Raw genomic sequence first — 50,391 nt, forward strand, 5'->3', positions numbered from 1 at the left:
TGCAAAATCCGTTCAATCCGTGTTATCTGTGTGCCATATTTTATCCTTTGGAACATATTGCGGACTGTCATAAAAAAATTTATGGTAATTATTTTGAAAACATCAAATTTTAAAAATAGTATACTGGAGAAATAACCATAAAAAAGAGGCCTTTTTAAAGAGCCTCCTATGTGATTCTGAATTACCGATATTAACTCTTACCGTTACTGGTATAGTCGATAGTGAGTTATCAATCTCATTATAAGATTAATATTCTCAGGTATTCAATCAGAATCACACTCAAAGATATTATTTATTTCTAAAAAAAACCACTCTAAATCAGCATTTTAACCAATAATTAACATGTCAATTTATTATATAAAAATTACTGTTTTTTAGCCATTTCAACCGTAAAAATTAGTTCAGAGAATTTTAATAAAAGAGGTTCCTAATAAATTGCACTAGAAAATAAGCAAACTAAAAAGTACTATTTTTGGTATATAGACCTAAAAAAGGAGGCCTTTTTACAGACCTCCAGTTTAGATTTTGGTTTGCTATTATCTACTAAGTTCCTTTCGGTAACTTGTGACTATCAAATACGCTTCTCTTTGCAGATGGCCATATTCAAGAACAAAGCAAAATCATACTCAAAGATAAGACAAATTCTATTTTAAACAAATCTAAAAGAGTACTTTAACCAATTATTAACGCATTGATTTTCAATAAATTAATAACGATACTAACTTATAGCGTCAATCACCTGATTTCTATACTAATCTACCTTGATAAAATTCAAAAAATATAAAATTCCTGAAAACACGGATACTTCTTTCGCGAACCAAGCTACAATACTTCAGCAGGGAGCACAAAAAAGGAGGCCTTTTTAAAGGGCCTCCGATTGTAGATTCTGATTCACCATTTATCAACTCATACCGTTCAGCATGAAATGACTATTTGAATAAGCTTCTCTTTTCAGATGGTTTTACTCAAGTGATTAATCAAAACCACATTCAAAGATACAACTTATATTAGTTAAATTTTTAAAAAATAACATTTTAACCATTAATTAACTTGTTGTTTTTTAATTAATTACAGTAGAGCATATTCTTTGAATACCAAATAACATACAGATTACTATAATCAATGGGCTACTCGTGTGGTATTGACACCACTCCAATGAAATTCCTAAAAAAATGTATCTTTGGAGGATTAAATTAAAACCGATAAAATGCAACTCGTTTTCGCTTCCAATAACAAAAACAAAATTCTGGAAATACAAAGTATGCTTCCTGATACAATCAAAATTCTAAGTTTAGAAAGCATCGGTTGTGATGAAGAAATTCCTGAAACAGCAGAAACCATTGAAGGTAATGCTGTTTTAAAAGCAAATTATGTTACCCGCAACTATGGTTATGATTGCTTTGCTGATGACACCGGACTTGAGGTGGATTCTTTAAATGGGGAACCCGGAGTTTTTTCTGCACGATATGCAGGAGAACAACGCAATGCAGATGATAATATGAATAAATTATTGGAGGCCTTATCGGGTAAGAATAATAGAAAGGCACAATTTAAAACGGTCATTGCATTAAATTTAAATGGCAAACAGCATCTTTTTACAGGAATCGCAAGAGGTGAAATCACTTTAGAAAAGACAGGTAATCAAGGATTTGGTTACGATCCTATTTTTAAACCTGAAGAATATCAGGAAACTTTCGCTCAATTATCATTAGAGGTAAAAAATAAAATTAGTCACAGAGGAAAAGCGACACTCCAACTAATAGACTTCCTGAAAGGAAATAAATAAATTTTTACAATACAACATTTTTATAACAATATATCCGATTTCGAGTCGTAATCTCACACTGAATTTACAAATCAAAATTCATAATTTGCAAATAAAAAATATAACTTTCTGATAATCAAATTATAATAAATCATTAAATCTTAAAATAGCATTAGTTTATATGAATTATAAACAGTAATTTTGCACCCTATTTTAAAAATACATATGAATAAATTTGAACAATTAGGATTGAGTGAATCGTTACTGAAGGCGATTTTAGATCTAGGATTTGAAAATCCGACCGAAGTACAGGAGAAAGCGATTCCCCTATTATTGGAAAAAGACACAGATATGGTTGCGTTGGCTCAGACAGGGACAGGGAAAACGGCAGCTTTTGGTTTTCCAGTTATTCAGAAAATTGATGCCAACAACAGGAATACACAAGCATTAATTTTATCTCCAACACGCGAACTTTGTTTGCAGATTACCAACGAAATTAAAAACTACTCTAAATACGAAAAAGGTATTAATGTGGTAGCAGTTTACGGTGGAGCTAGCATAACAGAACAAGCGAGAGACATAAAGAGAGGCGCACAAATTATTGTGGCAACTCCAGGAAGAATGCAAGACATGATTAATAGAGGTTTGGTAAACATATCTCAAATCAACTATTGTATTCTTGACGAAGCTGACGAAATGTTGAACATGGGTTTCTACGAAGACATCGTAAACATCCTTTCTACTACGCCAGACGAAAAAAACACATGGTTATTCTCTGCAACAATGCCTGCCGAAGTAGCACGTATTGGAAAACAATTCATGACCGATCCAATTGAAATTACAGTTGGAGCTAAAAACTCAGGTTCTGCTACAGTTTCTCACGAATTTTACCTTGTAAATGCACGTGACCGTTACGAAGCTTTGAAACGTTTAGCCGATGCTAATCCAGACATTTTCTCAGTAGTTTTTTGTCGTACCAAAAGAGATACACAAGCTGTTGCTGAAAAATTGGTTGAAGATGGATACAGTGCTGCTGCATTGCACGGAGATTTATCTCAAGCGCAACGTGATGGTGTAATGAAATCTTTTAGAGGAAGACAAATCCAAATGCTTGTAGCTACTGACGTTGCTGCACGTGGAATTGACGTTGATAACATTACTCACGTAGTGAATTATCAATTACCTGATGAAATCGAAACATACAATCACCGTTCAGGTCGTACGGGTCGTGCTGGAAAATTAGGAACTTCTATTGTAATCGTTACTAAAAGCGAATTGCGTAAGATTTCTTCAATTGAAAGAATCATCAAACAAAAATTCGAAGAAAAAACAATTCCTTCTGGAATTGAAATCTGTGAAATCCAATTATTACACCTAGCTAATAAAATTAAAGATACAGAAGTTGATCACGAAATTGACAACTATCTTCCTGCAATTAACAGCGTACTTGAAGGTTTATCGAAAGAAGAATTAATCAAGAAAATGGTATCGGTTGAATTTAATCGTTTTATCAATTATTACAAGAAAACCAGAGATATTTCTAATCAATCTTCAGTTTCTGAAAGACGTGATCGTGATGATAGAGATGGTGCTCCAAGAGAAAATAACAATGGTGGTGCAACAAGATATTTCGTGAACATAGGTTCTAGAGATAACTTTGATTGGATGTCATTGAAAGATTACTTGAAAGAAACATTAGACTTAGGTCGCGATGACGTTTTCAAAGTAGATGTAAAAGAAGGTTTCTCTTTCTTTAACACTGATCCGGAACATACTGATAAAGTAATGGAAGTATTGAACAACGTACAATTAGAAGGACGTAGAATCAATGTTGAAATTTCTAAAAATGATGGTGGCGGAAGACGTGATCATAATGGAAGAAGTTCTGGTGGAAGTTTTGGTGGCGGAAGAAGTTCAGCTCCAAGAAGAGAAGGTAGTTTTGCTCCAAGAAGAGAAGGTTCAGGCGGTGGATTTAGAAGCGATAGAAATTCAGCTCCTAGAGAAGGTGGATTTGGTGGAAGAAACGATTCCAGAAGCGCTGCTCCAAGAAGAGAAGGTGGTTTTTCATCTGACAGACCTAGAACTGAAGGTTCCTCTGATAGAGCACCAAGACGTTCTGAAAGCTTTGGTGATTCGCCAAGACCAAGAAGACCAAGAAGAGACTAACATTTAGTTAATTTTCTTATAATTATATAGAGAAACTACAAAATATTTAATCCTCTTTTATTACTTTTAAAGTTTTAAATGAGTTTATGAAATATTTTGTAGTTTTCTTTTTTTTAGTACTATCTGCAACCGCTTTCGCGCAAGTCACAGAACCTTCCCAAAAAGTCAATGGTATTATTATCAACAACAGCACTAAGCAGCCTTTGTCTAATGTAAATATCATCAACATCAATAAAGTAAGAGGTGCAACTACCGATTCGAGAGGATATTTCGAAATTGATGTCCAGCCAAACGATACTTTACATTTTACTATTTTAGGCTTCCAATCTTTAAGAGTCCGAGTTACAAATGACTGGATAAAAAATAAAAGCACCAAAATTCAACTTACCGAAAAAGCAATTGCGCTGGAAGAAGTAATCATCAGACCCTTTAATTTAACAGGATATCTTGAAGTTGATTCAAAATTAATTCCAACAAAAGAAAACTATCGCTACAGCATTTCAGGATTAACACAAGGCTATGAAGCGGGTGAATATTCTCCAAATGCCTTTGGAAGAGTACTTGGTTCTATTTTTAATCCAGCGGATATGCTTTATAATTTCTTTGGTAAAAATCCAAAAGAGCTCAAAAAACTAAAAGAAATGAAAAAGGATGATACGGTTCGAAATCTACTCGAATCTAAATTCGACAGAGAAACGATATCTGTACTTCTTGGCGTGGATAAAAATGAATTAGCCGAAATTTTACAGCGTTGTAATTATTCGGAAGCTTTTATACAAACAGCAAATGATTTACAAATTATGGACGCCATAAGTGGCTGCTATGAGGAATATAAGATTCTGAAGAAAAAATAATATAACAGTCTATAGTTTTAATCTAAAGATAATTTCAATCCTCAATTACGAAAAGTAGTTGGGGATTTTTACTTTAGAATACTTAAATTTGAGTTTTAGCAAAAATTTATTAATCCAATAAAAAACAAAATTGATGTCTAATATACCTTTCCAAGCTATCAATTGGGACAAAATAGAAAGAACAGAACATAAAGGAGAAACGGGAACAGCCTATTGGCAAACCATACAATTAGAATTAGACGGGTTACGAATTAGGAAAGTTATTTATTCTGAAGGTTATTTAGCAGATCATTGGTGCCAAAAAGGACATATTGTACATTGTCTCGAAGGTAATTTTATTAGCGAAATAGAGACTGGAGAATATAATAAAAACACCTAAAATCACAATTGTCTGTCAACGAAATGGGTAAGTAATCATGTATTCTATTGAATTTATCTACTAACATATTTATTTTTTTTCGTTGATTAAGTTTTCATAATCTTCTAATGTATCAATATCTACGACTCCTTTATCAAAAAATACGGTAGCTACATCCTGTTTCCTTTTTTTGATAATTTTTTTCGCACCAATATCTCCTTTAAGCAGCATAAGTTCTGGAAATACAGTTTTGTGAAAAAGTGCTGGAGTTCCCATAATACCTGCGTAAGAACAGGCTGAAATAGGTAATCCAGATTTGTTTTGAGAATCAATTAATTGGTCTATATGCTGATTGTTTATGTGGGGTTGATCACCAACAAGTATAATGACACCATCAACATGAGGATACATTTCATTCATTGAATTAAGGCCTTTTAGTAAGGAACTAGCCATGCCTTCTTTCCAATTTTCATTGATTACAATATCAAGTCCTGGAACATCAAGATTAGCTTGAATCAAATCGACATTTGCACCCAAAACTGCAATTACGGGATATAACTTTGATTGACAAGCAATCTTAGAAACATGTGTTATGAGTGTCATACCATCAAATTCAAGTAATTGTTTGGGTTTCCCCATTCGACTACTTGAACCTGCTGCTAATATTATTATTCCACATTGCTTTATATTATAACTCATTACAAACTTTGACATCTTTTATTTGAATATCTAATGAGCCTCTTGAATGAATGACTTCGTTTTTCATTTTTAGCATGCCGCCCATTTTTCCAGCCAACACCGATTGAATCTCTGCTATAATACTAAGCGCAATTTCTTCAGGTGTTTCAGCTCCAATATCTAAACCGGTTGGACTGTAAATAGTTGAAATTTTATCTTGACTTAATTCAAAGACATCTTGTTGAAAATCAGAAAGCATTTTATCAAATTTCTTTTTAGGACCCAAAATTCCAATATAAGGAAGTGAAGAACTACTTAATGATTTAAGCATTTGTAAATCACATCTATAACTATGTGTAACTAAAACAAAAAAAGTACGATTATGAACAGGAATATAGTCTAATGCTACATCGGGAGTGCAAACTACTATTTGTGATGCGCTTGGAAATCGTTCTTTATTTGCATGTGTACTTCTTCGGTCTATAATTCTAAAATCCCAACCTAAAATATCTGCAAATTTCATTAATGGAATAGCATCGTTTCCGGCACCTAAAACAACAAGTGAAATTGGAGGTTGAATGAATTCAAAAAAAGCGGTTGTGTTTATTTGTTCAAATTGATATTGTTTAAATTCTGATCGTTCATTTTTTAAAGCAATACTTGAATCATTTAAAATATATTCTTTAAAACATAAAAGAGGAATATCTCCAGAAATAGTTCCATTTTCTTCAAGCAACAAACAAGTGCCATATTGATTATTTTGATTGTTGTTTAAATCAAATAAAGTGACAATAACTGCATTTTGTTGATTGGCTAAAGCTTTACGTAATAATTCAATTGGATTATCGATTTTATCAGAATCGATGTATTCAAACAAAACTTGTATAATCCCATCGCACCCTAAATGGATCCCCATCTCTGAATCATCTGCTTTTGAAGTATCGTAAGTAAAAAGGGTGTGTTTTTGTTCAGAAATAGCAAACAACGCTTTTTTTAGTGCATCACCCTCTAAACAACCACCACTTATAGCACCTGTAATCCTTCCATCATCATTTACTAACATTCTTGCTCCGGGTCTTCTGTAAGAGGAACCATCTAAATGAACTACAGTTACTAGAGCTGATTTTTTATTTTCTTGATTTGCAACGTCGTATGCTTTTAATATTTCTTGAAGTTCTTTCATTTGAAAATTAGTAAGATTAAAAATAAATACTTAGAATAAATTAAGATCGAAAGGCATTTTTCTAATGCGTTTACCAGTAATTGAAAATATAGCATTTGCCAATGCAGGTGCGAAAGGAGGTAAGCCTGGTTCGCCTACGCCTTTTATCTTTCCGCCATCTGCAAGAATATGTACTTCAATTTCTGGCGTTTCATGGATACGTATCAATGGACTATCGTTAAAATTACTTTGCTTTATTTTTCCATTTTCAATAGTAATTCCAGGCTTTATAGCCGCTGTTAATGCCATGACTATAGCACCTTCAACTTGATTTTTAACGTTATTGGGGTTAACCACTTCTCCTAAGTCAATTACCGCAATAACTTTATCAATTTTAATGGAATTATCTTCGGCAATAGATACTTCAACTACATGAGCACATAATCCTGCAAAGAATCCCCATTGCGCAACTCCTCTACCTTTTCCTTTTGGCAACGATTTATCCCAATTGGAGACTTCCTTTAATTTCAATAAAACTCTTTTAGTATCTGATTCTTTGCTTAGCATTTGTAATCTGAAATCAAAAGGGTCTTTATTGATTTTATGTGCTAATTCATCAACAAAACACTCATGGGCAAAAGCGACTGTAGAACTGGTTACAGACCTCCACGCTGCTACAGGTACATGAAAATCGGCATAAACATACGAAGTTTTTATATTGGGAATTTCGTAAGCCTGTTCTCCAATTCCTTCCACCATAATCGCATCGACTTTTGATTTATCGAAACTTGAACCTACTGAATCAAAATAAGATGGGCTTATAACTTTGTGTTGAAAACTAATTAATTCTCCTTCTTTTGAGAAACCGCCTTTCAACTGTGAGAAAGTCATAGGACGTAATGCACTATGTTGTGTGGTATCTTCTCTCGACCAAATTACCTTTACTGGTTGGGCTATTTGCTTTGCTATATTCACAGCTTCTATAACATAATCGGTATACAGTCTTCTACCAAATCCTCCTCCAATAAATTTTGAATGTAACTTAATATTCTCGGGTTTTATTCCAATTTGACTATGAAGGTCATTTGGTCCTGAACCAGTAATTGCACTAGGAACCTGAGTAGATGTCCATATTTCGAGCATGTCGCCATTTACATGTGCTATACAATTCATCGGTTCGAGCGTATGGTGAGCCACCATAGGTGTTTCGTAAAATGATTCAATTGCATTCTCAGGTTCAATTTTAATGCTTTCTACATTTCCGATATTCTTATCAATTACGCCTGCCTCTTTGGAAAGGTTTCGCAACTTATTCTCGTAATCGGATAAATTGAAATTTTCATATCCATGGGTGTCCCATTCCACTTTTAATACTTTACGACCTTGAAGGGCAGACCAGTATGATTGTGCAATAACAGCAACTCCCGAATAATTATACTTTCCAACGATTCTTTTCGCTTCCACAACTTTAATAACTCCAGGTACTTTTAAGGTCGCAGCCGCATCAAAATTTTTTAAAGTCCCACCTATTACTGGAGATCTATATACAGTAGCATATACCATATTAGGTAATTCTACATCGATTCCATACTCAACCTTTCCAGAAACCTTCAATGGGATATCTGGTCGTTGAATTGATTTACCGATGATCTTAAAATCACTTTTATTTTTAAGCTTTGGTTCTTTAGGAAGCTCTAATTTAGATGCCTCTTCAATTAATTCTCCGTAAGAAAAAGATTTATCTGATTTGCTGGAATATACTTTACCATTTTCTGCATAACAAGACTCAATTCCAATTCCCCATTTAATACTGGCAGCCTTAATGAGCATCTCTTTTGCAGCAGCTCCAATTTTTCTATATTCATTATAATTACCTCTAATAGAAGAACTTCCTCCAGCTGCTTGACCACTACCAAATTGTTTTTCACCACTAGTTTGAACAATAGTTATTTCATCAAGCGAAACTTCTAATTCTTCTGCTATAAGAGCTGGAATAGATTGAAAAGTACCTTGACCCATTTCAGGCTTAGTGTTGAAAATTGTTATTTTACCGCTTTTCTCTATCTTTATAAAAGGAGTAAAATTACTAGGTGCATCTATAATAAAAGCTGTGTTTGCAAAACCATTAGAAGTAGCTCCTAACCATAATGCTAAACTTGCTTTACCTGTATTTTTAATAAATTGACGTCTTGATACCATTCAGTAAGTATTTATAATTTATAAATTCTCTTATGCTACTAATTAAAATGTAACGAGTTAATATGCGTGATAGTCCTTTGAAGTAGCTTTTTTAGCTTGTTGTATTTCAGCTGGTAAAACTGCCTTAGCTTCATTTCCCCATGAATTTCTGACATAGTTTAAAACATCAGACACTTGTTTATCTGTTAATTTATTACCTGGCATTTCTCCATCATAATTTACACCATTAACTACAATTGGTCCACGTAATCCAGTTGAAATAACTCTTATTAATCGATTTTTATCCCTTAAATAATCTGATTTTGCTAATGGTGGAAAAACCCCTTCTATACCATTTCCGTCTTCCATGTGACATGATGCACATTGAGTATTATAGATAGATTTACCGCGCGAGATACTTCCTTTTAAATCAAAATTTTGATTAAATGATTGAAGCGCTAATGTGAATAATAAAACAATTAATATTGAGAAACCTATTTTCATTTTGATATAATTTTAAAATTAAACTTTTGTTAATTCGAAAGGAAGCTTTCTAATACGTTTTCCAGTCAAATCAAATATTGCATTTGTTAAAGCCGGTGCAAACGGAGGTAATCCAGGTTCTCCAACACCTCCGGCATCCGAATCGTTTTCCATTATATGTACTTCAATTGGAGGGATATCTGATATACGGGGCATTTTATAATTGTTGAAATTATTTTGAACCGTTTTACCTTCTTTGAAAGTAATTTCATGAATTGTTGCAGCACCTAATGCCATAACAATACTTCCTTCTACTTGCGCTTTAATTATATCAGGATTTACATACCATCCACAATCAATTACCGCCCAAACTTGATCAATTTGAAGTTGATTTTCTATATTTTTGGAAACTTTCACAATTTGACCAACTGTGCTACCAAAACATTCCGTTATAGCAACACCATATCCTTTACTTTTATTTTTCCACCCTGAAACCTCTTCCAATTTATCAAGTAAATTACGGCTCCTTTCATCTTTAAGATAGGTTCTTCTAAACGCTATTGGATCTTTCCCTGATTCAACTGCCAACTCATCCATAAAACTTTCATACGCGAAACCATTTGTAGAAGCATATACAGAACGCCACCACATAGTAGGAATTGGTGTTTCAAAAGGAATATCAACAATACTTAAATTCTTGATGTTATCTAAGTATGGCTTTAAAAATCCCTCTGTTGAACTTCTGTTAGCTACATCCTTTGCTCCACCTCTCCAATGATTATTGTTTTGACCTGCAATTGATACTTTAAAAGCGCTTATTTCATTATCTGAAACCACCCCTTGACAACGATATGAAACTCCAGGTCTGTAAGGCCCTTGCGTCACATCATCTTCTCTAGACCAAATAACCTGAACTGGCGCCCCGATTTCTTTGGAAATCATAGTAGCTTCATGTGGATAATCCATAAAAGCTTTTCTACCAAATCCACCTCCGAGGAAAGTCATATTAACAATAACTTTTTCCCTTGCGATGCCTAATTCTTTACTGATGTAATCTTGAACCCATTCAGGAGCTTGTATAGGTCCCCATATTTCTACTTTATCTTTTTGATAATGTGCTATACAATTCAATGGCTCCATACAACTATGGGACTGATAAGGCGTTGTATACACTACATCTATTTTCTTTTCTGCTGATTGTATAATTGAATTTGGGTCTCCTTGTGAAAGAAACGAAAGTCCCTCTTCTTTTTGAAGTGCTTCATCCATTCGACGATAAATATCATCTGTACTCAAATGTTCAAATCCGGTATCGTCCCAGTCCACTTTTAATGCTTTTTTCCCTTTCATGGCAGCCCAAACAGAATCAGCAACAACTGCTACACCCTCTCTGAACGTATTGAAAACGCCCATTCGAACCACAAAAACCTGTTTTACGCCTGGAATTTTGCGAGTTTCCGAATCATCAAAACTCTTTACCTTACCACGAAGTCTAGGATTTCGTTCGACCATTGCATAAAGCATTCCTGGTATCACTTTATCTATACCAAAAACGGCTGTACCATTTATTTTCAAAGGCGTGTCTTGTCTTTGAAGTGGCTTTCTAATTAATTTATATTCTGATGTTTTTTTTAATATTACATTCTTTGGTATATTAAGTTTTGATGCATCTAAGACTAATTCACCGTAGTGTAATTTTTTACCGCTTAGTTTGTGAAATACACTGCCGTCTTCCGCATAACAATCAGATTCAAGAGCTCCCCATTTATTGCTTGCTGCTTTGATTAACATTACACGAGCAGTAGCACTAAGGTTCAATAGGTTTTTATACGACCCTCTAATACTGGAACTACCTCCTGTAATTTGATTTCCATACTTCACATTATCGCCTGGAGCGAAAACTATGTTTACTTTATCAAGATCCACATGAAGTTCTTCAGCAATTATTTGAGGTATCGATTGATATACTCCTTGTCCCATTTCGGCTCTATGACTATAGAGTGTCACTTTACCTGAAACATCAATATATATCCATGAATTAAGCTCAATTCCGCGATTCTCAGCATCAATAGCTGTGATTAATTCCGCTTCTTTAGCATCAGCAGGTAAATAATACCCTAATGTAAGTGCGACTCCTGTTAAACCAGATAGTTTTAAGAATTTTCTTCTTGAGATATTGTCTACTTTCATAAAGCAATTATTAGTATGAAATAATTAAATATTACTCTTTTGAAGGTTTCGTTTCTGATGCTTTTTGGATAGCACGTTTTATACGCGGATAGGTTCCACATCTACAGATATGACCCTGCATTGCTGCATCAATGTCTGCTTCAGTAGGAGAAGCATTTTTGGATAATAATGCTGCGGCAGCCATAATTTGCCCCGATTGACAATACCCACATTGAGGGACTTGTTCTTCTATCCAAGCTTTTTGAACCGGATGCGAGTTGTCTTCTGATAATCCTTCTATGGTAGTTATATTTTTATTTGCAACTGCAACAACGGGTAAAGAACAGGATCGAACTGGTTGACCGTTTAAATGAACCGTACACGCACCACATTGTGCGATTCCACAACCGTATTTAGTCCCTTTTAAACCAACAAAATCTCTGATTGCCCAAAGAAGTGGCATTTGAGGATCTACATCGACTGGATAATCTTTTCCATTAATTTTGAGATTAATTATTGCCATATAATATTGTTTTTTAAGTAAATGAAACGCATGACATTTGTCAATGCAAGATAATTTATTATATAATTTTAAATTTATAAAAATCAAACAAAAAAATACAAAAATCAAGCAATTATAAAATTCATATTTTAATAAATAGGCCCATAGGGTTTTCATTGTTGCTTGATTTACAAGCTATAAAAAAAAGAAGAAGAAAAACTTAACTAAAATAATGCGGGCACAAAAAGAGACAAACCTGACTCTCTAACTCCTTTTATCTTTCCACTATAAGCAATTTAAGTCTTTAAACTAATTTAGAACTTTTGCTAAGTGAGAATTCCGTTAATTAACTTAAAGATAAATGTTTTTTCTATTTCTTGTTAATTTAAAATTTCGGCACTCTTTTTTGGTTACTAATTGCATTTTTTATATTATATTCTTTTACATTTTCAACCTTCTTCTATAGATTAAACCAATAAGAAAGTTTTAAATTAACAGAACGATAAGTAGGGCCAAATTCGCGTGTATAATAGTTATCGTTGTAAACCAGAAACAGGTCTGATAGTGGTGCAAATCGCCATTGTAATCTGGAGTTAATACCTAAATTACTTTTTTGATTACTATATTGAACAAGTGTCGACCAAAACAAAGACTTGGAAAAAGTAAGGTCAAATTTTGGACTAATCAAAACAATATCCGCTTTTGAATATGGAGCAGGTAAATCAATTCTATCGTAGTTAGCAACTAAGCTAATCAAAGCCTTCGGCATGATTCTTAAGTTTGCTGTGCCACTAAATGAATAACTTTTTCCATTAAAAAATTGCCCAACGGTTGCGGAACTTTGGAAGGTAATCATACTTGAATTTTTAGAAGTAAACGATACATTAAATTGATTAAATGTATAATCCATATTACCAGGTAAAGGTGTTGCTCCAGGAGTCCTTGTTGGATCAAAATCACCAGTAAGAAAGACATTATTCCACATGTAACCGAAACTCAATATTGACTGATTTCTGAATTCGATGTCTTGAGTTAGCCATATAATATGGTCTGTTTTCTTAAAATCCATTTGTGGCTTAAAAAACATTAAATTCATGATTCTTGGCGTGTACTTATTAACGACTCCACCTTTGGCATAAAAAGTTCTTGCAAATCCAGTTCCTGATTTAAAAATATCATTTCTTGGAATAAAACCTAAGTCTGCTCTAAAATCTTTATCTACATATACCCAGTCACTAATAATGTTGTATTTTCTGGTATTATAAATCATAACTGCTTGAGAAGACAAATTACCGCTAACATCTCCAGGTTGAAAGGATTTGTGTAGATAAGCCTTTCCCGTCCAGGTATTATCTGCCGAAGCTAAATTATAGTCCATTCCTATCACTCGGTTGTATTTATCATTAGCCAATTGATAATCATAATTACCAAATGTTTGGCGGTTAACAAAGAATACCCCAACATTGGAACGACTAAACAGCTTGCGTTGCAAAGCAAACATGGAATTATTGTTTGAACCGATTCTATTAGCCGGGTCATCAGCAGTTTGTAAACTCAACAGACCCACTCGCCAGTTTTGATCAATTTTTCCGCTTAAACGCACACCACCTAAAATTTTATTTTCGATGGTTCTGCCCAAAGAATCACGAACAATTCCAATTCTCCTTGAGAAAAATGGTTTCGCATCATTGTAGGTGTTTCCAAAATTGGCAAAAAGATCACCATTATCAATAAAAAATTGTCTTTTTTCTGGCAACGATAATTCGAATCGGGTAATATTCGTTACAATATTATCCACTTCTACATTAGAAAAATCAGGATTAGCAGTGATATCCAAATTAAGGCCATTACCAATTGCTATTTTTGCATCTGCTCCAAAAGCAAAATTATTGCCTGTTACATTATTCGAAAAATCTTTAGATGTTACAGCATTCATATATGGAATAACATAGATTGGAGGGCGATTTTTACCTAAAGGTTTTTCAAAATGCATTTCCCCTAAAAATGCCAAATTAACCAATAATTGATTTTGAGGTACTCTGGACCACGCACTTTGTTCATTAGTTTGTAAATCCCAACGGTAGGCCTGAAAACGCCACGTTTGCCCACCTTCCTTAAATTTCAATGAACTAAAAGGAATAGCAATTTCCAAAACATAATAGTTTTCATAGGTTTTACCTTCGGATTGCCACTTAATATCCCAAGTTGAATTAAGGGAGCCTGTGGAAGAACCACCTCCCGAAACTAAAGATTCTCTTTGTACTCCATAAGGATTCACACTAAACATGAAGGCATTTGTAGCATCATTAAAAGTGTCAAAAATTAAGGAAACATTATCATTAGTTGAGCCACTAAAATCTCTTCTTAATGAGTTAACAATAAATTTTCCATCCTTACTTTCAGCCCGAATCCCAATATACAAAGTAGTTTCATTGTATGTCATTCGGACTTCGGTTTTATTATTAGACTTTAAAGAATCTGTTGGGAAAAATTGCCAAAAATCAGATGCTAAATCTGTACTTTGCCAAACGGGTTCATCTAAAACTCCGTCAAGATTAATTTTTTCGGTTGAATATTTAACAAAAATACTTCTCTTTGATTGCTGGGCGGAAAGTTGATTGTGAAATATAAAAATTAAAAAGGTAATAATTAAAAGGTGGTTTGGTTTCATGCTTTTTATTTCAAAAATAATAGTTCATTGTATACTATTTTTTTTTATTAGCTCAATGACTAATTTTTTAGACGAACATATTAAAAAAAAGTTGTTCATCTAAAAAGTTGGGAGTTAGTCTAAAAAATGAATTAATTGAAATCAAAATAGGTTATATTATATACCTTTATTTAAAAAAAATTATGTTTAGTAAAGGTGGAGTTATTAAGTTCAATATTATTTTTTGGAGCTTATTATTCTTATATAAATGGATAGGGATTGGTGCATTGAGTAATGAATATGAAAAGTATTTTGTTTACTCCATATTCCATATTCCTGTTGCTTTTTTAACAGCAACCTTAACCTTTCATATCGTATTTGAAAAATTGCATGACACAAAAAACAAAGTCGTTTTTTGGTCTTATATAATAGCTATTGCTCTGTTTTTTGTTTTTGCTAAAAGAGCATTTAGCTATTTCTATTTTGAACCAAACTATCTTCCTAAAGATGAATTTGACGAAAATTTCTTTTCGATTCCTAAGCTCTTATTAGAATTGGTAAGTTTGTATTTAATGGTAGGTATGTATGGAATGTTTTACTTTATAAAGCATTGGTCTAATCAAAGACAGGTTCTTGATGCTCTAAACAGAGAAAAAGTAAAGTCAGAATTGGATTTATTGAAATACCAAGTTCATCCACACTTCTTATTTAACATGTTAAATAATATTTACTCGACGGCTATTTTAAAAAGCCCTGAGACTGCAAGCCAAATACTTCATCTTTCTAATTTTATTGAATACAACTTATACCATTCAAAAAAAGAACTAGTCCCTTTGAATGAAGAATTTGATTATTTGGAAAATTTTATTGAATTACATAAAATTCGTTTAGGTGATAAACTAAATGTTGAAATAAACTTACCTAAGAACTCTGAAGAACTTTTTATTCAGCCGTTACTATTACTGCCATTAATAGAAAATAGTATCAAACATGGGGTAAATAACTCTATCAAGAAATCTTGGATAAAAATTGAAATTGATATCAATGAGGAACTTAAGGAATTGAGTTTTAAAATATCAAATAGTGTTGAGGAACCATCAATTACGAATATAAATTCTGAAAAAGGTGGAATGGGATTAGAAAACCTAAAAAGACAATTAAAACTTTACTATCCAGAGAGACATCTTTTGAATATCTTAAAAGAAGATGGACTTTATATGGTAGTCCTTAAAATAATATATTAAATGTATAAATGCCTGATAATTGATGATGAAGTGCCTGCAAGAGCACTAATTGCAAATCATCTATCTAATTTGCCCGATTTTGAAATTATCAATTCATTTGATAACGCCATAGAAGCTTTTGTTTTTTTACAACAAAATGAGGTTGACCTAATTTTCTTGGATGTACAAATGCCACGCATGAGTGGGTTAGAATTACTTAAGTCTTTAAACAAAAAACCAAAAGTAATTTTAACCACTGCATATAGAGATTATGCTGTTGAAGGTTTTGAATTAGAAGTATTTGATTATTTACTAAAACCTATAAGTCAAGAACGATTTTTAAAATCAATTTCTCGATTTATTAATTCGGAATCAAATATGAATCAATTGCCTAATGTTGAGGCACAAAACGAACTGTTTATTTCTCTGAAAGTAGGGAAAGAAAATAAACAAGTAAATGTAAACAACATCTATTTTATTGAGGGCTTGAAGGATTATATAAAAATCGCTACAACGGAAGGAATCCTTGTTGTATATGAAAGACTAAGAACAATGGAAAAGATTTTACCCGAGAGTCGTTTTTTTAGAATACATAAATCCTTCATTGTTGCCAAAGAACAAATTACTAACTGGAATACTAATAGTGTTACTGTAAACAACAGGAATATCCCTATTGGAAGAACCTATAAAAATGATTTTTTAGAGAGAGTTAAAGATTAATTTTTTAAACATGATAAAAAAATTGATTTAAAAATTAACCACAAAATCCATCATTTAGAGCAGACGAAAACATCCCTTTTTAACGCAAAAAGGAGAGTTTAATTCGTAAGAAAATTAATTCATAATCTGACCCCGAGTTCAAATCTCTATCTCGCTACCAAATCAAAACTCAAAGTTCTTTCATTTTTAATTATTTTTTGTAGTTACGAGTGGAAAACACTTAAATTTGAATTTTAGCCAAAATTTTATTAATCCAATAAACAAAATCCATGTCTAACATACCTTTCCAAGCCATCAATTGGGACAAAATAGAAAGAACAGAACATAGAGGAGAAACGGGAACTGCCTATTGGCAAACCATACAATTAGGTGGGTTACGAATCCGAAAAGTTATTTATTCAGAAAATTATGTGGCAGATCATTGGTGCCAAAAAGGACATATTGTGCATTGTCTGGAAGGTGATTTTATTAGCGAAATGGAGACTGGAGAACAAACAAATCTGTCTAAAGGGATGACTTATGTCGTTTCTGATGATTTAAGTTCTCATCGCTCTATAGCTGCTAATGGTGTTGAATTATTAATCATCGACGGGGATTTTTTAAAATAATATTTAAAACAAATCAAAATATTATATACATTTACTTACATCAAAAATTAAAAACAAAATCTAAATACCTATATCATGGCAAAAAGTCAAGACGCAAAGAAAACTTTGAAAAAAGAACCTCTGAAAACTGCAAAGGAAAAGAAAGAAGAAAAAAGAGAAAAGAAAAACAGTCCTAAAAGAGACTAAAATTTAGTGGTCAGTGTTCAGTTTAAAAAGAAGTGTTCAGTTATAAATACTGACCACTAAACAACTGAATACTGACCACTTTTTTCAATAACTGAATACTATTTTACTGGAATATTAGCTAAAATTTCCAATACAAATTTCCAGAATTTCTGAGAAGAAGAAATACTTGCTCTTTCATCCGGAGAATGTGCTCCGTGAATGGTTGGTCCAAAAGAAATCATATCCATTTCAGGATAATTAGTTCCCAGAATCCCACATTCCAATCCTGCGTGACAAGCCACAACTTTTGGTTTCTCGTTATTTTGTTTCTCGTAAATAGCAACCAGAACGTCTAGAATCTCCGAATTTACATTTGGAGTCCAACCTGGATAAGAACCTGAAAGTTCTACTTCACAACCTACTAATTCAAAAGCAGAACGCAAAGAATTAGCCAAATCATATTTAGACGTTTCTACAGAAGAACGGGTCAAACATCCTATTGAAATTTCACCATCTTTGATGATTACTCTGGCAATATTATTAGAAGTCTCTACCAGATTTTCCATATCGGCACTCATTCGATACACTCCGTTGTGTGCTGCATAAATCGCTCTGATAATTCCTTCCTGAACACCTAAATCCATTACTTTTTTCGGCAAATCGCATTTCACGATTTCGATAGTTAAGTTAGGTTCAGTAGTTTTAAATTCGTTTTTGATATCGTTAATGATTTCTTGCATATCAAAAATATAAGCTTCATCAAACATTTCGGAAATAATTACTTTAGCAACACTTTCTCTAGGAATAGCGTTACGCAAACTTCCTCCGTTGATTTCTGCCACTTGTAAACCGAAGTTTTCAAAAGCATCAAATAATAAACGGTTCATTATTTTATTGGCATTACCCAAACCTTTATGGATATCCATTCCGGAATGCCCGCCGTTCAATCCTTTTACCGTAATAATATGTCCAACAGAACCTTCTGGAACTTCCTCTTCGTGATAACTTCTTGTAGCCGTTACATCGATTCCTCCAGCACAACCAATGTCGATTTCATTATCTTCTTCGGTATCTAAATTCAAAAGTATTTGACCTTTAAGAATGCCTCCTTTTAAGTTCAAAGCTCCAGTCATTCCAGTTTCTTCGTCAATGGTAAACAAAGCTTCAATGGCAGGATGCGGAATGTCCTTGCTTTCCAGAATTGCCATAATTGTGGCAACTCCAAGACCGTTATCAGCACCAAGAGTTGTTCCTCTTGCGCGAACCCAGTCTCCATCCACATACATGTCGATTCCTTGTGTATCAAAATCAAAAACGGTATCGGTATTTTTTTGATGCACCATATCCAAATGGCCTTGAAGCACAATCGCTTTACGATTTTCCATTCCTGGAGTAGCCGGCTTGCGAATAATTACATTTCGTATTTCATCTTCAAAAGTTTCCAATCCCAGACTATTTCCGAAATTTTTCATAAACTCAATCACACGTTCTTCTTTTTTAGAAGGACGAGGCACTGCGTTCAAATCGGCAAACTTATTCCAAAGTGCTTTGGGTTCCAGATTTCTTATTTCTTGGCTCATTTATTTTTGTTTGAGGTTTAACATTTACAAGCCCCAAAGTTACAAAGTTTAAATTCTTTTCGATACTAATTGATATTGTAATTATCTTTACATTTTCAAAATTCATCCAGTGAAACCAAAATATTTTCTTTCCTTCTTTCTTTTTATCCAAATAATCGTTCTGCAGATTATTCCCTTTTTTCCGGAACATGTCGAGCAATTTTACAGCAATGGCTTGTATCCTATTATTGCTAAATTTTCGAGAATTGTTTTTGGCACAATTCCTATTTCTGTGGGTGATTTTATTTATTTTATTGTGATTTCCCTTATTTTAATATGGTTTTGGAACAAAAGAAAATCCTGGAAACAAGCATGGAAAAAGAACATTCTGGCTGTTTTAAGTTTTATTTCGGTTTTTTATTTTTTGTTCCATATTCTTTGGGCTTTCAATTATCATCGCCAACCACTTTTTGAGAAAATGGCAATTAAAAAAGAGTATTCTGATGCTGATTTATTGGCTTTCACCAAAAAATTAATCACCAAAACCAACGCCATTCAAGGTCAGATTACAAAAAATGACAGTTTAAAAGTGGTATTCCCCTACTCGCAAGAACAGGTTTTTGAAATGAACTTGAACGGCTATAAAAACCTATCCAGAGAATATTTTTATTTTTCTTACACCCATTTGAGTGCAAAAAAATCGATTCTCAGTTTGCCTTTGTCCTATATGGGGTTTGGTGGCTATTTGAATCCGTTTACCAATGAAGCCCAAGTAAATGATCTTGGCCCGATGTATAGTTTCCCAATGACAACCAATCACGAAATGGCACATCAAATGGGCTATGCCAGTGAAAGCGAATGTAATTTCATTGGATTTTTGGCTTCAGTAAAAAATGACAATTTATACTTTCAATATTCCGGATACAGTATGGCTTTACGCTATTGTTTAAGCAATTGGCAAGTTCGTGACGAAAAAATATTTAAACAATTACTAAAAACTGTTCATCCCGGAATTTTAAAAAACTACAAAGAAAGTGAGGATTTCTGGAAACAATACGAAACACCAATCGAAACGGGTTTTCATGCTTTTTACGACAGTTTCCTGAAATTAAACCAACAAAAAGATGGTATGGAGGGATACAGCAAATTTGTGAATTTGATGGTAAATTATTATAAGGAAAAAGCGTTGTGAGTTATAAATTATGAGTTTTAAGTTAGTCCCAAAAACTAATAATTTATAACTCATAATTTTCTAAACCTCATCACTAGTAAACGCAGTAAAACTTTTCTTTTTATATGGTCTGATAATCAAACGTCCTTCGCGGTCAAAACGGATGTAGTTGTACACCCAATTCAAGAAAACTACCGCTTTGTTTTTGAAACCAATTAAGGAGAACAAATGCACAAACATCCAAACAAACCAGGCAAAAACACCGCTGAAATGGTATTTAGGCAAATCGACTACGGCTTTATTTCTTCCTATGGTTGCCATGGTGCCTTTGTCATTGTATTCAAAAGCTTCCATAGGTTGCTTTCTAATTAATTTAATTATATTTTCTCCCAACAGTTTTCCTTGTTGCATGGCGGGTTGCGCCAACATGGGATGCCCTTGTGGATACTCTTCGGTTTCCATAGATGCAATATCGCCTACGGCAAAAATATTGTCATAACCCATTACTTGATTGAATTCGTTTACTCGAATGCGTTCTACTTTTTCAACCAGTGATTCCTCATCCAGTCCGGCAACAATAGCACCTTGTACACCTGCGGTCCAAATTACAGTGGCGGTATCAAAAGTTAAATCAGAATTGGTGAGAATCGTTCGGCCATCATAATTGATAACACGAACGTTTTTCCAGATTTTAACACCCAAACTGAGTAGAAATTTTTCGGCGGCTTGTGAGGATTTCTCGCTCATAGTGTTGAGAATTCTGTCGCCACTTTGAATGAGATTGATTTCCATTTTGGCAATATCAAGATCGGGATAATCTTTTTGCAAAATGGCTTTCTTCATTTCGGCCAAAGCGCCAGCCAGCTCTACTCCTGTTGGTCCGCCACCTACAAGTACAAAATTAATGAGGCTATTTCGTTCGGCTAAATCAGTGGTTAGCACAGCTTGTTCGAAATTTTCAAGAATAAGACTGCGGATATTAAGTGATTGCGGTATGGTTTTCATGGCCATGCTGTTGCGCTCTATTTCTTTGTTGCCAAAATAATTGGTTTTGGAACCAGTCGCTATAACCAGATAATCATAACTGAGTTCCCCAATTTCAGCAATTACTTTTTGGTTCTTGGTATCAATTTCTGCTACTGTAGTCAATCTGAAATAAACATCATCGTATTCCTGAATTACTTTCCGGATAGGATATGCGATGGAACCCGCATCGAGTCCGCCAGTGGCCACTTGGTACAATAAAGGTTGAAAAGTATGGTAGTTGTGTTTGTCTAAAAGAACAACCTGAACTTTTTTACTTTTTAGTTTTTTGGCTAGTGCTATTCCTGCGAAGCCTCCACCTATTATTACTATTCTGGGTAAAGTTGAATTTGGGATGTTCATGTTTAAAATTTCTGAGTTGTTGATACTCAAAGATACAATGTTTTTCAACCTAGAATTCCATCTATTACTATCAAAATTTTTGTTTTTTGGAAAAATTCTTAAGAAATACTAAACGTGTAAACTAGCCGCGATGGCAATGGAAATCCTTTCTAGTCCTGAACTTGTTTCAGGATTCTGAAACAAGTTTAGGACTAGAAAGATTGAAATGTACAGCGGGACGAGTGTTTATTGTATTTCTAAAAAGTTGTGCTTCAAAATAAAAAAGTTGTAATTTGTAACAAAATTGACTTGAGTCAGTCTAATGTGTTATGAGTGAAAATCTAGAACATTCTTTTGTAAAGCAGTTGCAGGAAAATCAGAATATAATCCACAAAATTTGTCGGTTGTATACTAATGGCGATGATGCACACAAGGATTTGTTTCAGGAAATCACGATTCAGTTATGGAAAGCATTTCCAAAATTCAGGGGCGACAGCAAATTTTCGACTTGGGCGTATCGCGTGGCTTTGAATACTGCTATTACTTTGTATCGAAAAACCAAACGATCGATAAGCACCATTGAATTTGAGGGAAGACAGCATTTTACTCATGATATCGAGTATAATTATGAGGAGGAAGAACAGATAAAACTCATGTATAAGGCGGTTTATCAGCTGAATGATATTGAAAAAGCACTCGTGTTTATGTATCTGGAAGATAAAGATTATACTGAAATAGCCGAGACATTAGGAATTAGCGAAGTAAATGCCAGAGTTAAAATGAATAGAATAAAAGGGAAATTAAAAAAAATATTAAATCCATTAGGAATATGAAAGAGCTGGATTTATTGAAAAAAGACTGGCAGAAGAATGATAATTCTTTTGAACAAGTTTCGGAAATAGAAATTTACAAAATGATTCATAAAAAATCGTCTTCGATTGTAAAGTGGATTTTGGTTATCAGTATTTTGGAGGTTTCAATATGGACATTGATTAGCTTGGCTTTTAATACTGATGATTATTTTAAGAAACTGAAACACGATGAATTAATCCAATATTTTGAGGTGCTAACCATTTTTAATTATGGCGTGATACTGGTTTTTATCTATTTATTTTATAAAAACTACATTTTGATTTCGACAACTGCTTCCACAAAACAGTTGATGAAAGACATTCTAAAAACCCGAAAAACGGTCCAATATTATGTTTGGTATAATCTTGGGATGATTGTTTTTAGCTTAATTATAGGTTTTGTAATTGCCTTTTCTTACAATCCTGATGTAAGTATTTTGAAGGATAAAATTGCCAACGACGGAAAAATTATGGCCATCACAATAGGCATTCTAATTTTGACTATCGCTGTATTTTTTGGGATATTCTGGTTATTTTACAGGTTATTGTATGGAATCTTGTTGAAAAGATTGTATGCCAATTATAAAGAATTGAAAAAGATAGATTTGTAGCCTCGTTCTAAAGGCTACGTCCCAGAAATTTAAAAATGGAACACAGATGATACAGATTGAACAGATCTACACGGATATGATATATTAAAATTGTCACTAATTCACTAATTCCTTAATTAATCAAGTAGAAATTCATTTCTAATATTCCCATTGTCTTAAACGGTTTAGCTCTTCCTGTTCTTTTATTTCCTCAACTGGAATAACTTTTAAAAACGAAGGATGTTGCTCAATGGCATATTCCACTCTTTCAACAATTTCCTCAATTGTATCATTATCGTAATCAATATCCAAAGGCTCTTTGATGATAAATGACTGCAAGATTCCTTTCTTTTTCATGCGTAATCCTTTTTTATCAAACGAACGACGGAAACCATCAATAACAATAGGCACAACAATAGGTCTGTGTTGTTTGATAATATGAGCCGTTCCTTTGCGAACGGGCTTAAAAGATTTGGTAGTTCCCTGTGGAAAAGTGATTACCCAACCATCTTTCAGCGCTATTTTAATATTTTCAGTATCGTTTGGGTTTACTTCTCGTTTTTCGGTTACATCAACACCTTTGGCACGCCAAGTTCTTTCAACAGTTATTGCTCCTACATACGATAAAATCCTTGGTAATAAACCGGCTTGCATGGTTTCTTTGGCGGCAACATAATAAATATTCATCTTGGGTTGCCAGAGATAACATACATTTTTAATGGTATCGTCTCGCCCACTCAAGCTCGCATTAAAAACATGAAACATAGCCACAACATCGGCAAAATAGGTTTGGTGATTGGAAATAAAAAGTACGTTTGCATCCGGTAAATTTCTTATAATTTCCGAACCTTCAATTTGTAATTCATTAAATCCTCTATAACGTCTATGCGTGATGGCTCCGAAGATTCGGATCAACCATTTTTTTATAAATAATATGTGTCCAAAAGGATTTCTCTTAAATAATCCCATAAAATTGTGTGTATTTTTGTGAATTTGGACTACAAACTTACGAAATTTATATTTGAAGTTAATTACAGATTGTACAAACCTTATTGAAAACTACAAAGAGTTGAATACTCCTTTTTCAACAATTAAAAACAAATCCTTTCAACCTAAAACCTCTTTCAAAACCTCTTTCAATTCGCTCAACATCATGGCAGTAGCACCCCAAACAATATGCTCCTCTATTTTGAAAGCCGGGACAGTGATTTTACCCGCATAAGAAGTTGCCATTTCAGCACTGATAATTATTTCATCACTCAAGAAAACCGATAAAGGCAATTCAATTATATTTGCCACTTCATTAGGGTCAGGAATAAAACTGATTTCTTCTCTACTAATTCCTAAAAAAGGATGCACCATAAAATTACTTGGCGGAACATACAATTCTGTAAAAGGCTTTATAATTTCTATGTTTCTGGGAAGAATTCCTATTTCTTCATGGGTTTCCCGTAAAGCCGTATTTGCAAAAACGGCATCTTCCGGTTCAAATTTACCACCCGGGAATGCTATTTGGGAAGAATGGGTCCCTTCATAGGAACTCCGTACAATAAGCACCAAATGTGTTCTTCCATTTTTAGGATAAAACAACATCATGACGGCAGCTTTTCTTGATTTTTTATTATCAAAAATTCCATTTTTCAAAGCATCTATTCGCTCTAGAGGCGCCATTTTAATGTGCGCTTCAAATGCAGGAAGCTTTGCTTGAGCAAAATTGGGAACATATTTTAAAAAATCTTGAAAATCCATAATCAAAGTCTATTTTTGCATACCAAAAGATCTTATAAATATAGTTTAGAAAATAACGTTTAGCAAATTTTCTAAAATCAAATTCAAATAAATAAAAATGTACAGCAAAGAACAAACTCAAAAATTAAAACGAGAATTCTGGATCGCATTCGCAGAAAAATACCCCCGAAAATGGTTGCTATACGACACCAAAATCAAGGATTTCTCTTTCAAGTTCTATGTAGACAATAAAAAAGCCCAAGTTTTAATAGATATTGAACATCGAAATGATGAAAAACGAATTGCTTATTTTGAAAAAATAGAAGCACTAAAAAATATTTTAGAGGACGAATTCATTAAAGATTTGGTTTTCGAGAAAGAATTTAATCTCGAAAACGGCAAAACTATCAGCCGCATTTGGGTTGAAAAATTAGGTATTGGTGTTAGCAATCGCAACTATTGGGATGAAATATTTGACTTTTACAACGAGAAAATGAATGCTTTAGAGTTGTTTTATATGGAATACGATGATTTTATTAAAGATATTGAGAAAATTTAGGGCGTGACCCGTTGAAAAAACGGGTCGGGCTGTACGTTACAAGTCCTCGCTCTTCCTTCGTCAGGCTGTGGGCTTTTCACTGCCATCCCTCACGCAACATAACGAAATTACAATTCTAATTTTTTTACCGTATCAAATTGATATAAAAAAAGCCGCTTTAAGCCTACCGTCTGGACACAAGTTTAAAATAGGACACAGATAACACAGATTGAAAAGATTTACACAGATTTTATTATTATAAAAAAAGCAGCCACGAATTTCATTAATTTTTACGAATTAATTCGAGTAAATTAGTGAAATTCTATCTAACTCTTTTCAAATGGTTGGTATTAAGAATTCGAAATAGTATTACGGCACTATAAAATCTGCTGAATCTGCGTGCTGAAAATTTTTCACGCAGATTTTGCAGATTCAGCAGATTAGTGTTGTGGAAAATCTGTTTTTTATCAGTATTTCGCTTTAGCGAACCTATTTCATCTGCTTACGGTTGACAACGCTTTTCTGAGTTAGCAACTATTTGTCAAAGTACCCAACTTTCTTTAAATTCGTGGCTAAAATTTCGTCTGAATATTTGTGTCCATAATGGTAGCTTAGATCGTGTTTTTTTACATATTGAAGATATTATAAACTACAATCCTATCATCATAATTGATGTACAATTGTTTCCTGTTGCCCTGCTTTTTTCGGGTAATTATAGAAACGGTACAATCGACCCCTTCATTATCCTTACAAGTAAATGAATAAACAATATCAGTATCATTCTCTTCTGTGGGCTGATAATCAATTATTTCAAAGAGCTGAATGATTTGGGAATAAACCACAATTCTATTTTTATTGGTATCCAAAGTGACTAAAATATTGACCAAATTCAGATCAGACCACTTTCCCCATTTCCCCATTTCATTTTTTTCTAAAACACTAAAGCCTGATGTTTTAAACTTATAGTTTTGTCCATACGAATGTTGCAGTCCTAAGACCAAAAAAAGGAATATTATATATATTTTTTTCTTCGTCATTATTTATAAATTAAAAATCAAAGTTCATTACTTCTTTTCTCGCTGTTTCAAAATCGGCTATCATTTCCTGAATAATGTCTCCCGCTGGTTTAATCTCGTGAATTAATCCTGCTATTTGACCGATCTCTAACTCTCCTTCGATTAAATCTCCCTCAAACATACCACGTTTTGCTCTCGCTCTACCTAATAAACCAATTAATTCTTCTTTTGTTGCACACTTTTCATACAAATGCTGAACATCCTGATAAAATTTATTTTTAATCAATCGGACTGGTGCGAGTTCTTTTAAGGTCAATTGCGTATCGCCTTCTTTTACGTTTATAATGGTTTTCTTGAAATTTTCATGTGAAGAAGATTCAACCGATGCAGCAAACCGGCTTCCAACCTGAACTCCGTCTGCTCCCAGTGCCATTGCAGCAAGCATACCACGACCGGTCGCAATTCCACCTGCAGCAATCAACGGAATGGTAATTTTTTCTTTCACCATTGGGATTAGCGTAAACGTGGTGGTTTCCTCTCTTCCGTTATGTCCTCCAGCTTCAAATCCCTCGGCAACTACCGCATCAACGCCAGCATCCTGTGCTTTTAATGCAAAAACAGAACTGCTGACCACATGCACTACCGTTATACCGTTTTCTTTCAAATAAGAAGTCCATGTTTTTGGATTTCCAGCCGATGTAAAAACGATTTTAACACCTTCATCAACAATAATTTTCATGATTTCTTCGATATTGGGATACAACATTGGAACATTTACTCCAAAAGGTTTTGAAGTGGCTTTTTTACATTTTTGAATGTGTTCCCTTAAGACTTCAGGATACATGGAACCGGCACCTATCAATCCCAAACCTCCTGCATTGCTAACCGCACTCGCTAATTTATTGCCACTGTTCCAAATCATTCCTCCTTGAATAATTGGATATTTAATTTTGAAAAGTTCTGTAATTTTATTCATGTATTGTTGAGAATGTTAATGTTTTATTATTTTTCCAGTTTTAGAAAAAGAATTGGATTCCACTTTATATATATACATTCCTTTACTCAATGCTTTCAATGAAATGCTAGCCGATTGTGTTGTGATTTCTTTATCTAACACTTTTTGACCTAAAATAGTATAAATGGCAACCGTTGCTCTATCAAGACTTAGTGGTAATGAAATTGAAATAAAATCACTTGCCGGATTCGGATAAATTATAAAATCATCTTTCGAAAAAATGTCTAGTGATAATCCATTGCTCACCGCTAAACCAAAATCTGGAATGCCATAACCATATTGATTATTGGGCGTTGCAAATCTATCTGCAGATTTTATCACTAGTTGCCTGATTTCCTCATTGGTTTTGATAGGATTTGCCTGCCATAAACAAGCAATCATTCCTGCCATAATAGGACTAGAGAAAGAGGTTCCATCTCCAACAACTATATTCCCAAATTCATCGGACAAGACATCCGATTGTCCTTGAGCCATAACATCCGGTTTTATCCTTCCGTCAGACGAAGGTCCTATGGAACTAAATGAAGTCAAAGACTCTGAAGCATTTACCGCTCCTACCGCAATTACTGATGTTGCGTCGGCAGGTACAGCAATATGTGGATCGGATGTACCACCTGAATTACCGGCTGACGCTACTACAATCATACCTCTGCTAAATGCAATTACAGCGCCACGTGACATAAAAGCTGTTGTCCCATTCATTTCGCTATAGGTATAACTATAAGCAGGGTTATCATATTCAAAATAGCCTAAAGAGGTATTTATAATATCCACACCCAAACTATCTGCTTTTTCAGCTGCTTCTACCCAAAGCGATTCTTCAACAGGATTTTCGGAAGTATCATCTTCGGTGATAAATAAATAATAGGAAGCGTCAGGAGCTGTTCCCACTAATGAATTTTCTTTATAGCCACCCATCGAAGAGAGTACAGCTGTTCCGTGTGAAACTCCAGTGTAAAAATCCGGATTTCTTAATACAAAATTGTAACCTCCTAAAATCTGGTTATTATCCCTCAATCTTTGAAAAGGTTGTGCTGTATTAACACCGGGAAAACCAGCATCCAAAACGGCTATTATTTTTCCGGAACCGGTATAATTTTGTTGGTGTAGTAATTGTCCATTAAGCATCTGTATTTGATTTTCAGAGGTTCCGTAAGCGTAATTAATTTTGGTTTTTTTCGTTTTATTTACCTTTTTAATTTTTGATGACTTCGCTATTTTTCCAGTTTGATTGAGTGATTTATCCGCAAAATCGACTTTACTGACAAATGAAAATGCTCCCAATGAATTTACATTTACTTGTGTTCCACGAACATGAATAGCATTCAACCATTTGGATTTTGCCATAACAGTAATTCCTGCAACTGCTTTTACTTGATTGATATAAGACGACTCAATGGGAACATCTTTAAAGTCTAAAGCAATGTTCTGATTGGTTCTCCTATCCAAAGCTCTTTGAGTAAGCATTTGCAAAGGTGTATCTAAATAAAATTGAAAACTGGGTTTAGTATTGAAATATATCCAAGCATCTTCTTGAGAAAATCCTGCTGATGTAATCAATAAAAAAACAAACAAATAGATTTTTCTCATAGTCAATTTTATTTGTAAGTTATAAAAAATTCCAAATAACGCTCGGATTGAATCATCAATATAGCACTTTTATCGCATTTTAAATTCCGCGAAAGCGTGCGTTTTTAGAATTTTTTATAAATAAAAGTACTAAACTAAGAAATAACTCCCGAACCAACTAATTCATCTTCTAAATACCAAGCCACAAATTGCCCTTCGGTTATTGCGGATTGTGGTTCGTCAAAGGCAACATACATTCCGTTTTCAAATTGGTGTACTACTGCTTTTTGTAAAGGTTGTCTGTAACGAATTCTTGCCATAATCTCCATAGTTTGTCCATTAGCCAAAGCCAAATCTTTTCGAATCCAATGCACTTCGGATTTTTCGATAAACAATGATTTTCTAAACAATCCAGGATGTTGACTCGTCAATCCGGTATAAATGGTATTGGTTACCACATTAGTAGCTATGATAAATAATGGATCTGTAGTTCCACCTACATTCAATCCTTTTCGTTGCCCAATGGTAAAATAATGAGCACCTTGATGTTTCCCTACTACTTTGCCCATTTCTGGAGTATATGGAATTTTTCTTGCATCAGAAGCCAAATCCTCTTCCAGCGTTAAGCCTTCCTGTTTTCCTAAATTATAAACAGGATTGTTTTTATCAATTTGAATAATCAATCCGTCTTTGGGTTGCAATTTTTGTTGCAAAAATTCTGGCAAACGCACTTTTCCAATGAAACATAATCCTTGAGAATCTTTCTTTTCGGCAGTAATCAAATCCATTTGAGCAGCAATTTCCCGAACTTCAGGTTTTGTCAATTCTCCAATAGGAAATAACGATTTTGCCAATTGCTCTTGTGACAACTGACAAAGAAAATAGGACTGATCTTTATTTGTATCGGCACCAGCCTTAAGTTGGTAAACAGTTTCCCCGTTCACTTCGATTTCACTTTTTTGACAATAATGCCCTGTAGCCACATAATCGGCACCAAGACTCAAAGCAATTTTCATGAAAACATCAAATTTTATTTCGCGATTACAAAGTACGTCAGGGTTTGGAGTACGCCCTTTTTCATATTCGTTGAACATGTAGTCAACGATTTTTTCTTTGTATTCTTCGCTTAAATCAACGGTTTGAAAAGGAATCCCTAATTTTTCTGCAACAAGCAATGCATCATTGCTGTCTTCCAGCCATGGGCATTCGTTTGAAATAGTAACAGAATCATCATGCCAATTTTTCATAAAAAGACCTATGACTTCATAGCCTTGTTGCTGCAACAAATAAGCCGCAACACTTGAATCTACACCTCCGGAAAGTCCTACAACAACACGCTTCATCTTCAAAAAAATTATAATTTTAATAAGAGTGCAAAGTTACAAAAAGATTTACAATAGTATTTGCGCAATATGAGACTTAATTATTCTTGTTTTTTGTAGCATTTTGGGGATTACTCATGTTCAATTCTCTAACCAATTTTCCTTTTTCAAAAAATTGCCAAATACCAACTTTTTTACCATTTAAAAACTGTCCTTTAGAAACTACATTCCCATTAGTGTCTTTAAAAACTGCCAAACCATTGTATTTGTTATTCTTGAAGATAGATTCTTCAAGTACAATTCCTTTCTCCGTATATTTCTTATAAGTACCGTCTTTCAAATTGTTCTTATAACTGATTTCTTCGGCAATTTTGCCATCAGGATAAAAAACAGTTCGCAAGCCTTCCAACTTTCCCTTGCTGTAGTTTTCAGTTGCCATAATGGTTTTTGAAGCTTGATGGTAATACTTCCATTTTCCTTCAAATAATTTATTCACCACTTTGCCTTCACTCACTTTATTATTATTCTGATCATAAAAAATAGTATAAGCTGAATTCTCTTTAGCATTGAATTCTCTAGTGGCAATTACGGAAGCTGATTTGGTATCATCAAAAAATTTGAAAATACCTATTTCTTTTCCATGAGAGAAAGTCCCTTCGTATCTTGGTCTTTTTGATTCCTCATAAAAGCCTTTCCATACTCCATGCTTTCTTCCCTTTTCGTCTAATTTATTGAAATCCGTTTGTGCATGAAGACAAAACACATTCAAAAAAATCAAAACAAGTATTCCTTTTTTACAAAATGTTTTCATAATTACCTTTTTATAGTAACGAATTCGGTCCGCTTAAATTATGTCTAAATAAAAAAATCTCGAAATGTATCGAGATTTTTTTTATGAATTATTTTTTCTTTTGTTGTGCTTTTTGAGCTTCGGCCTGTTCCATAACTTCTTGAAGTTTTTTCTGGAATTTGCCTTGTTTTTTTGGCTCTTTCAATTTATTTTCTTGAATTTGAGCATGAATCTTATCGCTATCAATAAAGTATCTTTTGATGACAATCATAATTCCAATGGTAATTAGATTCGAAATAAAGTTATACAAACTCAATCCCGCACCATAACTATTGAAGAAAAACAACATCATTATTGGCGAAACATAAATCATGATTTTCATCATCTTCGCCATATCCGGCATACCTTCTTGTTGTGGAGCTGCCATTTGTTGATCACCAGAAGTCATTTTCATATAGAAGAAAATAGCAATCGAGGCAAGCACTGGAAATAAACTGATGTGATTTCCGTAAAAAGGAATATAGAAAGGCAATCGTATAATTTCATCAAAAGAAGATAAATCATCTGCCCAAAGGAAGCTTTTTTGTCTTAACTCAAAAGCCGATGGGAAAAACTGAAACGAAGCATACATAAAAGGAAGCTGAATCAAGGCTGGAATACATCCCGCCATAGGGTTCACTCCTGCTTTATTGTACAATTTCATCGTTTCCTGCTGCTTCTTCATTGGGTCTTTTTTGAATTTTTCTCCCAATTCTGTAATTTCAGGTCGCAATACTTTCATCTTGGCTTGTGACAAGAATGATTTGAACGTAATAGGCGACATTGCTAATTTTATCAGAATAGTGAAAATAATTATCGCAATCCCGTATGCGATATAAGAACTTAAAAATCCGAATAATGGAATAAAGATAAATTTATTGATCCATCCAAAAATACCCCATCCAAGTGAGATAATTTTTTCAAGATTCTTATCGTATGATTTTAATGTCTTATAGTCTGTTGGCCCAAAATACCAACTCATTTTATAATCCACTTCTCCGTTACTGAATGCCAATGGAATATTAGCTTTAAATTGCTTGGTAAAAGTGGTATCTACTTTATCATCATGAACCAAATTAGCAGATTTCAATTTAGCCGTTTCAAAAGGCGTTTTTGTCAAAAGAATTGTAGAGAAAAAGTGCTGCTTGAAAGCTACAAAAGTTGCTTTTTCAAGATCTGATTCTTCTGATTGACCTAGTCCTGCATAATCAATCTTTCCTTCTTCGTGTTCGAAATAAATTTCGGTGTAACGGTTTTCGTAAGCTACACTTTTCTCATTTCTGTAGGTTTTCAAATTCCATTCTAAATCCAATGGCTTAGAAGTATTCAAGACTTTATTCAATCCTTGAGAACGAATGTCAAAACCAATCATATAATCGTTTGGTTTCAATATGTATTTGTATTCCAAAAATTCATTTGCTCCCGCTTTCAAACGCATAGACAAAACTTGATCCGCTCCAACTTTTGTCAAAGTAGGTTCAAAATACAAATCTTTAGAATTTAAAGTACGATTATCACTGGTAAGCAATTGCACATTCAAATCGGCATTATTGTCTTTTATCAATTCAACCAATTCTCCTGAGCCTTTTTTGAATTTTTCAAATTGTTTCAAAGTAGCCTCTACAATAAATCCTCCTTTATTGGCAATTTTCAATTTAACCAATTCATTTTCGATAGTTGTAAAACCAGCTTTCGCAGAAGGAAGTGTCGCTGAATAAGCGAAATTTCCCAACGTTTTTTGCAATTGGGCCAGTTGTGTGGAATCTCCGGTTGCTGCAACAGCAACTGTAGCTATAGCCACGGTTTTAGCTTCCAATTCTTTGGCTTTGGCCTCCTTGATTACCAGCTCTTTTTTGGCTTTCTCAGCTGCAATGGCTGCCTCATCAGGCTGATTTTGATACATGATCCAAATCAAAATACCAAAAATCAATACAAAACCTATAATCGAATTAAGGTCAAATTTTTTCTCTTCCATTATTTTATTTAAAAAAGTTTATTGTTTAAAGTATAAAGTTTAATGAATACCGTGCCTTAACACTGATTCTATAAACGGAACACTATTTTTTCTTTGCCTGAACAGCCGCTGCAACAAAATTCACAAAAATAGGATGTGGATTTGCCACCGTACTTTTGTATTCAGGATGGTATTGAACTCCAATAAAAAACGGATGGTTTTCTAATTCAATGATTTCAACCAAACCTGTATCTGGATTTACTCCAGAAGCGATTAAACCTGCATTTTGTAATTGCGCTACATAATTACTATTGTACTCATAACGATGACGATGACGCTCAGAAATAGTTTCTTTTCCGTAGATTTTATACGCCAATGAATCTTGTTTTACATCACATTTCCAAGCTCCAAGACGCATTGTTCCTCCTTTATCGGTAATGGTTTTTTGCTCTTCCATCAAATTGACAACAGGATGTGAAGTTTGCTCATTCATTTCGGTAGAATTAGCATCGGGATAACCCACAATATTTCTTGCGTATTCAATAATTGCCATTTGCATACCCAAACAAATTCCGAAAAATGGCACTTTATTTTCACGGGCATAACGAACTGCTTCGATTTTCCCTTCAATTCCTCTTTCTCCAAAACCAGGAGCAACAAGAATTCCGTCTAAACCGGCTAATTTCTCATTTATGTTTGTTGCGTCAATGTGTTCTGAATGAATAGAAATTACATTTACTTTGGTTTCATTGGCAGCACCTGAATGAATAAAAGCTTCCAAAATAGATTTGTAACAATCTTGCATTTCTACATATTTCCCAATCAAACCAATATTTACGACATGCTTAGGATGTTTTAATCTACGCAAGAACGTATTCCAGTTTTTTAAATCCGGAGCGGCTTTTTTAGGCAAATCTAATTTCTTTAATGCTACAATATCGAGTCCTTCTTCCAACATTAAATTTGGCACTTCATAAATGGTTGAAGCATCGATAGATTGGATAACCGCCTCTCTTTTTACATTACAAAACAAAGCCAATTTATTACGTATTTCATCTGAAATTTCGTGTTCTGTCCTACAAACTAAAATATCAGCTTTTATACCGCTTTCCATTAAAGTTTTTACCGAATGTTGCGTTGGTTTTGTTTTCAATTCCCCTGCAGCAGCCAAATAAGGAACTAAAGTAAGATGAATTACTAAACCGTTATGTTCTCCTAATTCCCAAACCAATTGACGGACAGATTCGATATAAGGTAAGGATTCAATATCTCCTACTGTTCCACCGATTTCGGTAATAACAATATCATAATCGCCTGATTTACCAAGCAATTGCATTCTCTCCTTAATTTCATTGGTGATATGAGGAACAACTTGTACTGTTTTTCCTAAAAACTCCCCTCTTCTTTCTTTTTCAATAACCGAAAGATAAATTCTACCTGTGGTAACATTATTGGCTTGAGAGGTAGGAACATTCAGAAAACGTTCGTAATGCCCTAAATCCAAATCCGTTTCTGCCCCATCATCGGTAACATAACATTCTCCGTGTTCGTATGGATTTAAAGTACCTGGATCTACATTGATATAGGGATCAAATTTTTGAATAGTAGTCCTGTACCCTCGTGCTTGTAATAATTTTGCCAAAGATGCCGCTATAATTCCTTTTCCTAAAGAAGAAGTCACACCGCCAGTAACAAAAATATATTTCGTTTGATTCATTCTGTTGTTTGTTTGTAATGTAGTTGTGTAAAAAACGTGGCAAAAATACAATTATAAATTGAGAAAATGCTAATTTGAAAATGAGATAATTTGGAAATTTGAGAATTGCCCAACGCTCGGTTTTTTAAATCAGAACATTATTGAATTAACAAATTACAGCGGTTTTGGATATCGCTTTTTGATATTTCGTATCAATTCCTCTAATCCATTCAATTTTAACTCATAAATAAGTTGGAGTTGTTGCCCTAATTCTCCTTTTGGAAATCCTTTATTACTGTACCAAACCACATAATATTCGGGTAAATCGATGAGATATTTACCTTCATATTTGCCAAAAGGCATTTTGGTGTGGGCGAGTTTGATGAGTTGTTTTTGGTTTTGTTCCATTTTTTTTGAAGAAAAAAGAATAAAGAGAAGAGAAGTAAGATTTATTCAATATTCTTGCTTCTCTTTATTCTTTATCCTAATTTATTTCCAGTTGAAAGTAATTCGTTTCTCTATTTCGGTATTTAAACTTAAGAAAACAGGACAGGTCATGGCGGCTCTTTCAAGGATAGTTTTATTCTTTTGATCGGTTGTTCCTACCATCTCAAAAGTAATTTCTATTATTCCTATTCGTCTTGGCTCGGCATTCATAATTTTTGTAACTGATGCAGTAGAATCTTTCAAATCTACATTCACATCACGTGCTTTTATTCCCATAATTGTCATCATACAACTTGCCAAAGCATTAGCAACAGTATCGGTTGGAGAGAAAGCCTCTCCTTTTCCGTTATTATCTACTGGAGCATCCGATATTATTTCAGTTCCGGATTGTAAGTGTATCGATCCTGTTCTTAAATCGCCTAAGTAGGTTACCTTTGATGTCATTAGTTGGCTTCTTTTATGGTTAAATCGGTGTCGTAGTATAAAATATGTACGCCTTTATTGGTATAGCCACCGTCTTCTTTTTTATAGTATTCAAATTTATTATCTACTTGCTCTGTCGCCATCGCATCGGCAGTTTCCTGATACGTTTTATCTTGTGACAATCGCATCATAGTGTCAAATGTAATATCAAAACCACGGGTTGCAAAAGCGCTAGGAAAAATTTTATTTCTCTTTCTATACTCTTTTTCGAAAATTAAAGCTTCTGGAGATTCATTTTCACGGGTAACAGAAGGATACATCAATTTCAATTTTGTTAAATTCACAAAATTAATTTCATCGGTATCCAGTGTTTCATTAGGCTCTAAAATAACCAGCTGTACCTTATAAGCGGCCATAGCACTCAACATAGCGGCCATTGTTGATTTTATCATTCCTGTGTTACCAGTTTCCATTACCACATAGTTTATTTTATCTTTTACAAATAAACTTTTTAAATTTTCAGCGGATACGCCACCGCTTGCAGTAAGTGTTGAAAATTTTATATCTTTATGATTTTCCTTAATGTACTGTATAACAGATTCTTTTTTCTTATCCACAACAGCTATAATATTTCCGCCTTTTGCTCTCATATAGTCAAACACAGCATTTTTAACCGCAGCGGCAGTTGGGATAGTTTGGAACAAATTACTGTAAGAATTACCCAAATCTTTTGATAAAGGTGAAATTACAGGAACTTGCTTCACATTCAATAATTCAGCTGTTTTCTCAACATTATTTTGATAGAATGGCCCAATTATAGCATCAGAATCTTCTAGATTATTTTCTTTAATTAAAGACGCAACATTAGAAGTATTTTTGGTTTCCTGAGAATCAAATATCTTCACATCGAAAGAAAGTCCCATTTGTTTTGCAGAATCGATAGCCATCAAAGCTCCCGAATAAAAATCCAAAGTCATGTTCAAAAACTTGTCTTTTTTCAAGCGCATTGCAGTTGAATTAACGGTATCACCCTCTATTTTCGCCATATTAAAAGGCAAAAACAACACAAGTTTTTTTCTATCGTTACTACCCATTTTCTTGGACAAAATGGTGTACTCTTTTTTAGTTTCTTGCGGAATAGTAGTAATCGTTGCAGGAACCTTCAAAATCATTCCTTCTACAACACCTTCAGATAAAACGGGATTCAAAGTGATTAACTCTTCTTGAGTCATACCTGCCATTTTTGATAAACTATAAAGAGTTTCTTTTGGCTTCACTTCATAATTTAGATAATTAACTGCTGTATCAGTCTTTACAGGATTGGGTTTTCCAATTTCTTTTTTGGATTCAACCACAACAGCAATTTTATCCGATTTGGGTGCAATACCTTTGATCAATAATTTATATCCTTCAGGTAAATTAGAAATAACTTCGGGATTCTTACGCTCTAATTCTTCAATGGTAATTCCATATTGTTTAGAGATCGAATATTTTGTTTCTTTTGGAAGTACATAATGATAGACTACTTTTTCTAGTGTCGTAGTATTATTTTTCTGAACTTTATTAGAGGGAATAACTAGGGTTTGGCCTATTTGCAACCCCTCTTTTTCAAGAAAAGGATTGGCTTGTTTTAACGCTTCATCAGAAACGCCATATTTTTTTTCGATACCATAAAGTGTTTCTTTAGGCATCACTTCATGGGTTACAGTCTTTGCGCTTGGCTTGGCTTGAAGCACTGTCATTGGTTTACCGCTACCTTTTGGAATCAGCAAAACACTATTAGGCTTTAATCCACTTTGTGCATCCGGGTTTAATTGATAGATATCAAACGGCGTAATATTGTACTTTTGTGCAATTTGATTTATGGTTTCTCCTTTCTGAACTTTATGTGTTGTGGTTTTTTCTTGTGAAAAAACACTATAATTAAACAACAAAGCAGTCATACAAATCGCAAAAAAATATTTCATCATTTTTATTTATAAAATTATTCAAATCATTAATAAAGTAACGGTATCAAATTTTATTCCAAAAATCTGATACCGTTTATATAAAGAACATTAAAAATAATGATATTCCGAGAAGGGATTAACAAAAATTTAATTTTATTCCCACTCAATAGTTGCAGGCGGTTTTGAACTAATATCATAAACCACTCTATTTACTCCTTTTACTTTATTAATAATATCATTAGATACTTTCATTAAGAAGTCATAAGGTAAATGTACCCAATCCGCTGTCATACCATCGGTAGATTCAACAGCACGAAGCGCTATTACTTTTTCATAAGTACGCTCATCACCCATTACACCTACACTATTTACCGGAAGTAAAATAGCTCCGGCTTGCCAAACTTTATCGTATAATCCCCAAGATTTCAATCCGTCTATAAAAACAGCATCTACTTCTTGTAAAATTCTAACTTTCTCTGGCGTGATATCTCCTAAAATTCTAATTGACAATCCTGGTCCTGGGAAAGGATGTCTTCCTAATAATTCTGGATCAATTCCTAATGAAGCTCCTACTCTACGCACTTCATCTTTGAAAAGCATACGAAGCGGCTCCACAATTTTTAATTTCATGTAATCAGGCAAACCTCCTACATTATGATGTGATTTAATAGTAGCTGAAGGTCCTTTTACCGAAACTGATTCAATAACGTCAGGATAAATTGTTCCTTGCGCCAACCATTTTACATCTTCTATAAGGTGTGATTCATCATCAAAAACTTCAATAAATACACGTCCGATAATTTTACGTTTGGTTTCCGGGTCACTGACACCTGCTAATTCAGATAAGAAACGATCTCCTGAATCTACTCCTTTCACGTTTAAACCCATTCCTTTGTATTGATCCAATACATTTTGGAATTCGTTTTTACGAAGCAAACCATTATTTACAAAAATACAGTATAGATTTTTTCCAATAGCTTGATTCAATAAAACTGCCGCTACGGTAGAATCTACTCCACCTGAAAGGCCAAGGACCACTTTATCGTCCTTTAATTTTTCTTTTAACTCCGCAACCATATCAGCTACGAAAGCATTTGGTGTAAAATTTTGAGGAACTTCAGCAATTTTCACTAGAAAGTTTTCCAGCATCTGCTTCCCATCTGTAGAATGGAAAACTTCAGGATGGTATTGAATGGCGTAAGTAGTCTCCCCTTCAATTCTATAAGCTGCAAATTCCACATCATGTGTACTTGCAATTTTCACTCCATCAGTTGGCAAAGCCTTAATACTATCACTATGACTCATCCAAACTTGGCTATTCTCTGAAACACCTTCAAAGAAAACTTCATTCTCTTTTATAAAAGACAAATTAGCTCTACCATATTCTCTAGTGTTTGAAGCCGCTACTTCACCACCACTAAAATGGGATAAATATTGCGCGCCGTAACAAACAGCTAACATTGGTAGTTTTCCTCTAATTTGAGATAAATCAGGATGTGGCGCATCTTCTCCTCTAACAGAAAAAGGGCTTCCTCCAAGAATTACTGCTTTATAAGATGATAAATCACTCGGAAAATGATTGTAAGGGAAGATTTCGCAGAATATATTTAATTCGCGAACTCTACGCGCAATAAGCTGTGTGTATTGCGATCCGAAATCTAAAATAAGTACGTTGTGTTGCATGCGCAAAAATACTTTTTATATTTTGAATTGAAAAATTGAATTTTAAAAAATATTTATTTAATTTTTCTCTGTTTAAATAATGCGGCTGCTTCACTAAAAAGCCAACTGTCACTAATTCAGAATTATTTATTCCCTAAAAGTAATTTTAGAAAAATAAAAGCTTACTTTTATATCTCTGATAATCTACTAAAAACAAAAAAAATGAAAACAAAAAAATACTTAGCCGTTGCAATTTTTGGCCTTCTAGCCCTTTCATGCAGTACGATTGATAATTTATTTACCTTTTCAGTAGACAACGAAACGTCCGTTACCATTCCAGCTGGATTTCCTGTCAATTTACCTTTTGAATTAAGTAAAGAAATCCCTTCTAATTCCAGTACCGTATTTGAAAATAACAAAACAAAAGCGGAATTAGTTAAGGATGTAAGACTGAAAGAGATGAAATTGACTATAACAGATCCAACTGATAAATCATTTTCATTTTTGAAATCAATACATATGTATATTTCTGCAAGTGACGGCAGTGACGAGATAGAACTAGCTTTTTTAGATGATATTAATTCAACTTCAAATACTATAAATCTAACTTGTACTCCAGAAAAATTAGATAAATATATTAAGGCTTCAAGTTTCAAATTAAGAGCAAAAGTCGTAACTAAAGAAACAATTACTCAAAACGTAACAATAAAAGCGAGCATGAAATTTCAAGTTACCGCTGATCCGTTTTAACAAATCAGCAGTTTTCAATTACGCTTTATTCTCTAATAATTACAAACTTCCCTTTTACTCCCGCATCCCAGTTTTCCCAATAATCAGACTTAATAAGTTTTCCTTTGTCATCATAAATTTGAAATTCAGCTGTATTTCCGCCTAACGCGCCCCTATTTAAAGCTTCTATCTCGAATGTATTTATTCCTTCTTTCAGAAATATTTTAAATTGCTGATAATTTTCTTTCATCAATAATCTTTCTTGGACTATACTTTCATTCATCGTCGCTTTTGCTAAATCGCCATCAATCTGTCCAAAATCACGATATTTAATTACAAAGAATTCTGATTTCGTTCTAATCTCACCAAAATTGACATCAATTTTAACCAAAAGTCTAGAATCTTCTTTCAAACCCTCTCTAACTAATGTTTTACCTAAATCCTTTTCCATTTTATCCATATAAACATCTCCTGGATTAGCAAAATCATTTTTTGGAGTCATGTTAATAGTGCTTGCTTCTCCAATTTTTAATACGGAGCCAGGGGTTTTTATTTCAGGGCTTTTAAAAACATTTGGAGTATAAGTTGGTGGTATATCAGTTTCAGGTGGAACTACTTTTTTAAACTTCGGACTTTTATTTATAGGGGGAATTGCCTTAAACTTTTTACTAAATTCAATCTGACTATAGCTTTTTGAAGAAATACCAATACTGATTATTATAAAAAAAAGAATCTGTTTCATATCAAGGTGAATATTGATAAATCAATATTTATTAAAAATTTAAAACTAAAAACACAGTGTAAACAACAAAAATAATATAAATTACTTTTATTTATTTATCGAATTGAAAAAAGAACATTCCTATTCTTTCATTAAAATTAAGGTTGCTTTAAAATCTATCCCAAGATTCCATTGGCTAGAAGAAATAATGCTTCCTTTATCATCGTACACTTCAAATTCTGCTGTATTAGGAGGTGCAAAACCTTCGTTCAACGCCTCAAAATCAATCTTGTTAATCCCTTTTTCTAATTTTATCTCGAAACCTTTAAAATCTCCATCCAAAACGACCTCGTATTTTATTACCTTATCATTTAAATATACTCTAATCTTATCCCCATCAACATAAGCGGCATCACGATATCTTACTTTAGCAGTAAGAGAACCCGTTTTGAAATTTCCTAAATTTTGATTTCTCTTATAATTAACAACCTCCAAATTTTCTGCTTTTTTAGTGATTTTATCAGGATTCACAAAATTGATTTTTGGCACATCAAGGGGGACATCTTGTTTTTTTATCACTTTTGGAGCAGTAATTTTTGGTAAATCTGCCTTCGGCGGAATTGCTTTTTTAATTTTTGGACTTGTATTTTTAGGTGGTATTGCTTTAAATTTTGAGCTAAATTCATTCTGGGCATATCCGCTTAGAGACATCCCAAAGACAACAATTAAAAATAGAATTTTTCTCATAACTTTTAGATATTAACGTATCAGTGCTTGTAAAATTTTAAAAATAAAAAAAACCAATAATAACTAATCACAAAATGGTGTAATTTTACTTTCTTTTTATAACATTCAATTTCCGATTTTATTACATTTTAGAGCATAAGATTTTCTAAAATTGATTTATGAAAATTGAACTTTTTTATTAAAAATCAGTATTTTTTATTTCACTATTTTTTATAAATTGCAAAAAACATACCAAAAATAAATCTGCACATTAAAACTTTAAAAATCAAATAAATAAAAAAAGAAAAATGAAAAGAGAAAACATATTGACAGGCTCGCCATGGGAAGACAAAATGGGATATTGTCGCGCAGTACGTATTGGAAATATCATTGAAGTATCAGGAACAGTGGCTATAGTAGATGGCGAAAAAGTAAAAGCTGACGATGCACATGCTCAAACACTGAATATTTTAGAAAGAGTAGAAAAAGTTCTTGAAGACCTGAATATAAGCATGAAAGATGTCATTCGCACCCGCATATTTACTACTGACATATCTACATTTGAAGCTGTTGCCACAGCTCATGCCAAATTTTTTAAAGACATAAAACCAACAACTGGTTTTTACGGAATTAACCAATTGGTCGCTCCCGAATATTTGGTTGAAATCGAATTTACAGCCATTGCTCCTGAAAAACCATTAATTCAGGAAGGATTGTAATACTTTAGCAAAAAAAACTCCGACAGTTCAATAATGAATTTAGAAAACGCTAAAAAAATAATGCTTGTCACACTCAAATGGATTTTCATTTGTGCTTTGACAGGCATTTTTTCCGGATCAGCTTCCGCATTTTTTTTAGTGGCACTGGAATGGGTTACACACTATAGAGAACACAACAACTGGATTATTTGGCTCTTGCCAATAGGCGGCCTCATCATAGGGTTGTGTTACCATTATTTGGGAAAAACTGTTGTAAAAGGCAATAACTTATTACTGGAAGAATACGAAAATCCCCAGAAAATCATTCCGTTAAAAATGGCGCCTTTGGTACTTATTGGCACGTTAATCACGCATCTTTTTGGAGGCTCGGCGGGTCGCGAAGGCACGGCAGTGCAAATGGGAGGCGCCATTTCCGACCAATTTACAGGAATCTTCAAACTTGATAATTCCGACAGAAAGACATTAATCATTCTGGGAATCTGTGCCGGTTTTGCTTCAGTTTTTGGGACACCTTTAGCGGGAGCTTTGTTTGCTTTGGAAGTTTTATATTTCAGTAAAATCAGTTATAAAAGCATTCCATTATCCTTTTTAACGGGGTATATTGCTTATTTCACCGTTGAATTCTGGCAAGTAAAACACACCCGTTATAACATTCCAATTCTTCCCGAAATGAGTTTCACCAACTTATTTTGGGTAATTCTTGCGAGCATATTATTTGGTTTAGCCGCCATGTTATTCTCCCGAAGCACACATTTTTGGGGCGCTTTATTTTCGAAAACGATAGCATTTCCCCCACTTCGTCCTTTTATAGGAGGAATTATCCTTGCAGTAACAATTTATTTTATCGGAACCACAAAATACATCGGCTTAGGAGTACCAATGATTGTGGATGCATTTTCTAATCCAAATACTTCCTATGATTTTCTTCTAAAAATACTATTTACCGGATTTACACTGGGTGCAGGATTCAAGGGTGGCGAAGTAACACCGCTATTCTTCGTTGGTGCTACTTTAGGAAGTGCTTTATCGATTATAGTTCCTTTACCTATTGCACTTTTGGCAGGAATGGGATTTGTAGCTGTCTTTTCGGGAGCGACTCATACTCCTATTGCATGTACGGTTATGGGAATGGAACTTTTTGGAATAGAAAGTGGCATTTTCATTGGCATCGCTTGTTTAGCAGCCTATTTTTCTTCAGGTTCAGTAGGAATTTATCATGCCCAAATTGTAAAAGGCTCCAAATACCGTTTGTATCAAAAATTTAAAAGAAAAGATATTGGGCTTTTGTAACATTGTAAAAGTTTGTTAATTATACAAATGATTTCAACATTACATTAAAAAAATGTAATTTCGCAAACTATGAAAATACAAGACATTCAAGCGATACAGTTGTTATTATCAACTCCAAAAAAAATTGCAATTATTCCACACCGAGGTCCTGATGGCGATGCTATGGGTTCTTCCTTAGGATTATATCATTTTTTATTAAAAAACAACCATCATCCTGTTGTAGTTTCTCCAAATGAATTTCCTGATTTTTTAGCTTGGATGCCCGGATCGGAAACCGTAAAAATATACGAAAAAGACAAACAAAACTGTACCAAAATTCTTGAAGAAGCGGAACTAATTTTCACATTAGATTTTAATGCTTTGCACCGCACAGGTGAAATGGAAAATGTTTTAGCCAAGCTAAAAACTCCATTTATCATGATTGATCATCATCAAAAACCGGATGATTATGCTACATTTACCTATTCAGATACTGCATTTGGGTCAACTTGTGAAATGTTATATAACTTCATTTGTTTTCTTGGAAAAAAAGAAGATATCGACAAAACTATCGGAACTTGTATTTACACCGGAATTCTAACGGATTCAGGTTCATTTCGTTTTCCAAAAACAACAGGAGACACGCACAGAATTGTTGCTGAATTAATTGATCTAGGAGTAGAAAACACGGAGATTCCAACCTTATTATTTGACAACAGTTCTTTTGGACGTTTACAATTGTTGGGAAGAGCGCTTCAAAACATGAAAGTGTTAACAGAGCATAAAACAGCTTACACAATACTTACACAAGATGAATTAAACTCTTTTGATTATGTCAGAGGAGATACAGAAGGTATTGTAAATTACGGACTGAGCATCAAAGGAATCCTTTTTACGGCTATTTTCATCGAAAATAAGGAAGAGAAAATTATCAAGATTTCGTTCCGTTCCCAAGGTGATTTCGATGTCAATCAATTCGCAAGAGATTATTTTAATGGTGGTGGCCATCGTAATGCTGCTGGTGGAAAATCAGAAGTATCCATGGAAGAAACAATAAAGAAATTTGAAGATTTAGTAACAAAACTAACCATCTAATACATGAAAAACAGTAAGTTAATCGCAATTTTATTCTTTTTGTTCGCATTAGTTTCAAGTTGTAAACAACATCAAGATGCCCGAAAACCTATTTCTCAAGCTTCCGGGAGCTTTATGAAGAAATCGATAGAGCGAAATAAAAAATTAATCGCCGGTGAGGAAGGACAAATTGATGCAGTAATCAAAAAAAATCCTAAAGTGAAATTCATTGCTTCATCAAAAGGATATTGGTATTCTTATGTGGTTAAAAATGAGCTGGATACTTTAACACCAAAAAAAGGAGACGTGGCTTTCTTTGATTATGAAATAAAAGATTTGAAAGGCAATATCATTTATTCCGAATTAGAATTAAGACCTCAAGTTTATTATGTTGACAAACAAAATATCATGATGGGATTGAGAGACGGTATAAAATTGATGCGTAAAAAAGAGAAAGTGAATTTTCTTTTCACCTCACATATGGGCTATGGTTACCACGGCGACAACAAGAAAATTGGCATAAATCAACCGCTACTTTGTACGGTAACACTTCGTGATTTTAAATCGGAAGCCACCTATAGAAAAGAAAGCGAAATAAAACCAACGGTGCCGGCGGTAAAACAGGAAGTCGCAACAGAAATCAAATCAAAAGACACTATAACACAATAAAAAATAATTTTAGAAATGAAATCGCCATGATTCAATCCCGAAGCTTCGGGACAAAAACAATAATAAAGAATGGCGATACCATATACCTTTAAAAAACAAATATTAACTTCGTATGAAAAAAAGCATCCTATTCGTATTACTTGTAATTGCCTCATTTTATTCTTGTAAAGAAGAGCACAATAATCTTCCTGATGGTTTATATGCCAAAATTGAAACCAATAAAGGAGAAATAATAGTACAACTAGATTTTGAAAAAGCACCTATCACAGTAGCCAACTATGTGACTTTGGCTGAAGGAAAAAATAAATTTGTTACCAATGAAAATCTAAAAAACAGACCCTTTTTTGACGGTTTGAAATTTCACAGAGTGATTAAAGAATTCATGATACAAACGGGAGACCCATTAGGAACAGGATCAGGAGATACCGGTTATAAATTCAAAGACGAATTTTCCGATTTGAGATTTGACAAAGGTGGTGTTTTGGCTATGGCCAACAACGGACCAACAACTAACAGCAGTCAGTTTTTCATCACCCATCTTGCGACTCCTTGGCTGGAAGGGAAACACACCATTTTTGGTCATGTTGTAGAAAAAGGAATGGATGTAGTGAACAAGATTGAACAAAATGATTACATCAATAAAGTGACTATCATTAGAAATGGTGAAGCGGCAAAAAAGTTTGATGCAGTAAAAACATTCAGTGATTATTTCTCGGTAGAGTCTCAAAACCAAAAGAAAAAAGCAGCTATTGATGCCGAAAACAAAAAAGTGTACAACGCCAAATACAAAGAAGTTCGGGATCAAAAAATAGCTTATTTTGCTGCGTTAAAAACTAAAGCAACAAAAACACCTACTGGATTACAATACGTAATAACTCAGAAAAGTGGCGGTAAAAAACCCGCTAATGGTGCTAATATTTTCATTCATTACGCCGGTTTTCTTGAAGACGGTGAACTATTTGACGCAAGTGTAGAAAGTGCTGCTAAAACTTTTGGAAAATACGATGAAAACAGAGCCGCGCAAAACGGATACCAACCGATTCCTTTTCAAGCCGGAAAAAAAGATGGCATGATTCCTGGTTTCATTGAAGGACTGGAAAAATTATCTCTTGGTGACAAAGCTGTGATCTTCATTCCGTCAAAACTGGCCTATGGACAAGCAGGCGCTGGTGGAGTAATTCCGCCAAATGCCAATATTATTTTTGAAATTGAATTATTAGAAGCAATGCCTCAATAACGAATTAAAAAGTAAAAAGTCAGACCTTAAATTATTACAAGATGAAATTTAAAATTCTATTTTTATTGTTTTTTGGAATCCTGAATGTTCAGGCTCAAACCACCAAAAAAACTATTCCTGCTAAAAAACCAACAACGACTTTGGCAAAACCGGGCGTGAAAGCAACTGTAAAACCAGCTGTAAAAACTCCCGTAGTAATCGAAGGAATTTTTGCAATCATTTCAACTACTAAAGGAGATATTACCGCTCAGTTGGAATACAAAAAAACACCGGTTACCGTAGCCAACTTTATAGCGCTTGCCGAAGGAAAAAATACTTTTGTGGCGGATGAAAAACTAAAAGGAAAACCTTTTTTCGACGGTTTAAAATTCCACCGCGTTATCAAAGATTTTATGATTCAGGGTGGTGATCCTTCCGGAAACGGCTCCGGTGGTCCCGGTTATGCGTTCAAAGATGAGTTTACCGATTTGAAACACAATAAAGGCGGTGTCCTTTCCATGGCTAACTCTGGTCCAACTACTAATGGTAGCCAGTTTTTTATCACGCACAAAGAAACTCCTTGGTTAGATGGGAAACACACCGTTTTTGGTCATGTTACCGAAGGAATGAGCATTGTAAATCTAATTACTCAAGATGATATCATTAAGAAGATTACCATCATAAGAAAAGGAGCATTAGCGAAACAATTTAATGCCCCAAAAGTATTCTCAGACTATTATGGCAATAAAGCCGAAGACGCGAAGAAACAAGCTTTAATTGATGCTGAAAACCAAAAAAAGCAAGCTGCAATTCAAGCCGAAGAGAAAAAAGCGTATTTTGAAAAATACGGTAGTGTTATCACTGCAAAAACAGCCTATTTAGCCGCTGCAAAAGCAACCGCAACCACTACTCCTTCCGGTTTAGCCTATAAAATAATCCAAAAAGGAAGCGGTGTAAAACCTGCTGACGGAACCACTTTCTATTTCCATTATGCCGGTTATTTTGAAGACGGAACTTTATTTGACAGCAGTTATGAAAACGTAAGCAAAGACTACGGAAAATACGATGCGAACAGAGCCGCTCAAAACGGATACCAAGCATTCCCTTTTCAGGCAGGTAAAAAAGACGGTATGATTCCTGGATTTTTAGAAGCATTGAACCTATTGACTTTTGGAGACAAAGCAGTGGTTTTCATTCCCGCTAATTTGGCGTATGGACAAAGAGGTGCCGGTGGTGTTATTCCTCCCAATACGAATCTTGTTTTCGAATTGGAAATGTTTGAGAAACAACCGGCTCCAAAACAGTAAATTTCAAAAGCATATAATAAACAAACCCGACAGACTTCAAAAGCTGTCGGGTTTTTTATGCGTTACCATTTTAAATTTCACTCAACTCTTAAATGAACTTAAATTCCTTATATGGTTAGATTTTAAAACACATAAGAAATATAAGTTCATGTAAGTTCTAAATTAGATAGACCGCTAATTCTCAAAAAGTATTCAATAAAAAAACCCGACAGTTCTCAGTAAAATGAATTGTCGGGTTTTTTATTTTAAATTCCGATGAATACAAATAACCAAAAATCAGCACACGGATTAGACAGATTAAACGGATTTACACTGATTATAAATCTTTAAAAATCCGTGTTTTTCTGTTGGATCCGTGTCATCTGTGTGCTATAAGACTCCAATCAGAAAGGGGATTATTTCTTTCCAAATTTCCAATCAAATTCATCTTTTTGATTGATAATAGCACCAATCTCAAATTTTACCACCTCATCAAATTCCGTTTGAAAGATGATCCAGTTTTCCTCGTTGAAATAGTTTTCGAACGTGTCAAACTCTTCCTGAGTGAATTTCGTTATTCCTTTGGCAGCCAAATCTTTTTTGACATCACTGATTTTTCTATTGATCACTTTATTCCCAAACAACTCCAGTTCCGGACTCGAAGCCACGATATAACCTAATTTGAAATCTTCCTCCACATAGAAAGTCAAACGCATTTTAAGTTTATTGTAGGCAAAAATCACATTATCATCTTCGTCCTTGTAGTTTCTATCTGGTTTGCCGTAAATAGCGGTTACATCATTTTGTTTCATTCCGAAAATGAGCTTGTCAATTCCGTTTTTTGGATTTATTTTCATACGTAGTTTATATTTGTTTTTTAAAGGAATATGTAATTGATGACTGTTACTATTTTATTGGTGTCATCGAACTTCGTTTCGCATCGCTTTATCAGTGTTTACCTCGAGTTTGCGTTATGCTCATTTCATATTCATTTATTTGACCGCAAAGTTCGCAAAGTTTTTCGCAAAGTCCACTACCTTTTTAGTTTAAAAATTAGTGGTCCAAAAACTCAAATCTGGATCCTGAAATTCAAAATTTGGGCGTGACCCGCTGAAAAAGCGGGTCGGGCTATTCGTTGCAATCTTTTATTCCGTTGCACTTCATAAAAGGATTTTCACTGCTATCCCTCACGCAAAACAGCGGTGAAAACAACTAAAATAGTTCTATGAAAATTCAAAAAAGCATCCAGCAAATAAAAAGTGCTTTTGATGATTTGTTAGTAATTATTCCTACTTTAGCGAAAGCAAAAAGGATGTATTTATCATACATATATACAAGTTATGCACAATTATAACTCAAAATGTGCCAAAAAATAATATTATGACGAATAAAAAACCTAAGTTTTACGCATTAACATACGTTACACTAATTCCAATATTTGCAACTATATATTTGATTTTGCCTAAATCTAATTTTGGTGGAACTCTTGCAACATCTATGGACTCATTTATGACTTGCTTATACTACAGTACTGTAACAATAACAACATTAGGTTATGGAGATATTTCAGCGTTAACAAATACAGCACAACTTTTAGTAATATTTGAAACAATTTTAGGAGTAATAACTATTGGATTGTTTTTAAACTCACTTTCAATAAAACACTCAATTGAAATCAATAGATCAGAAAAAGAAAAAGAACTGAAAGAAAAGTTTAAAAGTGAATGTGATAAAATTATTAGACATAATAAAATCATAGAACAGAATATAAAATTCTACTTAACATATGTAAAAGAAATCACTACACCATTTATTACCGATGATAATGGTGACGATAATGATGCCACAATTAATTATAATTTTAGCATCAATGATATGAAAGATATGTTCTTACCTTCTTCATTGATGACAGATAACTTTTCTGATCCTGTAATTAAATATTTTTACAAACACCAAAATATTTTAGAGCAGAGTATTAAAAAATTACTACTTGATATAAATTTTTCGTACTGGTCTGAATTAGAACAAAAATCTATTGAATTTTTAAATAATTCTAAAACATATGATTTTAGTGAAAGTATTTTGGCAATTCCAAGTTACAATATCGGAGAAGAGAAAGCAAGTGTCTTTTTTTCAAAAAGTTTAGAAGACTTTAATGGAGATTTAGAATTTAAAAAAGGAAATTTCTATAATCAATTTATAGCACTTCATAATTTAATAAAACTGAATTGTGAATTTATAACTTTTTATCAAACAAAAATTAGTGAAATAAAAAATAACTGTGCATAATCGAGTAGACGGGTCAGCCAGTAACTGACGGACTGCCCAGCTCTTCGAAGAGTACATAACGTTATCGGGTGTGCTGCGCAAACGTCTCTGACTTTGCGCCCACAACGATGAGCCACAAACATAATCAAACAAAAAAGCAATCCCGATTACTATGACTTAAACAAGTAAAAAAGTCATAGTAATCTGGAGTTTTTCTAAATTTGCGTATTGGTTTTTAATTTGAAGTTGGTCTTGTACTTGAATTAAAAGTGTAGGTATAGGCGTTTAGGTCGCAATTTATTATTTTTGCCTGATGGCAGATAGAAATATTTTTAGAGGAGTGAATTCA

44 protein-coding genes are annotated in these 50,391 nt (G+C 33.7%); 19 read left to right on the forward strand and 25 right to left on the reverse strand.

Features of this window, described 5'->3' with window-relative positions; all coding sequences use genetic code 11:
- The first annotated feature begins 1,207 nt into the window (after positions 1-1,207).
- From FNW38_RS14180 to FNW38_RS14195, 4 genes are all read left to right on the forward strand, one after another.
- The gene (locus tag FNW38_RS14180) at positions 1,208-1,786 is read left to right on the forward strand and encodes a non-canonical purine NTP diphosphatase (protein ID WP_143386390.1); all 579 of its coding nucleotides are present in this window, start codon (positions 1,208-1,210) and stop codon (positions 1,784-1,786) included.
- Between the two features lie 204 nt (positions 1,787-1,990).
- On the forward strand, positions 1,991-3,931 hold the full coding sequence (locus tag FNW38_RS14185) for a DEAD/DEAH box helicase (RefSeq protein ID WP_143386389.1): 1,941 nt from the start codon (positions 1,991-1,993) through the stop codon (positions 3,929-3,931).
- 86 nt (positions 3,932-4,017) lie between these two features.
- A complete protein-coding gene (locus FNW38_RS14190; RefSeq protein ID WP_143386388.1) occupies positions 4,018-4,785 on the forward strand; it encodes a carboxypeptidase-like regulatory domain-containing protein in 768 nt (255 codons plus the stop codon).
- A gap of 133 nt (positions 4,786-4,918) precedes the next feature.
- Positions 4,919-5,164, forward strand: a complete 246-nt coding sequence (locus FNW38_RS14195) for a DHCW motif cupin fold protein (protein WP_185963150.1) — start codon at positions 4,919-4,921, stop codon at positions 5,162-5,164.
- Positions 5,165-5,233: 69 nt separating this feature from the next.
- Here FNW38_RS14195 and FNW38_RS14200 read toward each other — a convergent pair whose 3' ends face one another.
- The 7 genes from FNW38_RS14200 to FNW38_RS14230 form a co-directional block, all read right to left on the reverse strand.
- Complete coding sequence (locus tag FNW38_RS14200; RefSeq protein WP_235890210.1) at positions 5,234-5,857, reverse strand: nucleotidyltransferase family protein; 624 nt, start codon at positions 5,855-5,857, stop codon at positions 5,234-5,236.
- The gene (locus FNW38_RS14205) at positions 5,832-7,004 is read right to left on the reverse strand and encodes an XdhC family protein (protein WP_143386387.1); all 1,173 of its coding nucleotides are present in this window, start codon (positions 7,002-7,004) and stop codon (positions 5,832-5,834) included. Before FNW38_RS14205 ends, FNW38_RS14200 begins: the two co-directional genes overlap by 26 nt.
- Before the next feature lie 30 nt (positions 7,005-7,034).
- A complete protein-coding gene (locus FNW38_RS14210; protein ID WP_143386386.1) occupies positions 7,035-9,182 on the reverse strand; it encodes a xanthine dehydrogenase family protein molybdopterin-binding subunit in 2,148 nt (715 codons plus the stop codon).
- A gap of 57 nt (positions 9,183-9,239) precedes the next feature.
- On the reverse strand, positions 9,240-9,665 hold the full coding sequence (locus tag FNW38_RS14215; protein WP_143386385.1) for a c-type cytochrome: 426 nt from the start codon (positions 9,663-9,665) through the stop codon (positions 9,240-9,242).
- Between the two features lie 18 nt (positions 9,666-9,683).
- Positions 9,684-11,834: a molybdopterin cofactor-binding domain-containing protein gene (locus tag FNW38_RS14220; protein ID WP_143386384.1), complete on the reverse strand. Its 2,151-nt coding sequence runs from the start codon at positions 11,832-11,834 to the stop codon at positions 9,684-9,686.
- A gap of 31 nt (positions 11,835-11,865) precedes the next feature.
- Positions 11,866-12,336, reverse strand: coding sequence for a (2Fe-2S)-binding protein (locus FNW38_RS14225; RefSeq protein ID WP_317129746.1), 471 nt, complete (start codon positions 12,334-12,336; stop codon positions 11,866-11,868).
- Positions 12,337-12,775: 439 nt separating this feature from the next.
- Positions 12,776-14,986 carry a carbohydrate binding family 9 domain-containing protein gene (locus tag FNW38_RS14230; protein ID WP_143386383.1) on the reverse strand — a complete coding sequence of 737 codons (2,211 nt, stop codon included), beginning with the start codon at positions 14,984-14,986 and terminating at the stop codon, positions 12,776-12,778.
- Between the two features lie 107 nt (positions 14,987-15,093).
- On the opposite strand from FNW38_RS14230, the gene FNW38_RS14235 reads away from it, so the two are divergent.
- The 3 genes from FNW38_RS14235 to FNW38_RS14245 all read left to right on the forward strand — a co-directional run bounded on the left by FNW38_RS14235 (position 15,094) and on the right by FNW38_RS14245 (position 17,516).
- The gene (locus FNW38_RS14235; protein ID WP_218043697.1) at positions 15,094-16,209 is read left to right on the forward strand and encodes a sensor histidine kinase; all 1,116 of its coding nucleotides are present in this window, start codon (positions 15,094-15,096) and stop codon (positions 16,207-16,209) included.
- Entirely contained in the window at positions 16,210-16,908 is a 699-nt protein-coding gene (locus tag FNW38_RS14240; RefSeq protein WP_143386382.1) for a LytR/AlgR family response regulator transcription factor, read from the forward strand.
- 269 nt (positions 16,909-17,177) lie between these two features.
- Positions 17,178-17,516, forward strand: a complete 339-nt coding sequence (locus tag FNW38_RS14245) for a DHCW motif cupin fold protein (RefSeq protein ID WP_143386381.1) — start codon at positions 17,178-17,180, stop codon at positions 17,514-17,516.
- 284 nt (positions 17,517-17,800) lie between these two features.
- Here FNW38_RS14245 and FNW38_RS14255 read toward each other — a convergent pair whose 3' ends face one another.
- Positions 17,801-19,261: an aminoacyl-histidine dipeptidase gene (locus FNW38_RS14255; protein WP_143386379.1), complete on the reverse strand. Its 1,461-nt coding sequence runs from the start codon at positions 19,259-19,261 to the stop codon at positions 17,801-17,803.
- A gap of 109 nt (positions 19,262-19,370) precedes the next feature.
- On the opposite strand from FNW38_RS14255, the gene FNW38_RS14260 reads away from it, so the two are divergent.
- The gene (locus tag FNW38_RS14260) at positions 19,371-20,432 is read left to right on the forward strand and encodes a DUF3810 domain-containing protein (protein WP_143386378.1); all 1,062 of its coding nucleotides are present in this window, start codon (positions 19,371-19,373) and stop codon (positions 20,430-20,432) included.
- A 60-nt stretch (positions 20,433-20,492) separates the two neighbouring features.
- On the opposite strand, the gene FNW38_RS14265 is transcribed toward FNW38_RS14260, so the two are convergent.
- Entirely contained in the window at positions 20,493-21,797 is a 1,305-nt protein-coding gene (locus tag FNW38_RS14265) for an NAD(P)/FAD-dependent oxidoreductase (protein WP_144064929.1), read from the reverse strand.
- Between the two features lie 308 nt (positions 21,798-22,105).
- Between FNW38_RS14265 and FNW38_RS14270 the strand changes: the two genes are divergently transcribed.
- Together FNW38_RS14270 and FNW38_RS14275 are read left to right on the forward strand one after the other, a co-directional pair.
- Positions 22,106-22,609: an RNA polymerase sigma factor gene (locus tag FNW38_RS14270; protein WP_144064930.1), complete on the forward strand. Its 504-nt coding sequence runs from the start codon at positions 22,106-22,108 to the stop codon at positions 22,607-22,609.
- Positions 22,606-23,238, forward strand: a complete 633-nt coding sequence (locus tag FNW38_RS14275; RefSeq protein ID WP_143386375.1) for a hypothetical protein — start codon at positions 22,606-22,608, stop codon at positions 23,236-23,238. Before FNW38_RS14270 ends, FNW38_RS14275 begins: the two co-directional genes overlap by 4 nt.
- A gap of 138 nt (positions 23,239-23,376) precedes the next feature.
- On the opposite strand, the gene FNW38_RS14280 is transcribed toward FNW38_RS14275, so the two are convergent.
- Together FNW38_RS14280 and FNW38_RS14285 are read right to left on the reverse strand one after the other, a co-directional pair.
- Positions 23,377-24,186, reverse strand: a complete 810-nt coding sequence (locus tag FNW38_RS14280; protein ID WP_144064931.1) for a lysophospholipid acyltransferase family protein — start codon at positions 24,184-24,186, stop codon at positions 23,377-23,379.
- A gap of 138 nt (positions 24,187-24,324) precedes the next feature.
- Positions 24,325-24,966, reverse strand: coding sequence for an NUDIX hydrolase (locus FNW38_RS14285; protein WP_143386373.1), 642 nt, complete (start codon positions 24,964-24,966; stop codon positions 24,325-24,327).
- A 97-nt stretch (positions 24,967-25,063) separates the two neighbouring features.
- Between FNW38_RS14285 and FNW38_RS14290 the strand changes: the two genes are divergently transcribed.
- On the forward strand, positions 25,064-25,504 hold the full coding sequence (locus tag FNW38_RS14290) for a DUF4268 domain-containing protein (protein WP_143386372.1): 441 nt from the start codon (positions 25,064-25,066) through the stop codon (positions 25,502-25,504).
- A 605-nt stretch (positions 25,505-26,109) separates the two neighbouring features.
- Here the strand turns inward: FNW38_RS14290 and FNW38_RS14295 are convergent.
- The 11 genes from FNW38_RS14295 to guaA all read right to left on the reverse strand — a co-directional run bounded on the left by FNW38_RS14295 (position 26,110) and on the right by guaA (position 39,386).
- A complete protein-coding gene (locus FNW38_RS14295; RefSeq protein ID WP_143386371.1) occupies positions 26,110-26,520 on the reverse strand; it encodes a hypothetical protein in 411 nt (136 codons plus the stop codon).
- 10 nt (positions 26,521-26,530) lie between these two features.
- On the reverse strand, positions 26,531-27,475 hold the full coding sequence (locus tag FNW38_RS14300; protein WP_143386370.1) for an NAD(P)H-dependent flavin oxidoreductase: 945 nt from the start codon (positions 27,473-27,475) through the stop codon (positions 26,531-26,533).
- A gap of 15 nt (positions 27,476-27,490) precedes the next feature.
- Positions 27,491-29,104, reverse strand: coding sequence for a S8 family serine peptidase (locus FNW38_RS14305; protein WP_143386369.1), 1,614 nt, complete (start codon positions 29,102-29,104; stop codon positions 27,491-27,493).
- A 134-nt stretch (positions 29,105-29,238) separates the two neighbouring features.
- Positions 29,239-30,426 carry a tRNA 2-thiouridine(34) synthase MnmA gene (gene mnmA, locus FNW38_RS14310; protein WP_143386368.1) on the reverse strand — a complete coding sequence of 396 codons (1,188 nt, stop codon included), beginning with the start codon at positions 30,424-30,426 and terminating at the stop codon, positions 29,239-29,241.
- Positions 30,427-30,502: 76 nt separating this feature from the next.
- Complete coding sequence (locus FNW38_RS14315) at positions 30,503-31,216, reverse strand: toxin-antitoxin system YwqK family antitoxin (RefSeq protein WP_143386367.1); 714 nt, start codon at positions 31,214-31,216, stop codon at positions 30,503-30,505.
- Positions 31,217-31,304: 88 nt separating this feature from the next.
- The gene (gene yidC, locus FNW38_RS14320; protein WP_143386366.1) at positions 31,305-33,209 is read right to left on the reverse strand and encodes a membrane protein insertase YidC; all 1,905 of its coding nucleotides are present in this window, start codon (positions 33,207-33,209) and stop codon (positions 31,305-31,307) included.
- Positions 33,210-33,291: 82 nt separating this feature from the next.
- On the reverse strand, positions 33,292-34,905 hold the full coding sequence (locus tag FNW38_RS14325; protein WP_143386365.1) for a CTP synthase: 1,614 nt from the start codon (positions 34,903-34,905) through the stop codon (positions 33,292-33,294).
- A gap of 153 nt (positions 34,906-35,058) precedes the next feature.
- The gene (locus FNW38_RS14330) at positions 35,059-35,292 is read right to left on the reverse strand and encodes a DUF3820 family protein (RefSeq protein WP_143386364.1); all 234 of its coding nucleotides are present in this window, start codon (positions 35,290-35,292) and stop codon (positions 35,059-35,061) included.
- 81 nt (positions 35,293-35,373) lie between these two features.
- Positions 35,374-35,775, reverse strand: coding sequence for an OsmC family protein (locus FNW38_RS14335; RefSeq protein WP_143386363.1), 402 nt, complete (start codon positions 35,773-35,775; stop codon positions 35,374-35,376).
- A complete protein-coding gene (locus tag FNW38_RS14340; RefSeq protein ID WP_143386361.1) occupies positions 35,775-37,724 on the reverse strand; it encodes a PBP1 and LysM peptidoglycan-binding domain-containing protein in 1,950 nt (649 codons plus the stop codon). The genes FNW38_RS14335 and FNW38_RS14340 overlap by 1 nt, the downstream gene beginning before the upstream one ends.
- Before the next feature lie 132 nt (positions 37,725-37,856).
- Complete coding sequence (gene guaA, locus FNW38_RS14345) at positions 37,857-39,386, reverse strand: glutamine-hydrolyzing GMP synthase (RefSeq protein ID WP_143386360.1); 1,530 nt, start codon at positions 39,384-39,386, stop codon at positions 37,857-37,859.
- A gap of 201 nt (positions 39,387-39,587) precedes the next feature.
- Between guaA and FNW38_RS14350 the strand changes: the two genes are divergently transcribed.
- Positions 39,588-40,115 (forward strand): hypothetical protein, encoded by a 528-nt coding sequence (locus tag FNW38_RS14350; RefSeq protein WP_143386358.1) that lies wholly within the window; start codon positions 39,588-39,590, stop codon positions 40,113-40,115.
- 25 nt (positions 40,116-40,140) lie between these two features.
- Here FNW38_RS14350 and FNW38_RS14355 read toward each other — a convergent pair whose 3' ends face one another.
- The gene (locus tag FNW38_RS14355; protein WP_143386357.1) at positions 40,141-40,836 is read right to left on the reverse strand and encodes a hypothetical protein; all 696 of its coding nucleotides are present in this window, start codon (positions 40,834-40,836) and stop codon (positions 40,141-40,143) included.
- 120 nt (positions 40,837-40,956) lie between these two features.
- Positions 40,957-41,562 (reverse strand): hypothetical protein, encoded by a 606-nt coding sequence (locus tag FNW38_RS14360; protein ID WP_143386356.1) that lies wholly within the window; start codon positions 41,560-41,562, stop codon positions 40,957-40,959.
- A 287-nt stretch (positions 41,563-41,849) separates the two neighbouring features.
- Here FNW38_RS14360 and FNW38_RS14365 point away from each other — a divergent pair, with 287 nt between their 5' ends.
- The 6 genes from FNW38_RS14365 (at position 41,850) to FNW38_RS14390 (ending at position 47,795) form a co-directional block, all read left to right on the forward strand.
- A complete protein-coding gene (locus tag FNW38_RS14365) occupies positions 41,850-42,260 on the forward strand; it encodes a RidA family protein (protein ID WP_143386354.1) in 411 nt (136 codons plus the stop codon).
- Positions 42,261-42,293: 33 nt separating this feature from the next.
- Complete coding sequence (locus FNW38_RS14370) at positions 42,294-43,550, forward strand: voltage-gated chloride channel family protein (RefSeq protein ID WP_143386353.1); 1,257 nt, start codon at positions 42,294-42,296, stop codon at positions 43,548-43,550.
- Between the two features lie 69 nt (positions 43,551-43,619).
- A complete protein-coding gene (locus tag FNW38_RS14375; protein WP_143386352.1) occupies positions 43,620-44,624 on the forward strand; it encodes a DHH family phosphoesterase in 1,005 nt (334 codons plus the stop codon).
- Between the two features lie 3 nt (positions 44,625-44,627).
- Entirely contained in the window at positions 44,628-45,272 is a 645-nt protein-coding gene (gene gldI, locus FNW38_RS14380) for a gliding motility-associated peptidyl-prolyl isomerase GldI (RefSeq protein WP_143386351.1), read from the forward strand.
- A gap of 112 nt (positions 45,273-45,384) precedes the next feature.
- Complete coding sequence (locus FNW38_RS14385) at positions 45,385-46,509, forward strand: peptidylprolyl isomerase (protein ID WP_143386349.1); 1,125 nt, start codon at positions 45,385-45,387, stop codon at positions 46,507-46,509.
- Positions 46,510-46,550: 41 nt separating this feature from the next.
- Positions 46,551-47,795: a peptidylprolyl isomerase gene (locus FNW38_RS14390; RefSeq protein ID WP_144064932.1), complete on the forward strand. Its 1,245-nt coding sequence runs from the start codon at positions 46,551-46,553 to the stop codon at positions 47,793-47,795.
- Positions 47,796-48,190: 395 nt separating this feature from the next.
- Here the strand turns inward: FNW38_RS14390 and FNW38_RS14395 are convergent, their stop codons facing one another.
- Positions 48,191-48,631, reverse strand: a complete 441-nt coding sequence (locus tag FNW38_RS14395; protein ID WP_039107460.1) for a hypothetical protein — start codon at positions 48,629-48,631, stop codon at positions 48,191-48,193.
- 523 nt (positions 48,632-49,154) lie between these two features.
- Here FNW38_RS14395 and FNW38_RS14400 point away from each other — a divergent pair.
- Entirely contained in the window at positions 49,155-50,063 is a 909-nt protein-coding gene (locus FNW38_RS14400; RefSeq protein WP_144064933.1) for a potassium channel family protein, read from the forward strand.
- Positions 50,064-50,391 lie beyond the last annotated feature (328 nt).

This window comes from Flavobacterium gawalongense (assembly GCF_007097265.1).
In the GTDB taxonomy this organism is placed as follows: domain Bacteria; phylum Bacteroidota; class Bacteroidia; order Flavobacteriales; family Flavobacteriaceae; genus Flavobacterium; species Flavobacterium gawalongense.

Coding starts and splice junctions, on each gene's coding strand:
- FNW38_RS14180 (WP_143386390.1), top strand. CDS start 1,208: ATGCAACTCGTTTTCGCTTCCAATAACAAAAACAAAATTCTGGAAATA.
- FNW38_RS14185 (WP_143386389.1), top strand. CDS start 1,991: ATGAATAAATTTGAACAATTAGGATTGAGTGAATCGTTACTGAAGGCG.
- FNW38_RS14190 (WP_143386388.1), top strand. CDS start 4,018: ATGAAATATTTTGTAGTTTTCTTTTTTTTAGTACTATCTGCAACCGCT.
- FNW38_RS14195 (WP_185963150.1), top strand. CDS start 4,919: ATGTCTAATATACCTTTCCAAGCTATCAATTGGGACAAAATAGAAAGA.
- FNW38_RS14200 (WP_235890210.1), bottom strand. CDS start 5,857: ATGTCAAAGTTTGTAATGAGTTATAATATAAAGCAATGTGGAATAATA.
- FNW38_RS14205 (WP_143386387.1), bottom strand. CDS start 7,004: ATGAAAGAACTTCAAGAAATATTAAAAGCATACGACGTTGCAAATCAA.
- FNW38_RS14210 (WP_143386386.1), bottom strand. CDS start 9,182: ATGGTATCAAGACGTCAATTTATTAAAAATACAGGTAAAGCAAGTTTA.
- FNW38_RS14215 (WP_143386385.1), bottom strand. CDS start 9,665: ATGAAAATAGGTTTCTCAATATTAATTGTTTTATTATTCACATTAGCG.
- FNW38_RS14220 (WP_143386384.1), bottom strand. CDS start 11,834: ATGAAAGTAGACAATATCTCAAGAAGAAAATTCTTAAAACTATCTGGT.
- FNW38_RS14225 (WP_317129746.1), bottom strand. CDS start 12,336: ATGGCAATAATTAATCTCAAAATTAATGGAAAAGATTATCCAGTCGAT.
- FNW38_RS14230 (WP_143386383.1), bottom strand. CDS start 14,986: ATGAAACCAAACCACCTTTTAATTATTACCTTTTTAATTTTTATATTT.
- FNW38_RS14240 (WP_143386382.1), top strand. CDS start 16,210: ATGTATAAATGCCTGATAATTGATGATGAAGTGCCTGCAAGAGCACTA.
- FNW38_RS14245 (WP_143386381.1), top strand. CDS start 17,178: ATGTCTAACATACCTTTCCAAGCCATCAATTGGGACAAAATAGAAAGA.
- FNW38_RS14255 (WP_143386379.1), bottom strand. CDS start 19,261: ATGAGCCAAGAAATAAGAAATCTGGAACCCAAAGCACTTTGGAATAAG.
- FNW38_RS14265 (WP_144064929.1), bottom strand. CDS start 21,797: ATGAACATCCCAAATTCAACTTTACCCAGAATAGTAATAATAGGTGGA.
- FNW38_RS14270 (WP_144064930.1), top strand. CDS start 22,106: ATGAGTGAAAATCTAGAACATTCTTTTGTAAAGCAGTTGCAGGAAAAT.
- FNW38_RS14275 (WP_143386375.1), top strand. CDS start 22,606: ATGAAAGAGCTGGATTTATTGAAAAAAGACTGGCAGAAGAATGATAAT.
- FNW38_RS14280 (WP_144064931.1), bottom strand. CDS start 24,186: ATGGGATTATTTAAGAGAAATCCTTTTGGACACATATTATTTATAAAA.
- FNW38_RS14285 (WP_143386373.1), bottom strand. CDS start 24,966: ATGGATTTTCAAGATTTTTTAAAATATGTTCCCAATTTTGCTCAAGCA.
- FNW38_RS14290 (WP_143386372.1), top strand. CDS start 25,064: ATGTACAGCAAAGAACAAACTCAAAAATTAAAACGAGAATTCTGGATC.
- FNW38_RS14295 (WP_143386371.1), bottom strand. CDS start 26,520: ATGACGAAGAAAAAAATATATATAATATTCCTTTTTTTGGTCTTAGGA.
- FNW38_RS14300 (WP_143386370.1), bottom strand. CDS start 27,475: ATGAATAAAATTACAGAACTTTTCAAAATTAAATATCCAATTATTCAA.
- FNW38_RS14305 (WP_143386369.1), bottom strand. CDS start 29,104: ATGAGAAAAATCTATTTGTTTGTTTTTTTATTGATTACATCAGCAGGA.
- mnmA (WP_143386368.1), bottom strand. CDS start 30,426: ATGAAGCGTGTTGTTGTAGGACTTTCCGGAGGTGTAGATTCAAGTGTT.
- FNW38_RS14315 (WP_143386367.1), bottom strand. CDS start 31,216: ATGAAAACATTTTGTAAAAAAGGAATACTTGTTTTGATTTTTTTGAAT.
- yidC (WP_143386366.1), bottom strand. CDS start 33,209: ATGGAAGAGAAAAAATTTGACCTTAATTCGATTATAGGTTTTGTATTG.
- FNW38_RS14325 (WP_143386365.1), bottom strand. CDS start 34,905: ATGAATCAAACGAAATATATTTTTGTTACTGGCGGTGTGACTTCTTCT.
- FNW38_RS14330 (WP_143386364.1), bottom strand. CDS start 35,292: ATGGAACAAAACCAAAAACAACTCATCAAACTCGCCCACACCAAAATG.
- FNW38_RS14335 (WP_143386363.1), bottom strand. CDS start 35,775: ATGACATCAAAGGTAACCTACTTAGGCGATTTAAGAACAGGATCGATA.
- FNW38_RS14340 (WP_143386361.1), bottom strand. CDS start 37,724: ATGATGAAATATTTTTTTGCGATTTGTATGACTGCTTTGTTGTTTAAT.
- guaA (WP_143386360.1), bottom strand. CDS start 39,386: ATGCAACACAACGTACTTATTTTAGATTTCGGATCGCAATACACACAG.
- FNW38_RS14350 (WP_143386358.1), top strand. CDS start 39,588: ATGAAAACAAAAAAATACTTAGCCGTTGCAATTTTTGGCCTTCTAGCC.
- FNW38_RS14355 (WP_143386357.1), bottom strand. CDS start 40,836: ATGAAACAGATTCTTTTTTTTATAATAATCAGTATTGGTATTTCTTCA.
- FNW38_RS14360 (WP_143386356.1), bottom strand. CDS start 41,562: ATGAGAAAAATTCTATTTTTAATTGTTGTCTTTGGGATGTCTCTAAGC.
- FNW38_RS14365 (WP_143386354.1), top strand. CDS start 41,850: ATGAAAAGAGAAAACATATTGACAGGCTCGCCATGGGAAGACAAAATG.
- FNW38_RS14370 (WP_143386353.1), top strand. CDS start 42,294: ATGAATTTAGAAAACGCTAAAAAAATAATGCTTGTCACACTCAAATGG.
- FNW38_RS14375 (WP_143386352.1), top strand. CDS start 43,620: ATGAAAATACAAGACATTCAAGCGATACAGTTGTTATTATCAACTCCA.
- gldI (WP_143386351.1), top strand. CDS start 44,628: ATGAAAAACAGTAAGTTAATCGCAATTTTATTCTTTTTGTTCGCATTA.
- FNW38_RS14385 (WP_143386349.1), top strand. CDS start 45,385: ATGAAAAAAAGCATCCTATTCGTATTACTTGTAATTGCCTCATTTTAT.
- FNW38_RS14390 (WP_144064932.1), top strand. CDS start 46,551: ATGAAATTTAAAATTCTATTTTTATTGTTTTTTGGAATCCTGAATGTT.
- FNW38_RS14395 (WP_039107460.1), bottom strand. CDS start 48,631: ATGAAAATAAATCCAAAAAACGGAATTGACAAGCTCATTTTCGGAATG.
- FNW38_RS14400 (WP_144064933.1), top strand. CDS start 49,155: ATGACGAATAAAAAACCTAAGTTTTACGCATTAACATACGTTACACTA.